Raw genomic sequence first — 57,671 nt, 5'->3', positions numbered from 1 at the left:
TTATAGTATTTCACCTTATGATGTGACCAAACTCTATCAAACCATTGCAAATCAAGGTGGCAAAATTGAGTTAAGTACCATTCAAAGCATTGCCGATCGTCAAGGAAATATTATTTACGAACACAATACAGTGCCGGATCAAGTTGTGCCGAAAGAAGCCGCTTATCAAACCTTGTATGCGATGCAACAAACCGTAGAACGTGGTACTGCGCGTAGCTTACAAAATGATTATGCGGATCTTCGTCTTGCGGGTAAAACAGGCACCACCAACGATGCTCGTGATACGTGGTTCGTAGGTATTGATGGTAAAAATGTCAGCACCATTTGGTTAGGTCGTGATGATAACGGCGAAACCAAATTAACGGGTGCATCAGGTGCATTACAAATCTATAAAGATTATTTAAACCGTGTGGTTATTGAAAAACTGAAACTCGGACAACCTTCTACGATTAAATGGGTTGGAATCAATGCTTATGGCAGTTGGAGTTGTGGTAGCAGTCGGACGATCCCTGTGTGGATAAATAAAGATCAAAACTTCTGTGCTTCTGCGCCAACGACGAGTACGGCAACAGCTACAGCGGCGCAGACTACGCAATCGCCACAACCTGAACAACCAGAATCACCAAAACAAGAAAGTGTATGGGATGTGTTAGATAATAAAGCGCCTGTTGAAGAAGCGGCACCCGCTCAATAAACTCGCTTATTTTTGACCGCACTTTGATATCTCCATAAAGCGCCTAACAAGGGCGCTTTATTCTTTTGAGCATACAATCACCCTCTAGACATTTCCGACTCTTGTGAATTTTTTGATCTCCATCACAAAAATTAAAATTATTTATTGTCATTTCACTGATATCAAAGGATAATTATAAATAGGAATTAATTTCATTTTAGGTAATGAGGTAAATAGACGATGCTATTCCGTTCTATTCGATTTTTCTTTTTAATTTTTTCACTCACCTTCTCTTCTTCACTCTTTGCACAAGACAACTACCAACAGTGGGTTAATGATATTACGTCGCGCTTAGACAAAACCGCTCAACTTGTCCAGCAAGGTAATACTGATGATGCGCGCACTGAAGTGCAAATGGCTTATTTTGAAGTGTTTGAAAATCTAGAAGGTCCGATTCGTATCAATTTCTCCGCACAAAAAAGTTACCAAATGGAAGCGACTTTTGGCGAGATCCGTAAAATGATCGGTGAAGGCAGTTCACAAAAAGAGATTCAAGCTAAAATCGATCAGCTCAAAAAAGAATTACAAGAAGTGTTGCCATCATTGATTGAAGGTCATCAGCTCAATGCCGATGGTCAACATGGTGTTTATGATAATCAAGAGATCGCCCCTTATTGGCAACAAAGTTTTAAAACCATTGATGATTTGCTCGCTCAAGGGCTCGAAGCGTATCAAAATGGTGATCTCGCTAACGCGAAAAAATTGTTCCAACAAGCGCAATACGACGGCTATAAAAATTCAGAAATGGAAATGTCCATTCGCAAAAATCGCTCTGCAGAAATCTCAGCGGCGATCAATCAACAATTTTACAACATCATCCGTTTAAGTGAACAAGCCGATCAAATCACAGAGATTGGCTATCAAAGCACGCAATTATTACAAGATATTGAAGAAAACTTGCCTAACCTGCCAACGACACGTGAAGAACAAAATGTTCAATCCAATGCAGCACAGCAAGCAACAGATAATCAACAAGAGCAAGATTGGAATAAGATTAAACAAGAGATCAACCAACGTATTCAACAAGCTATTGCGCTCTATCAACAAGGTGAGAGCAAAAAAGCGATTCTTTCTGTGCAAGACACCTATTTTGATGTGTTTGAAAGCAGTGGCATGGAGAACAAAATTGGCTCTCGTGATAGCAATTTTAAAGCAGAACTTGAAGGTTACTTCACCCGTTTAGTCAGTTTAATGAAAGCTGAACAAGGTGATAAGTTACAAGCACAAGCTAATGGTTTAGACCAGAATTTAACTAAAGCCGTTGAAATGTTACAGGGCGGAGAGCAAAGCGATTGGTCGATGTTCTTATATAGCCTTTTAATCATTCTTCGTGAAGGTTTGGAAGCCTTATTAATTGTTGCGGCTATCGTGACTTACTTAATTAAAAATAACCACCAAGATAAATTGCCGGTTATCCGTCAGTCTGTTTATGTGGCATTAATTGCCAGTGTGATTACCGCATTTATCTTCCAGCTTATCTTTGAAAATTCAGGTCAAAACCGTGAATTGCTCGAAGGCTTTACGATGATTTTCGCCGTAATCATGCTCTTTATGATGAGTTACTGGTTATTGTCTAAAGTCGAAGCACAAAACTGGAAACGTTATTTAGAAGGTAAACTCTCTACTGCCCTCACTACTGGCTCACTCATCGGCTTATGGCTTACCAGCTTCTTAGCCGTATATCGCGAAGGGGCGGAAACGGTATTGTTCTACTATGCCCTCGTGGGTGATGCGAAAAGTGCGGTCAGTTTTATTTACCTTTTCGCAGGTATCATTGTCGGTGTAATTATTCTCACTATTTGCTACTTCGTGATGCGTTATACCGTGGTGAAATTACCGCTTAAACCATTCTTTATGTTCACGGGTTCTTTCATGTATTTAATGGCCTTTGTATTCGCCGGTAAATCTGTTTTAGAACTCATTGAAGGCAAACTTTTCGAGCCAACGCTGATTAGCGGTGTGCCTGAAATTTCGTGGTTAGGTATTTATCCTTATATGGAAACCCTAATCCCACAAGCAATCTTACTCATCGCAGCCGTATTTGCTCTGTTCATTATGAAATATCAAAGCAAAAAAGCCGCGTAATACCCAACAATCCTTTAGGAGAAAAACAATGAAAAAAGCACTTTTAGCAACAGCATTATTTGCGGGTATTTTTACCGCGTCTACTGCAAACGCATTCCAAGAGTATCCAATCGGCGAAGCGGTAACCATGAATGAAATGGAAATTGCAGCGGTTTATCTCAAACCAATCGATATGGAACCACGTGGCATGGGTTTACCTGCTGCGAAATCAGATATCCACTTAGAAGCAGATATCCACGCAGTAAAAGGTAACAAAAATGGCTTTGGTGATGGTGAATGGATGCCTTACTTAACCATCAACTATACTTTAGTGAATACCGATACTGGTGAAAAACAAGAAGGTACTTTCATGCCAATGGTAGCAGGTGACGGTCCTCACTATGGTGCAAACGTGAAAATGATGGGCGTGGGTAACTATAAATTAACTTACCACATCGATCCTCCATCAAAAGCAGGCATGCACCGTCATACCGACTCTGAAACAGGTGTTGGTCGTTGGTGGAAACCATTTGATGTAAGCTATGAATTCAAATTCACTGGCATCAAATAATCTCAGGTAAATATTGATTTTACCACTTGCCTTCCCTTGTTTGTCAGGGGAAGGCGATAGCATTTCATTTAACCTTAAAATATCGTCTGTTTTATCCTATTAAATGGTCAAACTATGAATTATTTTTTTACTTTCCTGCTTCAAGCACTTTTACCTTTTTCATTATTGCTCGGTGTTTATCACAGTAAACAATCCTCTGTAAGTGCAAAAAAAATAATTTGGCTTAGCCTATTCGGTTTTATTGCCGGTATCGTACTGCGCCTTAGTTTACCTACGGGACAAAAAACCAATTTAATCGTCAATGCGGTCATATTGGCACTATTGATTATCTTTGCCTTATGTTTAATTTTCGGCAAAGGTCGCTTACCTGCCTTTTGGCAAACGGTATTAATGCTCATCGCGGGCAGTTTCTGGGCAAAAGATCCTAACATTACAGCCCTCGTTTCTACTGATGTTATCAATACCGATTCGATCTTACATATAAGTGCGGTCATTTTTGCCTTTGTTTTTTGTTTATGCTTACAAGGCTGGATCGATTTACTTCTAAAACAAGCGTTAAAAACACAACAAAAATCAACCGCACTTTTAAAAGGTGCTATTAGCCTTCTCTTAGTTTGCTTGCTTGTTCCACTTATCGGTGAACTCTTATTAATTTTAATGAAACTTCAGGTGCTTGAGCTTACCAAGCCTCGTTTAAGTTTTGTTGCGAAATCAGGCGAAATTACTCGCTGGTTAAATTACATCTGTGCAGCATTGCTCTTAGTTGTACTTGCCATCTTTTACGGCAAAATTCATTTATCACGCAAGCAACAAGTTAATGCAACACAAGAACCAATTGAAAAACGCCAAAAATTAGCCGCATTGCGTAACTCCTCTCGCTTACTTGGATGGGGCTATTTGGCCTTAGCAATTACTTTTGCAACGCAACTTTATTGGGAACAAATTGCTTCTCGTCCACCACAACTTTCAGAAGCAATTCCTCTGACTTTAGATGAAAAGCAACAAGTGCATATTCCAATTGAGCAAGTAAAAGATGGCAAATTGCACCGTTTTGTTTGGATTGCTGATGATGGTAAAGCTGTACGTTTCTTTGTTATTAATCGTCAACCGGATAAATTAAGTCTAGCCGCGGTATTTGATGCCTGCTTGCTTTGTGGTGACCAAGGTTATGTGATGGAAGGCAACCAAGTGGTTTGTGTTGGTTGTGGCGTACATATGTTTATTCCATCTATTGGTAAACCGGGTGGCTGTAATCCTGTACCGATTGAAGATTGGCAACAAACTGAGACTGAAATTCTCATTAATCGAACCGGCTTAGAAGAAGGGCTGAATTTATTTAGTACCATTGTTGAAATCGATGTAAAAGATCCGATTAGTGGTACTCAAATGAAAAACACTAAAACGGAGCACAAATACAATTATGAAGGTAAAACTTACTTCTTTGAAAGCGAGAAAAACCTCGATTTATTCCGTGATAACCCTGAAAAATATTTAGGTAAGGAGGAATAATGCTAGCAAGAATGTTATTCCAATCTTGGCGTTTTAGCATAAAACGTAAGTTTTTAGCAGTGGTGACTATTTTCTTGGCTGCGGGATTAGTCTCTGCGCTATTAGCTGTTTCTATTGATATCGGCGACAAGATGGCGAAAGAGCTGAAATCTTATGGTGCTAATATTTTGGTTGAGCCTGCAAGCAATGCAGCCTTGCCTGGCGAACTCAGTCATAACACTGATTTAAGCAGCCAAGATTTCCTTGATGAAAAAGAACTGCCGAATATTAAAGATATTTTTTGGCGAAATAACATCGTGGGATTTGCGCCATTGTTAAGTGCAAATGTAAAAGCAGAAATTCTTTCTGCAAAAACGCATGAAAAATCGACCGCACTTGAACAAATTAATGTGCTTGGTACATTTTTCGATCACAACATTCCTGTACCAGATGAAGACGATTTCCATACGGGGCAAAAAATTATTAGTCCTTATTGGCATGTTGAAGGGGAATGGGTCAACGACCTTGAAACGCCTGAAGGTGAATTTATTCCTGCACTCATTGGTGAACAATTAGCACAACGAACTGGCCTAAAACAAGGCGATAAAATCAAGCTTCACTATCAAAATAATGAACTTAATAATCAAAGTGCGGTTGAAATTACCGGGATTTTATCTACTGGGGGCGCTGAAGATAATCAATTAGTCATGCCACTCAATGCCGTGCAAAAATTACTGGGTTTAGAAGGGAAAATTCAATCAGTTAAAGTCTCTGCGCTTACCGTGCCTGAAAATGACCTTTCTCGTAAAGCGCGAGCCAATACCGATGCGTTAGATGCCGAAGAGTACGATCGTTGGTATTGTACGGCTTATGTTTCTTCTATTTCACATCAGTTAGAAGAAGCCATTTCTGGTGCCATTGTTCGCCCAATTTGGCAGGTTGCAGCGTCAGAAGGGGTCGTCATTGGTAAAATCCAGTTATTGCTTGCTGTCGTTACTCTCGCTGCTTTAATCGCGGCAGCCATGGGGATTGCCTCATTAATGAGTACAGGGATCATTGAACGTTCAAAAGAAATTGGTTTAATGAAAGCCTTAGGCGCATACCAATGGCAAATCGCCTTATTATTTTATTGCGAAGCCATTATCAGTGCCTTAATTGGTGGCACTCTTGGTTGTATTGCAGGTTGGGGCTTAGCAAGATTTATTGGTTCAGCGCTATTTGGCGTACCACTGAGTTTCGCTTGGATTGTAATCCCTTGCGTATTGATGCTGTCTATTTTAATTGCTGTGGTGGGCACTTGGTTCCCAGCCCATCGTATTGCCAAACTTTACCCTGTGGAGGTGCTGTATGGCCGCCAATAAAAGTATGTTTTGGCGTTTAATCTTCCAAGCATTACGCCTACGTTTACAACGGGTATTTATTATCTTCTCTGCGTTGACTGTCGGTGCGTCTATTGTTACCGCAATGGCAGCAGTATATTTTGATATTAATACCAAAATGAGCCAAGAGCTCCGTACTTTTGGGGCAAACTTTTACATTGGTGCGGCCAATGGTGGTTTGATGAAAGAGCGCCAATTAAAGCAAATTCTTCATCATGCACCGGATAATTTCATCACAGCAGCCAGCCCTTATTTATATGGCGTAGCGCGAAGTGATTTAGAAAAAATCGTCATTATGGGCGTGTGGTTTGAAGATATGCATGTTCTCGCGCCTTATTGGCAAATTACCGGGTCAGCTATTAATGTCAATTTTGACGATCGTAATGCCATGATTGGCAAAACTTTAGCTGAACGCCTTAATTTAGGTGTTGGAAGCAAATTAACTCTGTCTAAAAATGCCGTTGAAAAACATGAATTTACAATTAAAGCGATTGTTGAGGCAGGCGATGCCACAGATAACATGTTAATCGTCAGTTTGGAATTTGCACAAAGTTGGTTAGATAAAGAAGGATTGGCAAATAACGCCTTGCTCAATGTGAAAAATGAACAAGGTAACGTCGCACAATTTGCGCAGGATATTATGCAAAGCCAACCCGATCTAACTGCCCGCCCAATTCGAAAAGTCTCAGCTTCTGAAGGACAGATTTTAGATAAAATCAAAGGATTGATGGGCTTAATCTCATTGGTCATTTTGATTCTCGCTACCCTTTGTGTGAATACCACGTTGATTGCTATTGTTGGTGAGCGAGCAAAAGAATTTGCACTGCAAAAAGCCTTAGGTGCAAAACAAAGTGACATCATTAAGCAAATTAGTACCGAAATTCTGATCATTGCACTCTGTGCAATTGTCGCGGGCCTGATTCTCGGCTACATCTTGGCACAATTACTTGGATTAACCGTATTCAAATCTTATATTGATATGCGTCTGCCAGTTATTCCAATTACTATCGTATTATCGTTATTGGTTGCCTTTATTGCGGTGATTGTACCAACCAAACGAGCTTTAAATATTCAAACCGCAAATGTGTTAAAAGGGGAATAAAATGAGTGAATTTGTGATTGAAACGCAACATTTATATAAACGATTCGGGCAAGTCACTGCTTTAGAAGATATTAATATTCAAATTCGCCAAGGTGAGTTTATTGCCATCATGGGCGCATCGGGTTCAGGTAAAACCACGCTCATGAATATTCTAACTGGCTTAGATACGGCCAGTGAAGGTAAAGTGATTTTAGACGGTGTTGATGCGGCACAACTGGATGAAGTGGGTCGTCAACGTTTCCGAGCGGAAAAAATTGGTCTAGTCTTCCAACAATTCCATTTAATTCCTTATTTGACCGCACTTGAAAATGTGATGCTGGCTCAGCATTATCACAGTGTGATTGATGAAGCAGCGGCTAAAGCAGTACTCGAACAAGTGGGATTGGGTCATCGTATTGATCACCGTCCAAGCCAACTTTCTGGAGGCGAACAACAACGGGTGTGTATTGCTCGCGCATTGGTGAACCAACCTCCGGTCATTTTTGCCGATGAACCTACGGGTAACCTCGACGAAAAAAATGAAACGCTTGTACTAGATTTACTACAAGAATTAAATCGCCAAGGTCGAACCATCGTTATGGTTACACACAATCCTGAATTGGGTGAGTTAACCGATCGTGTTATTTATCTCCATCACGGAAAATTTGTAAAAGAGGACATTAATGAAAAATAAATTCGTAAAACTACTCGCCATAAGTGCGGTCATTTTCGGCAGTGTTTCTTGTAAAGATGAGGTTGCTGCAATTGGTCAAAAAGCACCAGATATTGCAGCCTATGATTTACAAGGTAAAGAAGTGAAACTTGAGGATTGGAAAGGCACTCGCTTACTGACATTCTGGTCTGAAACCTGTGGTCGATGTGTCGCTGAGTTAAAAGAATTTGAAAAATTGGCTGAAGCTAATCCAAATAAGGTTCAACTTATCGCTATTAATGTAGATGGTGATAAAGTGGATACCAAAGCTGTAGTAGCCAAACGTCAGCTTACGTTGCCGGTTATCAAAGACCAATTAAAAATCACAGCAGAACGCTATCAGCTTATCGGCACGCCAACAAGCTTTGTGATCACACCTGAAGGCAATATTCAGGCTAAATATGAAGGGGCGATTCCCGCAGAAGATTTAGATAGATTATTTAAAGGCTAGCCAAAATGCAAAAACGAATTTACTTACTCTCTACTTTTTTACCCGTTTTAGGCTTTTCATTTGCCATACCCGCGCTTTCTGCTGAAGCTGACTTAGCTAAAGCAGAAAAGGTATATAAACTCTCTTGTGCTACTTGTCATGGGAAACAAGGCGAAAAACCAGCAATGGGTGAGTCAAAAATTATTAATCAACTAAAACCAGAAGAAATTTCAACCGCACTTTCAGAACGAAAAGCGGGAAATATTACTGGTGCAGGAAGCCCTGCAAAACAGCGTTTAAGTGAGCAAGATATTCATAATTTAAGTGAATATATTCAAACACTAAAATAGTTTTTGAAATTTTTTTAAACTAATTTTAAAATGTAAGGTCTTAGAAAGGGCTTAGTTTTTATAAGCTAAGAAATTTTTTATATATCAATAAAGGATTGTTTATGAACAAATTTACTAAAATCAGTGCAACTGCATTATTTGCATTATTCTTAACTGCTTGTGATAAACCAGCAGATAAACCAGCTCCAGCGAAACCTGAAACTACTCAGCCTGCGCCAGAAGCTAAACAAGAAGCAGCAAAACCTGCTGAAGCAACGCCTGCTCAAGAACAAGCTGACTACAACAAATTACTTGAATGGAATGCAAGCCAAGCGCAAGCTCAAATGGCTGCACAACAAAAACTTCAATCTGATTTAACTGCTGCGGTTCAAGCAAAAGATGAGAAGAAAATTGAAGAAGCAATCAAAACTTTCAACAAAACTGTTGAAGATACTATCGCAAGCTTAGATAAATTAGAAGTTGCTTCACCTTCAGTGAAAAGCATTAAAGATCAAAATAAAGAAGTACTTGCATTATCAAGTGAATTATTAGTTGATCAATTAAACTTAGCAACTAAAGCACCAACTGAAGAACAAACTAAAGCTTATCAAGCTAAAGTTGAAAAACTACAAGCTGCAGTAGCTAAATTACAAAAAGACGGTGCTGATTTAGCACAAAAATTTGCACCTGCCGCACCAGCTGCTCCAGCTGCAAAATAATTAATCATTGAAGATGAAAAAACCTTACTGTAACAAGTAAGGTTTTTTTTATTTTCCTATTTTAGTATTCTGCTTTTCAACACATCCACAAATCGTTCTGTCGCCCCTTCCCAACGATCTAAATATAACGCTGGCTCAATCAACTCTAATTCATTCAATAGAAATTGATTGTGAATAATCGTTCCATCTACGCGTGCATAAACAGGCATTTCAGGCAATTTATGTAAAACATGACGAGCGGTTTCAATGATATGGCTATCAACCTCAACAGGGATAATTTCAACTTTATATTGTGAATTCGCTCGCCATTCATTTTGAGGTGGCTGTCGGCGAATAGCATGACTAAATACACCATTGAAAAAAATCAAACTAGTTTCACCATTTGTTGCCACTTCAGGAATAAACGGCTGTAGCACAACATGCTCACCATACGCAGAAAGATTAGGTAATGCTTCACCTTGTTTGAGTTTTGCCACCAAATTACCACTCTGCCCTACAGCAGGTTTAATCACAAACTCTGACCAATCTTGGCTTTCAAGTGAGGTCAAAATCTCAGATGTTTTTGGTGAACAAATAAGGGTTGGGATAACATTGACACCCCAATTCTGCAAATCACATAGATAGCTTTTATGACTATTCCATAACATTAATTCCGCAGGATTAATGAATGCATTCTTATGTTGTTTAATCCATTGAATAAATTCATTGTAGAAATTCGCATAATCCCATGCTGCTAAAGGCAGAATAAACTGACTCCGTAATGTTTCTTGCCAAGGCAAAAATTGAGTAGAAATACCTTGATTAGAAAGTTGTGTTTGTACAGGAATAAGATTTTGAGGAGCTGAAGGATACGTTTTGCAAGTGGTAATCGTAAGCATAGTAAATAATGACTGGTTTAAGCATAAAGAAGATGCGCCAATCATTAAACTGGCGCATCGATTTCAATGATTATTTTACTTGAGCAAAATATTTTTCAAGACGACCTTTGTTCGTCATTGATTTCTTCTCAAGATCTTTCACCACTTTCTCTGCTTGTTCTTTATTTGGTAGATTATCACCCACTTGAATCACACCATTCATATTCATTGAACGGTGTACTGGGCAAGTATAAACATAAACACCTTCTTTATCTAAAGTGATCGTAAGCTCCTGATCTTCTTCAGATTGGAATTTTTGTGCACCTTCAGGAATCGCTTTGCTGTGCACAAAGTGACTTTTATTTTCTGGACGGAATGTCACGGTATCACCTGGTTGTACTTTTAAATAACCCGGTTCAAAAACCATTGAGCCTTCACTGTTTGAATTCAACATTTTGATGTCATAATGTGCGGCTTGAGCAGCAAAACTTAATCCTAATAATGCTGCAAGTGCGATTTTTTTCATTTTCATTTCCTTCTAAGAATGTGCTGATTTACGTTGTGGACGAACCACCGGCAAACCGGCACTACATTGCAATAATTCAACGTTTACACGATATAAACGATTAATTGTTTCTACTTGTAAAACATGATGCGCATCGCCCACGCCTTGTACTTTACCTTCACCAAGTAAAATCAACTCATCTGAAAATTGAGCGGCAAGACTTAAATCATGTAATACCATTATAGTAATCAGATTTTTCTGTTTCGTATAGGTGTAAACTTCTTCTAATAGATTAAGCTGATGATGCATATCTAACGCACTCACCGGCTCGTCCAACATTAAAATCTGTGGCTCACGTAATAAAACCTGGGCAAACATCACCATTTGACGCTGTCCACCACTGAGATTCAGAATATCACGATGGGCTAAATGACCAATGCCTAATTGTGCCATAATACTTGCTGCTTCAGTGAGAAGCTCATCGCTTACTCGCATCGTTAGACTATCCATTCGTCCCAAAAGGACAACTTCAAGTGCGGTCAAGCTTGCATCTACTCGGCTATCTTGAGGCATATAGCCAATTGGTTTACGCCAATCTGCTAACTTCGTCCGTTCTAGCTGTTTGCCTTGATAGGTAATCATTCCTTCATGTGGTAATTCACCAAAAATGGTTTTCAGCATGGAGGATTTTCCCGTACCGTTTGGCCCAAGTACCGTGTAAACTTTACCTTCTTCAAAACGGACATTAATGTGATCAGCAACGGTGAGATCACCTCGTTTTACCGTAAGATTCTTTAATTCTAACATTATTGTCCCCTCTTGTTATTTAAAATAATCCAAAAGAAGAAAGGCACCCCAATAAACGAGGTGACAATCCCCACTGGGAACAATGCTCCAGGGATAATAACTTTGGACAATACCGAAGAAAGGGATAAGAATGCTGCACCGACTAACATTGCGCCTGGTAAGAAGAAACGTTGATCTTCACCAAGTAACATGCGAGCAACATGTGGTGCAACTAAGCCGATAAAGCCAATCACGCCAACGAAACTAATTGCTGTCGCCGTCATCATTGCGACAAGAACTAAAACCTTAATACGTAATACTTGCAAATTGATACCAAGACTCGCTGCACGATCTTCACCTAAACGAAGTGCGGTCAATTTCCAAAGCTCTTTGGAAAGTAATGCGACACAAATTGTGGTAACGACAATAATGATGATTAAACTTTGCCACGTAGCTTTATTTAAGCTACCGAATAGCCAAAACAGAATTTGTTGCGAGACTTCGGGAGCCGAAATAAATTGTACTAATGAGAGTAAGGATTGGAAAATAAAGAGCAATGCAATCCCTACCAGTACGAGCATTTCAGAATTAAAACGACGTTTAGACGCGAACAAGAAAAGAATCCCTGACGCGAGCATGGTCATGACAAACGCACCAATTGGCACTGCAACTTGTACCGGTAAACCAAAACTTCCGAAAGCAATTACAACAGAAGCCCCAAAACCTGCTGCTGCAGCGAGTCCTAATGTATAAGGACTTGCCATGGGGTTATTTAATAAGGTTTGGATCTCTGCCCCACCTACAGCCAGTGTTGCCCCGACTACAAGCGCCATCACTGCCATCGGTAAACGTAAATTATGCACAATATTGTCTGTCATTTTATCGACTTCACCGATGCCGAATAACGCATTCACGACTTCCGATACCGATAACATTGCTGGGCCGGTCATCACATCGAGAATAAGACTGATCACACCAATCACAAGAAAAGATAAAATAACAAACCAGCGTTTGCGTTCAAGCTTACGCTGGTTAGCCACAATATCTGCTACAACAGAATTGTTTTTCATTGATTAACGTTTCCTTTATTTGGTTTCAGGGAAAAGATAAATCGTACCTTCCGGGGTAACCGGTAAGTAGTTTTTATAGAAGTTTAAGTAAGTTTGTTGCGGATCTAAATCTTTGAAAAGATCAGGATACGCCGCTTTAGCCACAAACTGAACGGAAGCGCTATCAGATAAAGTACGAGAATTCGCATGATATGCGACATAAACACGATTATTTTTCACAGCCGGTAATTCATCCCAGCCAGCACGATGTTTAAATGCGTTTAAACGACGTTCTGCTTCTGCTTTTTCAATACCAAAGCCCATTACCATACCGTCTTGATTTTTCTTCAATTCAGTTTCACGGCCTGTAATAATAATCGCATCTGGTTTCGCGGCTAATACTTTTTCAGCTGCTAATGTACCCCATTTACCAATTTCTGCAGGAGCAACGTTTTCTGCGCCTACAAGGCTAATCATTGAGCCCCACATGCTTGAGAAGAATGTCATCCCTTGTTCAGCTGGGCCACCACGACCGAACTCTACATACACTTTCGGTTGTTTTGCTAATTTTGCATTTTTAACCGTCGTTTGAATATGTTCTACGATATCTTTGTATTCTTTAGCCATTTTCGCGGCACGATCTTTCTGCCCCGTCAATTGACCAATAATTTCCGTTGATTTGATGTGTTTATCTAAGGTTTGAGCGTTGTAATCTAATACAACAATTGGAATACCCGCTTCATTGATAGCATCTAAATCAGATCCTAGCATTTCGTACTGCCAATCAGCTAAGACTAAAAGATCAGGTTTTAATGAAAGCACTTTTTCCACAGAGAATGTGCCTTCCTCTACTTCACCCACATCATCTAATTGATTTAATTTTGGCACCGCCTTGCTGAATAACTCCCAGCTTGCTGGTGCCCAAGAAGACCATACTTTCTTAGAAAAACCGACAACGTTATCTAACGCTTTGTCACCACCGACTGCCATATAATCTTGGTAATAGAAACCAAGCACCACACGTTTTGCCGGTAAATCAACGGTAACTTCACGATCAAGTATATCTTTTACTTTCACGGGATTAGCATTGGCAAAACCTGCACTTAAACCAAGAATAGTGGCAATCGCTAAAGTTGAAAAACGTCTTTTCATAAGAAAAATCTCCTGAGTAAAATTAAACAATTTAAATGATAATAATTATCGCCACGTATAGTAGCGAAAACGATTGCTAAATTCAACTCAGACGTTTGATTATTCTTCGTAAGCTTCGTCAGTTAATGTTTTTAAGAATGCCTCTAACGCATTAATCTCTTCATCTGTTAGCGGTTTGGCTTTTAAAACATCAGGATTAATGGTTTGAGCATATTCGGCTTTATCCCACGCTTTTCCTGTTTCAGGATTAATTTTACGATTAGGATTATTGAAACTGTCTTTAAATAGTAAAACGCTTTTTAAATCGCGGAAAACACCGTTATGCATATAAGGTGCAGTAACACCAATGTTACGCAAAGTTGGCACTTTAAATTTACCTTTTTGTTTTTCATCGCCTTTCACCATCGGATTATCCAATAGTCCATTATCCACATAATCAGCCGCAAGTTTATTCAACTTAATTAACGCTTGGTTACTTGGTACGCCGATATTGTAATAGCGATAATTCGTAAAGGTTTCTTTTGCTGAATTCGCTTCACTTGATTGGTGGCAGTTACTGCAGTTTGTTCGTGTTTTATCAAAAAATAATGCCTTACCTTTGGCTTCAAGTGCGGTCAATTCTGCTTCACCTTTTAGAGTGCGATCATATTTTGAAGAGAATTGCGCAAATAATTCATGCTTTTCGAACTCCGCAATGGCTTTTTCCATAATGGCATAGATTTTGTCGGTATCTGCCCAAATGCTTTCACCATAAATAGCCGTAATTGCCTTGTAATAAATTGAATTCGCTTTTAGACGTTCGACAATCGATTTTTTATCTGGCATGCCCATTTCTACAGGATTAACTGGTGGACCACCTGCTTGCTCGGCTAAATCTTTTGCACGACCATCCCAGAATTGTCCCCCCACATAATCTTGAATTTTTTCATCAAAATGAAAATCTGGTGAAAACATCGCATAAAGTGCCGTGTTGGCATTTCGATTGCCATGAAGATGCGGATTATCCCCCTCAGAGACCATTTGATTTGCCGAATTTTTACGTTGATCCACAAAGGCGGTACCCGGGTTGTGACAAGTTGAACAGCTTTGTGTTTTATTAAAAGAAAGCGATTTATCAAAAAACAGAACTTCGCCCAATCCTTGATAATTCAATTCTTTTTCCTTAGCTTGATCAGCTAAGGCATAATTGCTCTGCATCAAAGGTGCAAACAATAAAATAGAAAGCCATTTTTTTTGCATCGTGTTCTCCAAATATTCAAATTACAGATAAAAAATAATCCAACAAAGCTTTGTTGGATTATAAAAGGAAAATAATTTTCTACAAACCGGTTGCCATCTTAATGCGATCAGCAAACATACCAATACTCACGCCAAAATAGTTCGATTTGTTCCAATCTAAAATTGTGCGGTAGTTATTGGAGACTAAGAATGCTCGCCCAACTTCTTTATCAGGACGAACTAGCCAAAGATCTGCTTGCGAAAGTGCGGTTAATTTATCTTGTTCTTGTTGGCTGAAGCTTGCTAGGGTAACACCTTTAGATTGCCAATCACTTAATGAACGTGCTTTGTTTTTCTCAATGCCTGAAAGCGATAAATCTAATGGTTGATTTAATGTGACTTCAACACCCCAAGGCAATTTGTTATCCCAACCTACAGTGTGAAGATAATTTGCAATTGAAGCAAACGCATCAAATTGGTTATTCCAGATATCCTTCACGCCATCATTATTACCATCTGCCGCATAATTTAAGAATGCGCTTGGCATAAATTGGGTTTGCCCCATTGCGCCCGCCCAAGAACCTAACATTCTGTGACGTTGAATATGATCACGTTCTAACATTTTCATCGCATTCACAAATTCTTTACTGAATAAGGCTTCACGTCTGCCATCAAAGGCTAATGTGGCCAAAGCTGAAAGTACATCATAGCTACCTTGGTAGTGACCAAAGCTACTTTCCATGCCCCATAAGGCAAGGATATATTCCTGTTGAACACCATAACGTTGACTTGCTTGTTGTAATGGCGCTTGTACTTCCCAATAACGCTCTTCGGCAATATCTACTTTATTTTGAGTCAGTACTTTATTCAGATAATTGGTTGTGCCGTTTGGATTGGGTAACTGTGGTTGATCTGAATTACGCTTGCTTCTACCCGCTTGGGCACGGTCCAAATCCACCGCCTTTTGCATATATTGAATATTATTTTGAGCATTCAATACAGAAGCTGACACACCTTCAGCTGCTGCTTTACCTTTTAAGAACTGCACATAATCATTAAAGTTATCTAAGGTTCTTGGCTTGCTGTACACAGCGTTGCTACTTACCGATGGAATACTTTTTGTTGATGATGTTGTACTGCTTGAACAACCCACTAATAAAAGTGCGGTCGATAACGCAGTCATTTTTAACATTGAGATTAAATTCATTTCTTTTCCTTTTTTAATTATCAAAATATCGCATTATTTGCGTAAAAATTGGTTATAAACAGCTTTCAATAATGAGGTTGGTAATAAGCGAGAACCTGAACGCAAGGCAAAGGTAAATAGGCCAGAAAATAAGCCTTGAATACCTAAGCGGTGCTTCAATTTAAATAAACGCCATTCTGCCTTGGCTTGGTTTAAACCACGACGACGCCCTACCATACCATTGCCTACGCGGGCATAAACTAAAATATCCGGCAAGTTTGCCACTTTTTGACCTTGTGCCACAAGCTTAATCCACAGGTAATAATCTTCCTGTAAATCTTCATATCCACCACAATTAATGACCGCACTTTTTTGATACGCCACCGTCATGTGATTGAACGGACAACGTTTTTGCGTAAATTTAACGATATCTTGTGCATCAGTCGGTACATTACGATATGCCACGATGTCTTGAATATTTTCGCCAAACTCAGCAATCTGCCCACCAAAAATAATTGTATCTGGGTGCTGTTCAATAAACGCCACTTGTTTCGCAAAACGCTCAGGCACACAAATATCATCGGTGTCCATACGGAAGACCCAATCGTGAGAACAATGTTTTAATCCTTCATTGAGCGCTTTGCCTAAGCCTAAGTTCTTTGGCAACTTCACTAAGTTTAAGGGTAATTTGGTTTCGAATTCAGAAACCACGGCTTCCAATTCTGGCGTTACCGCACCATCAAACACCAACACAATCTCATCTGCTGGATGGGTTTGAGCCACTAAACTTTCAAAACATTCTCTTAAATATTGTGGATTTTCCTTAATGTATAAGGACATTAAAACTGAAAATTTCATACTTCTCTATCTAAATAAGTTATCTACATAAACCGTTTCAAATTAATTGCCAATTTAGGTGAAATTAAAACCACAAAGGCAATGACTAGCTGCTTAATACTTTTCGTTAATTTAAAAATCTCAAAATAGTAAAAAGCCGCTTTACGGGATAAATTCATTATATGTGGATAAGCCAACATATATTGTGCGTTGATGGCAAAATTCTTTTCTTGCTCTGCTGTTTTCACATAATTTTCACGGATATAATCAATCGCTTTTTGCGTATTAGTCGTATCTGTTGATACGCTAGAACGTTTAGTATGGAACGTACAATAAGTTAATGGTTCTGCTACTTTGCACGCTTTAAACGTTGGATCTTGCACAAGTTTCAGTAAGAAATCATAGTCTTCCAATGAACGAAGTGCGGTCGATAATCCACCGATTTTTAAAAACAGATCTTTTTTCACCCCAATCATCGGCATACCACCGATTTTATTCGCCAGTAAAATTCGCTCTACGCTAATCTCTTGCGGCTCAATCGGGTTGGTCACATAGCTAAAGCCTTCATTCACCATTTCACATTTGGCTGGATGATAAACAAAATTAACATCGGGATGCTCGGCAATCACATCGGCTAATGTCTGACATTTATCATTTGCAAAACGATCGTCATCATCAAGGAATAACAACCAATCATTATCGGCCTTTCTCGCCCCGATATTACGACTTTCTGCGGCACCTTGATTAGTTTCGTTACGAATCACTTTAACTGCAAATGGATATGCTTGTGTCACTTCAACAGGTTCTTTCGAGTAGTCATCCACAATCACCACATCAAAATTATAAGTGGTTTGCTTGGTTAAACTTTCCAATAACGCAGGAATTTCTTCTTTCCGATTATAAGAAGGCACGATGATACTAAACATCTTTCGACTCCTTTTGTTTAAATAAAATAAGCTGTTTACCGTGAGTGCCAAAAAGCGATAAAAACATCAACATCACGAACATAATGCCAGGGAAAGCAAAGGTGTCAGCTTTGATGTTACAAAATGCCAAAATCACAAAGGCAGAAAGGATAAATTTCCAGCTGCCATCAAACCAATTTAAGGCGACTTTGCGCACAAAATAGAAGGTAACCGCAAAACACACTAAAGCATAAGATACGCCACCATAAAGAATCTGACGTAAGAAACCAGAATCCGTATGACCATAATAACGGCCAACTTCCAACTGCCCTGTCATATACATGCCATCGCCATAAATAAACTGTTTAAGCGTTGGCATGAACAGGTGGTTTTTCATCAAAGTATCGGTTGAAGAACTGACAAATCCTGCACCGTGTAATAAATTAATCACGGGCTCTAAAGCATGTGCAACATAAGGATTTTCTGGCAAGAAATACGACAATAACAAGACCAAAATAGCAAATGCAATGAGTGATGGGACATAACGCCATTTGAAATACACTAAAATGCTTACGACGGATAACAGAAGGAATGTGCGTCCTGAAATTAATCCGATACATAGCATAAAAAACACTAAAATACTTGGAAGTGTATTATGTTTAGCGTTGTAAGCCAGTAAGAAATGCAACAGCATTAAATAGAATAAACTCAGTTGGAAAAAGGCGGTTGCGGTGATGTTATATAAGCGATATTCCTGCTCTGAACCATAAAAACGTGCAGGTAACACCGCATTGGTCGAAAGCAAGAAATCGATCATAAATGATGCGCCGAGCAAGCCAATGATGCCCACTACAAATTGCACCACAACACCAATTTGCAAATCTCGCACGACTCGTTGTTGTCCGTTTGAATTGGCATAAAACGCATTATAAAGTCCCACTCCTAAGAGGAATAAAATTAATTCCTTCACATACATGGTGATAACAGAAAGATCTTTTGTGCCATTAAGCAATAACGGAATCACACTGAAAACAATCAATCCGCCTAAAACAGCAAGACTGTCTAAAGGCAGAATGATGCCTTGTGGCTTCTGCTTTTTAATGTACTGATAAGCCAAAACAACCAGTGCTGCCAAGCCCGCGACGAATGACATTCGCACGACATGGAACAGCCAAGGATCGTAAAGATAAAAAAGGTTAAAAAGTGCGGTCATTTTTTACGTTATTTTCCTAAATTCTTTTTCACCGCTAAGATTTTTTTAAGCGGATATTTAATTAATTTCTTCACCAAATTATTAGATTTTGAACCGCGAACCGCTTCCAAATTACTCACTAATTGTGGATTTTCAATGGCAACAAGCGGACGAACCACATTGTTATTAATCTGGAATTGGGTTTCAAATAATAAGAAATCATCAGCCAGCCAAAACGGCTTTTCTTGTTCAAGTTGCTTTAAAAATGCACGTGCCGCTGATTTTTTAATTAAGTATGCTACCGTACCCGCAAAATAACTTTTATATGGATAAGCCACGGTGACATCACCCACTGTTTGACGTAAAAATGAGAAGGTTGTCGGATAATTAATTTCCAATTCCACATCATCAAATTCCGCAATTTTTGATTGCCCGATTAATACAATATCTGCATCACATTTTTCGGTTAAAAGTGCGGTTGTGTTTGGCGATAAATTAGCATTAAATAACGCATCATCTTCACAGACTAAAGCATAGTCATTTTCCGTCACATTTTGCTCTTCCACGATCTGGCGATAAACCGCTAAATGGCTTAATGTACAACCAATTTCGCCTTTTGTGACGTTGCGTCCATAATGCTGTTCAAACTTCGTTGGATTGAACACTTCTGCCAATTCTTCCCATTCTTTTTGCATGGTATTAATCGCTGAAAATACAGCAAAATCAGCGGTATCTGGTTGAGCAAAAAACAGCTCACGACGCTGAACATCTTTATCTAGTGAAATCAAATATTTATTCATAATTATCTCAAATTTGGTTTTTGCAGTATTTTGATTACAACAAACGGAAATAGTTGCAAATTATACTAAAGAAATAGTCCAATGGCATGGCTTTTAGCACAACTTTAAAAAGCCTTAAAAAAATAACCGCACTTTAATTACTTAAAGCGCGGTTAATCCTAAATATGTTTTTCTTTCTATTAGAAAATTGAAACTGCTAAACCAACTACAACACTTAAAGAAAGTACTACTGTTAGCATCGCGTAACCAAAATCACCCATTTTAATTTCCCACTTGTTTAGTTAAAGATAACCCATTCTAACAATAAAGTTTTTTTTTGCAAAAATTTTTTATAATTTGCTTAACCTATTTGGCGACAGTCTTTATAATGGGAAAAATTCTCTAGAGGCAAAATTATGGCAACAATTAAAGATGTCGCGAAAATGGCTGGTGTTTCCACCACCACAGTTTCCCATGTAATTAATAAAACCCGTTTTGTAGCAAAGGAAACCGAAGAGGCAGTGATGCAAGCCATTAAAAGCTTGAAATACTCACCAAGTGCTGTTGCGCGTAGTTTGAAAGTCAATACGACAAAATCTATTGGGATGATTGTGACCACCAGTGAATCCCCTTATTTTGCTGAAATCATTCATGCCGTTGAAGATCATTGTTATCGTCAAGGTTATTCACTTTTTTTGTGTAATACACAAAATGATCCTGAAAAAATTAAAAATCACGTCGAAATGCTCGCCAAGAAACGCGTAGATGGTTTATTGGTGATGTGTTCTGAATATACGCAACATTCACTTGATGTGCTTTCAGGTTTCTCTTCCGTACCTATGGTGGTAATGGATTGGGGTCCTAATGTGGATACCGATATCATTGAAGATAACAGCTTTACGGGCGGTTATATTGCGACTAAGCATTTAATTGATTGTGGTCATAAAGCTATTGGTCTTATTGCGGGGGAATTGGATAAAACTACCGCAAGAACCCGTTATGAAGGTTTTGTGAAAGCCATGAATGAAGCCAATCTGCCAATTCATGAAAATTGGATTATGGAAGGTTTCTTCGAACCAGAAGACGGTTACGAGTGCATGAACAAGATCCTTTCACAAGACAGCCTACCTACTGCTGTCTTCTGCTGTAATGATGTGATGGCATTAGGGGCAATTTCTGCTATTACGGAAAAAGGTTTGCGCGTACCTGATGATATCTCGATTATTGGCTATGATAATATTCACTCATCACGTTTCTATGCACCGCCACTCACCACGATTCACCAATCTAAATCACGTTTAGGTGCACAAGCAGTGAATCTCTTATTTGAACGTATTGCGAATAAAGATAACGACAATCACGAAAAACATCGTATTGCGATCCATCCAGAATTGGTACTACGAAAATCAGTTCGTACACTTGCATAAACATTAAATTTTTTGACCGCACTTTAAATTTTATCTAAAAAAGAGCGGTCTTTTTTTTACTTATTTTCAGCTTTATTGATTTAATACAAGTTTTCGACGTATAGCATTTGATCCCGATACATATTTTTGGTTATATCTCTCCTGGTTTTATTTTATTTTTTCTTTATCGGAGTTTATATGACTGATGAGTATCGCACTCTCCGCCATAATATTAATATGTTAGGGCGTTTTCTTGGAGAAACCATTAATGATGCACAAGGCGAAGACATTCTCACCTTAATTGAAAATGTTCGCCAATTGTCCAAACAATCTCGAGCGGGCGATAGCCAAGCGCGTAAAGCCTTGTTGGATACCCTTTCCACCATTTCAAATGAAAATATTATTCCCGTTGCGCGTGCATTTAGCCATTTTCTTAATCTGACGAATATCGCTGAACAATACCAAACGGTCTCTCGCCAACATAAAGATTTACAATCTTCTAATCGTTCATTAAGTGCTTTATTTCAACGTTTAAAAGCACAAAATGCCTCAAAAGAAGAGGTTTATAAAACTGTTGAAAACTTACTCATTGAGCTTGTATTAACTGCACACCCAACCGAAACTACACGTCGTTCTTTAGTCCATAAACATGTTGAGATCAATAAATGCTTAAGCAAATTAGAGCATGATGACTTAACACAGAAAGAACGCGGCATTATTAAACGTCTGTTGCTTCGTTTAATTGCTGAAGCTTGGCATACCAATGAAATCCGTACTGTTCGCCCTACGCCATTCGATGAAGCAAAATGGGGCTATGCTATGATTGAAAATAGCCTATGGCAAGGTGTACCTGAATTCTTACGTCAATTAAATGAACACGCTCGTGAATTCTTAGGCTACGATTTACCTGTAGGCTTACGTCCTGTCAGAATTTCTTCTTGGATGGGCGGTGACCGTGATGGTAACCCATTTGTTACTTCAAAAATCACCCAACAAGTCCTCTATCTTGCTCGTTGGAAAGCGGCGGATTTATTCTTAAATGACATCAAATCCCTTGCCGATGAATTATCCATGGTGAAATGCACGTCAGAATTTACCGCAAAATATGGTGAGCATTTAGAGCCTTACCGCTTTGTGGTCAAAGAACTTCGCGCAAAACTTATCGCGACCCTTGATTACTTTGATGATTGCATGGCTAATCGTCCACCACGCGTAAGCCAAGCGGATATCATTATGGAAGATAATCAACTTTGGGAACCTCTCTATGATTGCTATCAATCATTAATGGCGTGTGGCATGCGGATTATCGCCAATGGTTCACTATTAGATATTTTGCATCGTATTCGCTGTTTTGGGGTTACCCTTTCACAAATGGATATCCGCCAAGAAAGCACGCGTCATACAGATGCTATCGCAGAAATTACCCGTTATCTTGGTATTGGTGATTATGCACAATGGAGCGAAGCAGAAAAACAATCTTTCTTAGTGCGTGAATTAAATTCTCGCCGTCCATTAATTCCAACCCATTGGGAGCCGTCTGCAGAAACCCAAGAAATTTTAGAGACTTGCAAAGTCATTGCCCAACAAAAACAAGGCGTAATTGCTTGCTATATTATTTCAATGGCGAGAAGTACCTCTGATGTACTTGCCGTACATTTATTATTAAAAGAAGCGGGCGTGCCTTATCACATTCCTGTTGTACCACTTTTTGAAACCTTAGATGACTTAGATGTCTCTGAAGGTGTCATGCGTCAATTGTTTAATATTGGTTGGTATCGTGGCGTGATTAACAATCATCAAATGGTGATGATTGGTTATTCTGACTCGGCTAAAGATGCGGGAATGATGGCAGCTTCGTGGGCACAATATCGTGCGCAAGAAGCATTAGTCAATTTAACTGAAGAACTGGGTATTGAACTCACTTTATTCCATGGTCGTGGTGGTACAATCGGTCGTGGTGGTGCACCTGCACATGCGGCATTACTTTCTCAACCTCCACGTTCACTCAAAAATGGTTTACGTGTGACTGAACAAGGGGAAATGATCCGCTTTAAACTTGGTTTACCTGAAGTCGCAGTTGAAACCTTTGATCTTTACGCCAGTGCAATTTTAGAAGCAAACTTACTTCCACCACCAGAACCAAAAGCAGAATGGCGTGCTGTGATGGATGAGCTTTCCGCTACTTCATGTGACATTTACCGTAGTGTTGTTCGTGGTGATAAAGACTTCGTGCCTTATTTCCGCAGTGCTACACCAGAACAAGAACTGTCTAAACTGCCACTTGGATCTCGTCCTGCAAAACGTAATCCAAATGGTGGCGTAGAAAGCTTACGTGCCATTCCATGGATTTTTGCTTGGATGCAAAATCGTTTAATGTTGCCAGCATGGCTTGGTGCGGGTGCAGCAATTCAAAAAATTGTAGATGAAGGCAAAGGTCATATTATTGAAGAAATGTGTAAAGCGTGGCCATTCTTCTCTACTCGTGTGGGTATGTTAGAAATGGTGTTCAGTAAAACCGATACTTGGCTTTCTGAGCAATATGATCACAACTTAGTGAAAAAAGAGCTTTGGTACTTAGGTGAAAATCTGCGTAACCAACTGAATGCCGATATTAAAACCGTGCTTTCGCTTTCTCACAAAGATGAATTAATGGCAGACTTGCCATGGATCGCCGATTCTATTGCGTTACGTAATGTTTATACGGATCCACTCAATCTCCTTCAAGTGGAACTACTCCGTCGTTTCCGTGAATCGCCTGACAACCCAAGCCCTGATGTCGAACAAGCTCTGATGATTACCATCACAGGTATTGCCGCAGGTATGCGAAATACGGGCTAGTTACGGCAACGAAAAATAAGTGCAGTCAAAAATAATGATAAATTTGACCGCACTTTTTGTTTTCTATTTCTTGCGGTATCATACGCACAATTTACTTGATAAAGGAAAACCCAATGACAACTGATATTCAAAAACTTGATCCCGACGCAGCGATTGATCTTGCTTATGATATTTTCTTAGAGATGGCAGGCGAAAATCTCGATCCCGCTGATATTATGCTATTCAATCTGCAATTTGAAGATCGTGGTGCAGTCGAGTTTGTCGAAACAGCAGACGATTGGGAACAAGAAATTGGGGTGTTAATCGATCCTGACGCTTTTGCTGAAGTGTGGGTGGGTTTAGTGAATGAGAAAGATGAAATGGATGATGTGTTTGCGAAATTCTTAATTTCACACCGAGAAGAAGATCGTGAATTCCACGTTATTTGGAAAAAATAACTACCTTTCTCACACTATATCAATTTATAAACTAAAACCGGTTTAATTTTAAATTAAACCGGTTTTTGCTTAACAGATTCGTGGTAAAGGTTCGTTGCGTGGTAAGTCTAATAAACGACTTTGACCGAAAAGACCAACTGCTCTAACTTTGCCATCAGTGGTCACCTCACCAATTACGGCTGCGTTTTCACCTAATGGATGGCGACGAAGTGCGGTCAGAATTTCAGCTGTTTTTTCTTTATCTGCCACAATTACCAATTTGCCTTCATTAGCAAAATTCAACGCATCCAAACCGAGTAATTCGCAAATACCGCGTACTTCCTGACGAATTGGTAATACCGTTTCATCAATTTGAATCCCCACTTTCTGTGCCTGTGCAAATTCATGAAGTACCGCATTCACACCACCACGAGTCGCATCGCGTACAGCTTTCACCCCTTCAATCGGACGAATGCAATCAATAAGTGGTGCAAGCACAGCACAATCACTGCATAAATCCGTTTGAATACCGAGATTTTCACGTAAATTCAAAATGGTTGCACCATGATCCCCCAAAGTACCACTCACAATAATCTGATCGCCAGGCTGAATACGATGCACGCCCCAGTCGAGTCCGTTTGGAATCACACCAATACCGGCCGTATTGATAAACACTTTATCTATTGCGCCTTTTTGTACCACTTTGGTATCGCCCGTTACTACTTGAATACCGGCTGAATGGCAAGCTTTTGCCATTGATTGAATCAATTTTTTTAAAGTTTCTAGTGGTAAGCCTTCTTCCAAAATAAAGCCACAGGATAAATATTTTGGTACGGCACCGCATACCGCTACATCGTTAGCGGTACCGCATACAGCCAATTTGCCGATATCACCACCAGGGAAAAAAATCGGATCAATCACAAAGCTGTCAGTTGAAAAAGCTAATGTTCCGCCCAAAGTGTTCATTTCTTGTAACGCAATGCGAGCCTGATCTTCACCCTGTGAAAGTATCGGGTTATCAAATGCCTCGACAAAATAATCGCGAATCAACTCTTGCATGGTGGCACCGCCATTTCCGTGTGCCATCGTAATAAAATCAGTCATTGTTTTATTCCCGTCTGTATTGATAATAGGCCGCACATGCCCCTTCGGAAGACACCATCAATGCACCATAGGCATTGTCTGGATTACATTTTTTAGAAAATAATGGGCAATCCGCCGGCTTGCATTTACCGATTAATACATCACCGCAGCGAGAATCAGGATCATCCGCAACTTGATGTGGCTGACAAGCAAAATGGCCTTCTGCATCAAAGCATTGATAATCATCTGTCAATTCTACACCTGATTCTGCAATTTCGCCCAATCCACGCCATTCGCTGCTGGCTTTCAAGCGGAACACTTTACTGATTGCCTGTTGTGCTAACTCATTGCCATGTTGGTGTACGATACGTTTATACTGATTTTCCACTTCACAGCGTTTTTCAACAATCTGTGTCACCAACATTAAAATTGCTTGTAGGATATCTAAAGGCTCAAAACCAGTGATTACAAAAGGCTTATGGTAGGTATCACACAATTCCTGATAAGGTTCAGAACCAATCACCATGCTGACATGACCTGGCGCAAGGAAGCCGTCAATTTTGACTTGTCCTTGTGACAATAAGCTGTGTAATGTCGGGATGATGGTAATATTTTGGCATACCACAAAAAAGTTTTTTACCTGCTGTTTTTTCGCTTGTTGCAAGGTAATCGCGGCACTTGGCATGGTTGTTTCAAAACCAAGTGAAAAGAATACCACTTTTTTATCAGGATTATTTGATGCGATATTCAATGCATCGAGCGGTGAATAAACGATACGAACATCCGCGCCCTGTGCTTTGGCTTCTAATAATGAACCTAAACGTCCGCGTACTCGCATGGCATCACCGAAAGTACAGAAAATCACTTCTGGACGACGAGCAATCTCAATACAAACATCAATTCGCCCCATCGGTAAGACACATACTGGGCAGCCTGGACCATGAATAAATTCAATACTTTTCGGTAATAAACGATCAAGCCCAAATTTAAAAATAGTATGGGTATGTCCACCGCAGACTTCCATCAGATATAACGGATTTTCTGGCGTAAAGTGCGGTTGTTTTTCCATTATTTTTTGTAGTCTCTGCAACAGACTTTTTGCCAGTTCAGGATCACGAAATTCATCAACAAACTGCATTTGATGCTCCTATCGTTCTTGCACTTTTAACCAATCTAGCCACTGCTGTAATCCTTCTCCACTTTGAGAAGACAACTGGATAACCTCAATTGTCGGATTCACTTGTTTCGCATAAGCAATACATTTTTCCACATCGAAATTCAAGTAAGGCAGTAAATCCACTTTATTTAAAATCATTAACTTCGAGGCCGCAAACATATGTGGATATTTCAGCGGTTTATCTTCACCTTCTGTCACGGATAAAATCACCACTTTAGCGTGCTCGCCTAAATCAAACTCTGACGGACAAACTAGGTTTCCGACATTTTCAATAAACATCAGACTATTTTCCTGTGGCTGCAACTTCACCAATGCATTACCAATCATTTGTGCATCTAAGTGACAACCTTTACCTGTATTGACTTGAATTGCCGGCACACCGGTTTGACGAATTCGATCCGCATCGTTTTCTGTTTGTTGGTCGCCCTCAATCACATAACAAGGATAGTCATTTTTTAATGCGTTTAATGTGGTCGTCAACAAGGTTGTTTTGCCTGAGCCAGGACTTGAAACAAGATTAAGCGCCAAAATATGCTGATTCGCGAAAAAGCGACGATTCATATCGGCTAATTGATTGTTTGCACCGAGAATATCTTGTTCTACTTTCAGTAATCGTTGTTGCGTTTCTTCTTGTTGCGGCGTGTCTGACATGCGGAATGAGGAGTGAGAAAAATTAGGTAGTTTTGTCGCATGTTGCGCGTTGGAATCATTATGAACATGCGGTAATTCACCGATTCTGACTTGATCTGGATGGCCACAGCCACAGGTTGTACACATAAGTCACCTCAATAATTTTTCGTTTATTCTGTAAATACTTAGAATCTATGGTAATTCATGTGCGTTAGAATACCATATTCTCAATGTTAAATATATTCTTTGAAGAGGGATAAACGCATACTATCAATCAGTTAGCGTGTTTTATATTCAAAAGTCAGACGACATTCTAATCAATTAAAATACTATGCTATTTTACGGCGATTTCTTTCACTCTAAATTCTGTGCCGCTTCGACGTTGTAAACATGCACTGTGACAATGTGGACAGCAATCTTGATAAGCTTCAATCTCAACTTCCTTTTGACATTGCCAGCACCAAGCAATCGCAGGTAAATGAATGAAATGCAACTGGCAATTTTCAGCAACGGTATCTTTGCGCATAATTTCAAAGCAAAATTCTACCGCACTTTGCTCGACACAAGACAGCGCCCCAATTTCCAGCCAAATATCTGTTACTTCATGGATGTCATGCTTTTTCTGTTGCTGTTCAATAATTTCCATCATGTTCTGACAGAGGGACATTTCATGCATGATTTTCTCCTTAGGATAAAAAGCAGTATGTTTTAACTCTGCTCTTTTTACTATTCATTTTCTGCGTTTCAATATTTCACCCGTGTTGGCATATACTTTATTTCAACGGCACAAAATTAATGCCACTATGTTGCAACAAGGTATTCATTAAATCATTGTTTTGCTCAAAGTGACTACATTTGCCTTTGAGCTGAATTAAGCGAATTCGTAAGTGAGCCAATTCATGGATCCGTTTTGACACTTCTCGAATATGTCGATCTAGCAGCTCATTGATTTCTCGTTCCTGCTCTTGGGTAGCACATTGCGGATTCAGCAACATTTTGATTTCTTTTAACGAAATATCCAAACTACGGCAATAACAAATAAAAGAAAGTTGCTTCAAATGCTCTTCCGTATAAACACGGAAATTACCACTCGTTCGCTTGGCGGGTTCGATTAATCCTTGCTTTTCATAGAAACGTATGGCTTCCACCGTACAGCCAACGATATTGGCTAGTTGACCAATTTTCATTTTTATAAAATTACACTTGACTCTGAAGTTACTTCATATTTTATACTTTATCACAGTATTCACATGTTAGAAAAGGAGAACTTCTATGAAAAAAACAGCATTATTTATTACCGCACTATTCGGTGCTTCACTCGCTAATGCACATAATGTTTGGTTGGAGCCTGCTAAGGATGCAAAAGGGCAATATGTGGTTAAATTTGGTCATGAGGAAACTGAAACCTATCCTCAAAGCAAATTAAAAGCTGTGCGCCTACTTGATGCTAAGGGCCAATTACAGAATGCCACTGTGAACTTTAAAGAAGGCGAAGCACACTTTGCTGCACCTGATGCTGCCATCGCGTTTATTCGCTTTGATAATGGTGTTTGGTCAAAATTACCTAGCGGTAAATATGTCGAAAAAACCAAACAACAGGCACCTGAAGCAGTACGCAGTGTTAATCCGATCAAATTCGGTAAAGCGATTTTACACTGGGATGCTCAAGCAAATAAATCACACAACATGGATTATGAATTAATCCCTCAAAGTGAACCAAAAGCGGGACAACCACTCGATATTCTCGTGCTAGTAAAAGGTAAACCTGTACAAGGCATCAAAGTGGGTTTAGACGAAGATCACCCATTCAACTTAACCAATGAAAAAGGTATCGCACAATTCACCCCTAAAGCGGGTTATAACAAAGTTTGGGCTGAATTTGACGAGCCTGTTAAAGAAAACCCTGACTATACCGAACGCAGTGTTGAATATATGCTGACTTTTGATGCGAAGTAATGAAAAGAGTTGTATTTTTAACCGCACTTTTCACCTGGCTGTGCGCACCATCAGCATTGGCTCATAGTTTGCATGTTTTTGCACAATATGATGGACGCACAGTCTCTGGTAAAGCCTATTATTCCGATATGACCCCAGCGGCAGAAACCTATATGGAAATTTTGCAATCTGGACAGGACTCCCCTCTGTTGGAAGGCAAAACGGATCGCGATGGACAATTTTCCTATCCGATCAATCCCCCTACCGAAGGTGCCATTAAGGTTGTTATAGAAGGTGAAGAAGGACATAAAGCCTCAATTGTTGCTAACAGAGTATCCGCTCAAATCACAAATAATAGCGACAATTCGTTGATGTTGGTACGCGAAGATATCTCTAAGTTGAAAGACAAAATTTACCTACACGACATTATTGGTGGTATTGGTTATATTGTCGGTATTTTTGGCTTATGGGCATTAGTTCGTGCATCAAAAATGACGCGTGCATCACAATCTAAGGAAAGATAATATGCATTTATCGGAAGGTGTACTGCATACGCCAGTCTTACTTGGTGGTGCAGCTGTCGCATTAGTCTGCGTAATGATTGGTCTTAAACGACTCAATTCGCAGCAATTGCCGCTAACGGCATTGTTTGCCGCTGCCTTTTTTGTTGCGGGTACCATTCATGTACCGGTTGGTATTGGAAGCGTGCATCTCATCTTAAACGGCATGGCCGGTCTGTTTCTCGGCTGGGCTGTTTTCCCTGCATTTTTAATCGCATTGGTATTACAAGCCCTACTCTTTTCCTTCGGGGGATTTGCCGTATTAGGTGTCAATTTATGCGTAATGGCATTACCTGCCCTTCTTGTACATTGGCTATTTGCAAAAAGACTTGAAAATGACAATTCCCGTCGTACTCAAATTGCAGCAGGTATTGGTGCTGGTGTAATCGGTGTTGGTGGTGCTGCCTTGCTCGCTTCTTTAGTCTTGGCTCTAGATGGCGGTAAAGCCTACAGCGAGCTAATCATGCTACTGGTGATATCACATATTCCCGTATTTATTATCGACAGTATCGTCAGTGTCGGGGTGGTATTATTGTTAAACAAAATGTATCCAACAGCGCTCAGTGTGGTGAAATGAATTTTCTTACTTTTTTTCAACCGCACTTGCGATTAATTTATGTGTTTTTGTGTGGACTTATCGTCAGCACAATGACACATATTTCAACGCTTATTATCCTTAATCTGATCGTATTCAGCGGGTTACTTATTGCGCTAATACGTTATCAAAAATCCCTTGCCAGTTATTTCAAATATTGGCTGAAACTGAATTTCTTCACTTTGCTTGTTTGGTTGACCTTAAGTTGGAAAATCACTGAACAAGGCTTAGCATTGAATCCAATCGGTATTCAGCTCGCGCTACTCATCACGCTACGTTTCAATTTAATTTTAAGCTTAACCCGCCTCTTGTTAATTGATATGAACGATAGCCTTTTATTGCAAGCATTGTGTCACTTACCGTTGCCAGAAAAACTACTTCACCTATTCGTTCTGACCGTGCGTTATATTTCAGTACTTGGTGATGTACATAAAAAAATGGATATGGCGATGCGCGCGCGCGGATACCAGCCAAAACTTAACGGCAGAACCTTATTTATCGCCGCGCAACGTGTGGCATTATTATTAATTCATGCACTCGTTAAAGCAGAAAAAACAGAAATAGCGCTAAAAGCACGTGGCTTTCAGCTGCATGATGTTAAAAAAACACAGGATAAATCTTGATGAACGTCCTCGAAGTCAAACAATTACAGATCATGCGCGACCAACGCGTGATTATTGATAACCTTTCTTTTGAACTCCCCGAAGGTCATCGCCTTTTTTTACAAGGCGATATTGGTTGTGGAAAATCGACGCTATTACACTGCCTATTAGGGTTTATACCTTACCAACAAGGGGAAATTCGCTGGTTCGATAACACCTGCCGCCAAGAAAAAGATTTTGTACCGTTACGCGGAAAGATTGGTATCTGTTTCCAACATGCAGGCGATCAACTGTTTGGTCCAACCGTACTTGATGATGTAGCCTTTGGTCCACTTAATCAAGGATTAAACAGAGATGAAGCCTATCAAATTGCATTACAGCAGTTGGAACGTCTGAATATTGTTGGATTAAAAGATCGCTCTGTGAATACCTTATCTGGCGGTGAACAGAATTTTACTGCTCTGGCTGGCGTGCTAGCGATGCAGCCAAAAGTATTATTACTTGATGAGCCAACCAACGGACTGGATGTAAAAAACATCGCCAAATTGACCGAACTTTTACGTGAACTACAGTTACCGATGCTTATTGCCTCACATGATTTACGCTTTAGTGAAACACTCGCCGATTCCTGTTTGTCTTTAGCCACAGACAACAATGGCTAAATGTGCTCATAATCATGAGAAAATAATTGAATAAAAAACGGGCGAACAATTAAGTTCGCCCGTCATTCATTTATGACGCTAATCAAGCCACAAGTGCGGTTTCTTTTAAGCGATTTTTTAATTTCGCGTATTCAGTTACCACATAGCGTTCAGCCCAGGCTTGGTCTTCAATTTTCTCAATACGAACCGCACTGTATTTATATTCCGGTGTTCTAGAACCCGGATTCAAATGTTCAGCGGTTAATTCGTTACATTTACCGATCCACCATTGATAGGTCATATAACAAGCGCCTTTGTTGGTACGGGTGCTTACATCCGCGCGAGAAATCACTTTACCGCGTGATGATGCAATCCAAACCAAGTCGTTGTTTTTTATGCCTAATTCTTTGGCATCTTGATCGTTCATTTGTACGAATCCTGGTTCATCCGCAAGTGCAGCAAGTGCACGGCAGTTACCAGTCATTGAACGGCAGGAGTAGTGACCAACTTCACGTACGGTAGAAAGTACCAATGGGAATTCTTCTGAAAGATCTTCCATCGGTGGTTCCCAGTCACATGCAAAGAATTCAGCTTTGCCGTTCGGACGGTCGAAGATTTGGCCTTTATACAAATATTGCGTACCTTGATCTTCAGGACCTTCGTCAGTACATGGCCATTGGATATAGCCCATACCTTCCATTTTTTCGTAAGTTGCCCCTTTATAAAGCGGACAAAGATCACGCAACTCATCCCAAATTTCTTTGGTATTGTTATAGTGCATTGGGTAACCCATTGCCGTAGCAATTTCGCTAATGATCACCCAGTCATCCTTGACATCGCCGGTTGGTTCAACCGCTTTATAGAAACGTTGGAAACCACGGTCGGCAGCACTATACACCCCTTCATGTTCAGCACAAGAAGTCGCAGGTAATAAAATATCTGCTTCTGCTGCAGTTTGAGTCATGAAGATATCTTGAACGATAAGAAGCTCAACTTTCTCGAAGGCTTTTTTAACCGCATTAATATCAGGCTCAGTTTGTAATGTATCTTCACCCATGATATAGAATGCTTTAATTTTATCTTCCATGATCGCTTCAGGCACTTCACTCAACGGCACACCAGGTTTGGTTGGAATAGATGGCACGCCCCAAGCTTTCGCAAATTTTGCATTAATCTCTGGATTAGCAAAACTTTGATAGCCAGGTAATGTGTTGAATAACGCACCCATATCGCATGCACCCTGTACGTTGTTTTGACCACGTACTGGGTTCACCCCAACATTTGGTTTACCTAAGTTACCGGTAAGCATTGCCAAGCTTGCTAATGCACGTACGGTTTCTACACCTTGACGGAATTGGCAAACGCCCATACCCCATAAGATAGTAGCGGTTTCCGCTTTCGCATAAGTGCGGGCAATTTCACGCAACATTTCAGGTTCAATACCTGTGATGTGTTGAGTGGATTCCGGTGTATAAGCTTTCACGGTTTCATAGAACGCATCGAAGTTTTCGGTGTGTTCATCAATAAATTTTTGATCTTGTAATCCTTCTTCTAAAATCACATTCATCATCGCATTCAAGAATGCGACGTTAGACCCGTTAGCAAGCGGTGCATAAATATCCGCGATACGGGCTGTTTCGATTTTACGAGGGTCACAAACAATGATTTTCGCCCCTTTTGCTTTGGCGTGGTTAATCCGACGCGCCACAATAGGGTGTGAAGTGGAGGCATTATAGCCAAAAATAAATACGCATTTGGTATCTTCAATCTCAACAATTGAGTTGGACATTGCGCCGTTACCGACCGATTTGAGCAGACCTGTTACAGAAGGGCCGTGTCACACGCGCGCACAACAGTCAATGTTGTTATTTCCTAATACCGCACGGGCGAATTTTTGCATCACGAAGTTCACTTCGTTACCTGGTCCACGGGAAGAGCCCGTTACCATAATCGATTCGTTACCGTACTTTTCTTTGATTTCACTGAGACGTTTTGCTGTGTAAGAAATCGCTTCTTCCCAGCTCACTGGTGTGAATGGTTCGCCACGTTTGTAGCGGATCATCGGTTGAGTTAGGCGAGGAGTCAGGATTTTTGTATCATGCACAAAATCCCAGCCATAATATCCTTTTAGGCATAACTCCCCTTCGTTTGTCTTGCCGTTTGCACCTTCAGCTCCCACAATTTTGTTGTTTTCCACCAAAAGATGGATTTTACAACCTGAGGCACAATACGGACATACGGTAATTACTTTTTTAATAGCCATAGTAACGTCCTTATTTTAGATACAACACGAGGTTAGAGATAGAATTAGAATAATTAATTCTGGGTATATATTACACCCAAAATCAGTTTATAGTCTTACAAAAAACATGGATTTATTGATATAAAACAGGTTTTCGTAATATTTTTAAAATATGTTTAGAAAATCACCCTCACTTTTTTACAAAACAGGAATCTCTTCAAGCGATCTTCCCTCTTTTAAAAAATCATACATAAATTGCACAGACTCTTTTACGCTTTCTGTCATTGGAAAACCAAAGGAAACCAGATCGGGTTGAAGCCCCACGAAAACAATTTGTTTAATATCTTGTTCCAGTTGTTCAATGAGGTAATTGAGCGGCATATTATGCGTACTCATGAAAAACATTTCAGCAATGCTCTCTTTTTCAATGATTCGGATTTTACCGGGCGCTAACTCCATATCAGCTGCATCGAAAATTAAAAGCAAATCAGGTTTCATGTCACGCACGATATGGGCAACATTTTCCGGTGCTGAACCTCCATCAAGTGCGGTCCAATTTGGCAATGGATTTTCACTCAATAATTGATAGAGATAAGGCCCTGCGCCATCATCACCCATCATGCTGTTGCCAACGGTTAAGATCACATTATTCGTCACGACGTTTCACCATAATATACATCACTGGTTCACGCTGAATCGATGCTAACGTATCCATCAGAATTTCGACCCACTCTTGATGTTCTGGGGTGAAATTGGCTTTATTTTCATCCATCGCTTTCGCCAATAAATTGACATGGCTTGAATCGATCACAATTTCACCGAATCGCATTAAGCCCGCAAATTTACGTTTAGCATCCCCTTCTGGAAAGCTATCTACAAAATGTTGATAAGCATCGTAGTCACAAACCAGTAATTTTTTAAAACAATCAATTACGCCAACATGGTGACCAATCGCCAAAGAGTAATACATCACCTGTTTTGCTTGCTCTGGCACTTGTTCATCGTTTTCGACGAAACGTTCGTTTAATAAATAGAAAAAGACTTTCGTTGTCATAACATTCCCATTTTTATAGGGGGCAATCACTTGCCCCATAATTAACTATCCCGAAAACGGCATACTAATCGCATGCAAACGATTGACGATTTCACTTAAACGCGGATCGGCTTCGCGTTCTAGGTATTCACCTAAACGTACACCAAATGGCACCTTGTCATTTTCTGCCATCATTGCCATAAATTGGTTAGCGATGTTACCGCCTTGACGATAACCGGCAAGACGACGTGCTTCACGTTCAAGGCTAATACGTAAATCCAACGGAATAGTTGGGAAACGTAATTTAGCTTCTGCGTTAGGATCGGCTTTTTCTTGTTTACCTTTGAGCTTTTGATCAAGCAAACCAAGCGCGACAGCAAAACCATAAATGGTGGCGGCAGGTGTTGGTGGACAGCCAGGGATATATACATCAACCGGTACGATTTGGTCAGAACCACCCCATACACAATAGAGATCGTGGAAAATACCACCGCCGCAACCGCAAGCCCCGTAAGCGATACAAATTTTTGGATCCGGCGCGGCTTGATAAGCACGCATGGCTGGCGTACGCATCGCACGGGTAACCGCACCTGTGAACAAAAGAATGTCCGCATGGCGAGGTGACGCTACCACTTTAATACCAAAACGTTCCGCATCAAATGTTGGCGTAATAGTACTGAAAATCTCGATTTCACACCCATTACAACCGCCACAGTCCACACGGTAAACGTAAGCTGAACGTTGAATATCTTTCAGCAACGTTTGTTTCATTTTGGCAATATTTTCATCAATACTAAACGGTGTTGATATACCATTAACCGGCATTGGAATTTGAGTGTTCATCGTCTTTCGCCTCCTGCTAAAACTTTAGGTAAATCAACCGCACTTTCCTCACGTTGTTCGATTGCTTTTTTGAAATTCAAGCGAACTGGCTCCTTAAAGTCGATCAATTTCATCCGCATATTGGATTCCATATTTGCGGTTTTTTCTAAACTATGTTGACGTTTGCAAACCGGACAGGTATGTAATTCCGCCAATTTTCGTTTCACTAACTCTGGATTATCCAAAGTTTGTTTGAATAAATCGATGGTGTAATTTAGTTCTTTATAAGAAATAAACGGTTTACCACATTCCTGACAGGCGACTGTCGCAAAGGTCGTTTCTTGGAAAAGATCCTGTTTATTCGTCACTGATAATTCAAAATCTTGCGATAATCGAATCGCCTTAGTTGGACAAACCTCCTCGCAACGACCGCAGAAAATACAACGACCAAGGAATAACGACCATGTACGTTCGCCTGTAACGGGATCCGTTCTCATCGTTAATGCATTGGCTGGACAGGCAATGGTACAAGCCGCGCAGACAATACATTGATCAGAATTAAGTTCTGGTTTTCCTCTAAAATCATCATCGACTTCATAAGGTTTGAACGGATATTTGGTGGTGACATCACCTGCTTTAAATACCGTTTTTAGTAATTTAAACATTTTCCGCCTCCCCTATTTCAATGGTGAATTTTTACGTTCGATACCGTAGCGTTCAATCTCTTTATAATCTACGGTTTTCGCTTTGCGTTTACGCACATCCACCACGGTGACACGGTCGGTACAAGAATAACAAGGGTCAAGACTACCAATAATAAGTGGCGCATCAGACACTGTATTGCCACGCAACATATAGCGTAAAGTTGGCCAGTTAGCATAAGTCGCAGCACGACAACGCCAACGGAAAAGTTTTTGGTTGTCTCCTAGCATTGACCAGTGAATATCTTCGCCACGTGGTGCCTCAGTAATCCCTAAAGCAAAACGTCCAGGCGTATAATTGAAACCTTCTTTTAAGATTTCGCCACTTGGCAAATTATCCACCATGTAATCGATGATATTCATGGATTCAAACACTTCATTAATCCGCACTTTCACACGAGATAACACATCACCATTGGCTTCAGTGAAGAGATTGAAAGGAATATCGCCATAACCAGAGAATGGGTGTACTTTACGCACATCACGCGCAAAGCCAGAACCACGAATCATTGGACCAACCGGGCTAAAGTCACGAGCGATATCTTTTGCCAAGACACCGACACCTACCGTACGTTGTTCCATATTCGGTGTATTTAATAAAATATCGGTTAAGGTTTTGAGTTCTTCACGCATTTCGCCGATAAGTTTGATACATTGCTCACGTTGATGTTTCAACATATCGCGACGCACACCACCGATAAGGTTAATACCATAGGTTTTACGTGCACCGGTTAGCACTTCTGCCAAGGTCATAGATTTCTCACGAACGCGGAAGAATTGCATAAAGCCAGTATCAAAGCCAGTAAAGTGGCTAGATAGACCTAAATTTAATAAGTGACTGTGTAAACGTTCTACTTCTAATAAAATCGCACGGATCCATTCAGCGCGTTTTGGAATTTGAATCCCCAAAGCGCTTTCTACAGAATTAGCATAGGCCACACTATGTGTAAAACCACAAATCCCACACACACGGTCAGCAAGGAAGTTAACTTGGTCGTAATCCATACGGGTTTCCGCCAATTTTTCCATACCACGGTGTACATAGAACAAACGATAATCCGCATCAATGATGTCTTCCCCATCCACGAACAAACGGAAGTGTCCAGGTTCATCCGAAGTGATATGTAACGGGCCAAGTGGAACGATACGTGCCTCGCCTTTTTCGTTAATAAATTCGTATGTTTCTGTCGCGGTTGTCGGATCAGGACGTAAACGATAGTCCATGGAGTCTTTACGTAATGGATAAAGATCGTCCGGCCAATCATCTGGCAACACTAAGCGGCGTTGGTCAGGTAAACCAACGGCTTTCAAACCATACATATCGAATAATTCACGTTCGCCCCAAACAGCCGCTTTGACTTTTGGTGTCACAGACGGAAATTCCAAGCTCACAGGATCGACCAAGGCTTTAATGGTGATAAAAGTTTTCACTTCCCCTTCCATGGAAAGCACGTAGTACACTGCATAGTTACCATGAATTGAACGCTCATCATTCCCGAATACCAAAGGTAACCAACCTTCATGTTGATAATAAAGGTATTCAACCACGTCAGGTAACATATTGGTTTTAATGGTAAGGGTAACCTGATTTGGTGTTGACCACTCCTCATCCAAAATAGTATTTGGAAATTTTGCATTGACTGCTTCAATGTAATTTTTGCCAATCATTTTGGCTGGATCGACTGATGTATTTTTAGTTAATTCCATATATTTATCCCTCCTGTCGATCATTGCGCTAAACTTTGCCAAGGTAAAACTAACATTTCACCAAAAGACACTTGTTCAGATCCGAGTACAATTCCGACCGCACTTTTTAATAACTGCAAAATTGGTTCGGCAATATGAATACCCATAATAAACATGAATAACAATAAAATTGCCATCGCCACGAGTGAAACTTTGTTCACATCCCCCACTTCAACATTATCCGGTTGTTTGCCTAATACGGTTTTTAATACCATTAAAGACAATCCAGCTAACACGATAGTGAGTAAAATTAAACAGAACACCATTAACCAAGTTTTACCTGCGTAAATACCAGCAACAGCAATACTGAATTCACTGACGAACACGTTAAATGGTGGGATACCACCTAGTGCTAATGCACCACCGGCAAATAACACCGCCGTCATTGGTGCGACACGCCATAAACCACGAACTTGGTTCATATCACGGGTTTTGTATTTCAATAAAATGTTACCTGAAGCACAGAACAGCAAGGTTTTCGCTAAGCTATGGTTAATGGTATGTAATAACCCAGCAAATACACCTATTGGGCCACCTAAACCAAAAGCGAAGCTAATTAAACCCATGTTTTCAATACTGGAGTATGCCAATAAGCGTTTGATGTCGAATTGAACGATAATAAACAAGGCCGCAACCAATACAGAAAGTAAACCGAATACCAATAATAAGGTTTGCGGGTATGTAGAACCGACTGCTTTAGAAACTAAGATGTAATAGCGCAATACTACCAACATGGCACAGTTCAATAATACCGCTGATAAAATCGCACTCACTGGACTTGGTGCCTCACTGTGCGCATCAGATAACCAAGTATGCATTGGAAATAGACCGCACTTAGTACCAAAGCCAACCAAAATGAAGGCAAAAGCGAGATACATAAGCATCGGATTCAAACCCGCTGCCTGTTGATTGATTTCTGTCCAGAAAATGGCTTGGCTAGGATCCGCTAAAAGATTGGTACCATTAGAGAACGTTAAAATTGTGCCATACAATCCAAACGCCACCCCAACTGAACAAATAATAATGTATTTCCATGCAGCCTCAAGAGAGGTTTTTTGTTTGTATGTGCCGACCAAGAATGCAGAACTTAATGTGGTTGCTTCAATGGCTGCCCACATCAAAATCACATTATTGGTGATCACAGAAATAATCATAGTGAAGAAAAACAAATGCAAAAAGCCGTAGTAATTGCAGTATGTTTTCAAATCAAGATGCCCTTCACGATATTCCGTACCAATGTAGCCGATAGAATAAATACCGGCTAATGTTCCGACAATAGCGATGAGACCTAAGAAAATAGCAGATAGACTGTCGATGTAAACCCAGTTATTTAATGCACTGATTTCCCCCTGAGTTAGCACGCCATTAATAATTTGTAAGGCAAATGCTAACATCAAAATCAAACCTGTAACATGAAGTGCGGTACAAATTGTCCGTGCTTTTGCCACGCCACAAGCGAAACTGGCAAGTGATATTGCTAAAGGTGCGATTAATAACGCGATTATCCATTGTTCATACATAGCGTTACCCCTTCAAACTCATAAGTTGTTTTGCATCTAATGAATGGAATGTACGGTAAATTTTGTTTACCAACACCACCATTATGATGACGGCAAAGATAGCATCTGTGGCAATTCCGATTTCCACTAACTCAGGTGCTTTATTTGCCAATAAGGCTAATGTGAGATGAGAACCGTTTTCCATCAAACAATAACCGAATACTTGTTTTACGATATTGCGTTGGCTAACAATGCACACTAAACCTAATAAGAAGTGACTTAATGACACTGATAATGCTGGTTTAAGATGGGCAACCAACGGTAAATCGATTGGGACAACGACAAAGTAGCACAATGTCACTATCACTGCTGTGATCGGGATCAACCAAGCGACATTTATTCCAGCTGGAGTTTGACTTTCATCAACTTTTTTCATCGCATAGATTAAAATCGCGGGTACCAAAACCACTTTGGTAATAAATGCGCTGATTGACCACATGTAAAGTTCATGGGCTTGCATTTCATTGGCAAGATAGACAAACAGTAATACCAACACCAACGATTGCAAACTGTAAAACAATGCAGCTTTTTTGGCGGTTCGAACCATAATTACGCAAAGAGAGGTAATAATGAGTAAACACGCAAGTCCATTTATCATTAACATAGAGTCCTCCTTAACCTAACCCGCCAAACCTAGCCAATATGCAGCAATGAAGCTAGAACATACAGACATCACCATGAGAATCACTAATACGATACTCATTGAAAACGTAATTGGTTGTGCTTCAGCCACTGCTTCTGACGGTTTACCGATGACGCATTGTCCGAATTTATACAACAACCATACGAATGTTGCAGTAGATTCAACTAAAGCAAGTACCATCAACCATGTGATCCAACCGTATTCTTGGCCTAATTCAAATCCAGCCGCGAATAACGGATATTTACTGAAGAATCCGTTAAACGGCGGCACCCCAGCAATCGCTAATGCGGCTACACCAAATCCTGCACCAACCACTGGCATTGTACGCATAATACCTTGTAACAATGGCATTGAACGGGTTCCTGTCGCATAACTCAATGATCCTGCTACCAAGAAGAATAAGCTTTTCGCGAAAGCATGGTTGAAGATGTAGCTAATTGCTGCCACAAAGGCCAATTTAGAACCTAATGCAGCAAGAGAAATCCCAATGAAAATATAAGAAAGTTGGGTAATGGTTGAATACGCCAATAAACGTTTTAAGTCAGTTTGTGGCAAGTACATCAAGAAGCCGTAAATTAAGGTAATCATCGCCATGATGATGCCGACTTCGCCCACAATATGTGGAATCTCACCAGCAGACATAACTGAACGAGCGAAAATATACACCCCAACTTTTACCATTGATGCGGCGTGCAAATACGCACTCACCGGTGTTGGTGCTTCCATCGCATTCGGCAACCAAATTTGCATTGGTAATTGCGCTGATTTACCCCACGCAGCAAACATTACGCCGAATAACACGATGGTTTTCGCGCTCGGATCTAAATGTTCTAACGCTGTGATAGAGAAAGTACCTGATTGGCTGAACAAATAGGCTGCAGCAATATATAACCCGATTGCCCCCACATGGGTAATAATCAAGGCTTTCATTGCAGCTGCTTGGGCTTTTGGCGTTTGGTAATAACTGATTAATGCCCAAGAACATCCCCCTGTAATTTCGAAGAACAATAATTGTCCAGCTAAAGTTGAGGAATACACCAAGCCTGCCATGGCACCGATAAAAATAAGCAAGAAGGCATAAAAGCGTGGTAACCCGTTATGTGGGTGTTCACGGTTTTTATCGGTTAAATAACCGCAAGAATATAGGCAGATTAAGAAACCTAAGGCCACAACGGCAAAGGCAATTAATGTACTGACTGCATCAAGAGTAACACCAAAGATCGCGGTTTTATCAAAAGCGACGATGTCATAAGTGACGCTTTGATGGCCATCAGCAAACCATTGTCCTGCGACTAACAAGGTTCCCAACGTAGCAAGCGCAGCAAATACGGTGGCAATTTGAGCAAAGTGTTTTTTGTTCAAACCGACAATAAATGCCCCTACGAAAGGTAAAATGATTGTAATCAGAGCTAAACGTTCCATATTTGTCCTCCTTACAACCCAGTGAAGTAAAATACAAACGCCAACACAGAAATGCCGAAGCCGACCACGGTTAAACGTCCGGTTAACATAAAGCGGGTACGAGAAAGTGTGTTTTCAAAGACACAAGCCAATACGAACACTACGAATAATTTCACGAAGAATAAAACACCGCCTAAAATGACCGCACTTAAGCTCATCTCTGTCGGAATTCCAAACGGAAGCAACACACTCACAAAAATGGAAGCCACAACCATCGATTTTAAGCTTAAGCCTATTTTTAATAGGGCGAGTGCTGGTCCTGAATATTCAGTTAATGGACCTTCTTGTAATTCTTGTTCTGCTTCTGCCAAATCGAATGGAATTTTACCCATTTCAATAAACACAGCGAAGAATGCCGCGGCGATTGCAATCACTGTCGCAATTGGATATTGCCAAGTGTTTTCGGAAAGTGCATTACCGATAACAGCAAAATTGGTTGAACCCGCAATTAAAGCAATCACAAGGAATGCCAACATGAGAATTGGTTCTACCAAGACACCTAATGTGACTTCACGACTTGCCCCTAAACTTGAGAATGTGCTGTTTGAATCCAAACCCGCAATTGAAAAGAAGAAACGGAACAAGGCGAATAAGTAAATCACGGTGATTAAATCACTGCCTGCGCCAAACGGTGCAACACGAGTAAATAAAGGTAAGCTCATGGCAACTACCATCACAGTGCTAATTAGCACATAAGGCATCACTTTAGAAACCCAACCCGCATTGTCAGGCCAAATATTTTGACGTTTCATTAATTTCGCAATGTCGCGATAATCTTGTAATACGCCTGGACCGCGACGAGATTGAATGCGAGCACGGATCATACGTGAAATACCGGAAAATAACGGTGCAAGGGCAAGTAAAATCAAGGCTTGCACAATGGCAAAAACAAACATTCCGGCAGATGTTGCAATTTCTGAAGGTAACGTAATCATCTTCAACCTCCTACATCAACGCAATGGAAAGTAGTATTGCCACCAAGGCAATCACGAAGTACACGCAGTACAAACGGAAGTCACCTTGTTGCAACCATTGAATTTTAGTTCCTAACCAAGGAATAAAACGAGCGATCGGCATGGTCACTTTTTCTTCCCAGAAAGGTTCTGTTTTTGTTGCGCCTTTAATTACTGCTTGGATGCCTTTATCACCTAAAGGTGCAGGATCCAATACTTCGCGCAAGGTATAAAGCGGTTTGAAAATCGTACGTAATGGACGAGTAAAACTACCCGCAGAAGCCGCCATATCTTGTTCATAAGCATAACCACAAGCCCATGGATTGCCTTTTGCACGATCGGATAAACGTTGATTTTTGGTGAAGGCGTAAAAACTAAATGGCAAGAAGAAGAATGCCAATAGCATGATAGTCACCATCGGTGTTGAAAGCACGGTATGCGGTTCAGCTTGCGCGACCACTACACCATTTTGAGCCAACATTAGCGGCTCGCTATGAGCAAGTGCGGTCGAAATTTTCGCAATTATTGGAGTCACCACAGATGCGCCCACACCTAACAACACACAACATAACGCTAATACCGCCATGGCAATCACCATTGGTTTTGGCACTTCGCGTGCATTGGCTGCTTTTTCGCTACGCGGTGCACCACCAAAGCTGATACCGTACACTTTCACGAAACAAAGTGCTGCTAACGCACCCGTCAATGCCAACATAATGATGGCAATTGGACCGGCAAGTTTTAATACGAAATCATCACTTTGGCTTAATGTGAATAAGGATTGATAAGTAAACCATTCACTGACAAAACCGTTAAACGGTGGCAATGCAGAAATCGCCATGGTACCGATTAAGAAACAGAACGCAGTGTAAGGCATAAGTTTGCCTAAGCCGCCCATTAAGTCCATGTCTTTGGTATGCAAGCGATACATCACAGAACCCGCACCTAAGAATAACAAACCTTTGAACACGGCATGGTTAAGTAAGTGATATAACCCACCAAGCAAGCCCACAGTAGCCAATACGGGATGATGTGTTGCGATACCAATCATACCAACGCCCACACCCATCATAATGATGCCGATATTTTCTACCGTGTGATAAGCCAAGAGTTTTTTGATGTCATGTTCTGCCAAGGCATAAAGTACGCCGAGCACGGAAGAGACTGCACCGAAACCAAGTACGATAACGCCATACCAAACATTGGTAGAACCGAGAAGATCGACACCCACTTTAATGATCCCGAAGATACCGATTTTAACCATCACACCAGACATCATTGCGGATGCATGAGAAGGTGCAGCTGGGTGAGCTTTCGGTAACCAGCTGTGTAATGGAATCATCCCTGCTTTGGCGCCAAAACCTAAAAATGCCAAAATAAAGGCGGTAAAGGCAAGCGGTGCCGGTAAAGTGGTTTGACGGAATGCGCTAAATTCAAAACTACCGGCATAGCAGTAGAAAATAAAGAAGGCGATCATAATTAATACCGAACCAGCATGCGCAATAAAGAAATAAAGCAAGCCTGCATTTACGGCATTGTCATCTTGTTCGGTAAGCACTAAGAAATAAGATGCCAATGACATCATTTCAAAGAATACAAGGAAGTAGAATGCATTATCGCTGGTGACTAACGCAACCATGGAAGCGATAAATAAATTCATAAAGAAGCCCATGGAACCTGCGCCTTTACCTTTATATTCTTTTACATAAGAGAAAGAATAAAGTGCGGTCACAATCACTAATAAAGAAATGACACACACCATAAAGGCTGCCAATCCGTCAATACGGATGGAGAACGAGGCAAATTCAAATGGGGTTTTGAAAACATCAACGACTGTGTCGCTGCTGATCAGAACGGGGATGCAGGCAACAATACCTAACACTCCAGCAAGTACACCGGTCACGCCGGATATATTGATTGAAAGTTGTTCGTTTCGTCTCACTGCGAGCGAAATAAACGCACCTACGACATAAATCAACAGGGTCGTGATGAGTAAATTGATTGGTAAACTCATAATATCACTCCATTGATTACAAGTTAAACACACTAATTATCTTGGGATAGCAGGCGAAGAAACCATTGCCATTTCACGTTTTCTTTCGTTAGCCTGTTTGATACTCTCATCACTAATAATAAATAACGTTTTGGTCGGACAGGTTTGTACACAAGCCGGACCATCTTCACGGAAATAGCAAAGATCGCATTTCACCGCAATGGCTTTTACGCCAGGTTGCCATGCCAACATATTGTGTAAATCCGTATTATCTGGTGCAGTACGAATATCTCGTTTTACCGCATCAGTGAAGGAGAATCCTTCATAATAGGTTGGTGCGTCAATCGGTGCTGAACCATGTTGGGTAATTGCACCGAATGGGCAAGCAATACCACAAAGTTTACAACCGATACAGAGACTTTCGTTAAGTTGAATGGTGTCATCAATATGTGTAATGGCGTGTACAGGACACACGGTAGCACATGGTGAATCATCACAATGACGACAGAGAATTGGCACGGTTACATCATCATTACGCATGACTTGTAAGCGTGGAAAAGATTGTAATCCGAAAGCTTTATGCACTTCGCTACAAGCGGCCATACAGGTGTTGCATCCAATGCAATCCTTCGGATCACCGATTACAAAACGATTCATACATTCCCCTCCTTGTATGTAAATAACGTTTCTACAATAACCACTCTAGAAGTAAGGATACTCCTCTAAGAAACAAAAGCTCAAGAAGTAAATTGTCAAACAATGATTAAGATCAAAAGATTTCCATTGTTTTTCTATTACTGTGATGCCCCTGTTAAATAACGGTGAAACATAATAATTTTATGTTAAAAATGTGAACAAATTTTCAACAAATGGACATCACCCTATTTGAAATATCGCTATACAAATTTAAATGCTTACGTGATAAAATTTCCCTTTCGTAGTATGTTTATTGCCTCACAATAAACAATTCATCTCATAAACATTCTAACTAAGGACAGATTATGTGTTTAGGTATTCCGGGACAGATCATTCAAGTAGCTGACAGCGCATTACAGCTTGCTGTAGTCGATGTGTGCGGAGTTAAAAGAGAGGTTAATATTTCATTAATTTGTCAGGATGACCCAAAACCTCTAGTTGGCAAATGGGTTCTCGTACATGTGGGTTTTGCCATGACGATTATCGATGAAGAAGAAGCCAAACAGACGCAAGAAGCCTTAATTGCGATGAGCCAGCTAGAACACGAAGTCGGCGATTTTCTTGGCCTCAATCAAAAATAAACAGGATTGCGTTATGCAAGGGATCGAATTACGCATAAAAGGAAAAGTTCAGGGCGTGGGATTTCGCCCTTTTGTTTGGCTTCTGGCAAATCAATATGGATTAAATGGAGATGTCAATAATGATGGACAAGGCGTATTAATTCGTTTTGTTTCTCCACCAACAGATGCACTCGAGCAATTTTTATCCGACTTACAAAACAAACTCCCACCGCTAGCGCAAATTACCGATATTACTCAGCGCGCCATTGATTGGCCAGAAGCAACTGCAATAACAGACTTTACTATCCGAGAAAGCGAAAACAATCAAATGGACACGCAAATTATTCCCGATGCAGCGACCTGTCCACATTGTTTAGCTGACTTATTCGATCCCAACAATCGACGTTATCACTACCCCTTTACCAATTGTACCCATTGTGGCCCGCGTTTCACCATCATCAAGGCAATTCCTTACGACCGAAAAAACACAGCGATGTCAGTTTTTCCGCTTTGTCCAAAATGTGAAAGAGAATACAAAGATCCCGCTGATCGTCGTTTTCATGCTCAACCTAACGCTTGTTCGGTCTGTGGTCCTCATATCTGGTTACAAGATCGAGAACAAACGCTTGCTACTCATGAAACAGCACTAAAACAGACCGCACTTTTATTGCAAGAAGCTCATATCATTGCAGTTAAAGGCTTAGGTGGTTTTCATCTAGCCTGTGATGCGAATAACCAAAAGACTGTTGATTTATTACGTCAACGGAAACATCGTCCAACAAAACCATTAGCCATCATGGTGCCTGACTTGCAGTTTTTACAGGATTTAACGCCTCAAGAAACAGAATTGCTGACAAGCAGTGCTGCACCGATTGTACTGCTAGCAAAACATAAAGTACCCAATATTGCTGATAACATCGCACCTCACTTGCAAGAAATCGGCGTCATGCTTCCAAGTAATCCACTGCAGCATTTGTTGTTACGCGCAGTTAATCGTCCGCTAGTCATGACCTCTGCTAACGCAAGCGGACAACCTCCCGTACTGAAGAATGAACATGCGGTAGAACAATTAAATGATTTAGCTGATTTTTATCTTTGTCACAATCGCGATATTTTACAACGTGCCGATGATAGCCTTGTTCGCGTTGCCTTCGATGGATTAGAAACGCTACGTCGTGCTCGTGGCTACGTGCCCGATGAAATACCACTTGAAACACAAAGTCCGAAAAATGTATTGGCGTTAGGTTCCGATCTGAAAAATACATTCTGCTTACTACGTCACAATAAAGCCATACTAAGCCAACATATTGGCGACACAGCAAATGAACAAGTGCGGTCACAATTAAGTGAAAATATTGAATTATTTCAAAGTATTTATCAATTTAAACCAGACATCATCGCTGTCGATACTCACCCAGGCTATTTTTCATCTTCCATTGGTAAACAACTTGCCGAACAGCAACAAATCACACCAATAGAAGTACTGCATCATCATGCTCATATTGTCAGCGTAATGGCTGAGCACAATTGTAATGAACCTGTTATTGGTCTTGCACTAGACGGTATCGGCATGGGCGAAAATGGACAACTTTGGGGGGGAGAATGCCTACTTGTTGATTATCAACATAGCCAATATTTAGGTGGTCTGCCGGCTGTTGCTCTACCAGGTGGCGATCTTGCAGCCAAACAACCTTGGCGCAACTGGCTGGCCCACCTGCATCAATTTGTGCCACAATGGCAAGAAATTCTCACCAAAACTTGCACTGAACCGAATTGGCAAATATTAGTCAATGCCATTGAGCGTGGACTCAATTGCCCACCTATATCATCTGCGGGGCGTTTATTTGACGCCGTAGCTTATGCTCTCGGTATTGCTCCAAGCATCGTTTCTTGGGAAGGTGAAGCGGCTTGCCATCTCGAAGCACTGGCAAATAGCTCATTCTTTGCCATACAACCGGAAAGTGCGGTCAATATTCCTGTAAAAATGCCGCTTATCGGCAATAAACTGGATTTGTCTTATTTCTGGCAAAGTTGGTTGAATTATAATAATGCTTCTGTTGAAGATAAAGCCTTCGCCTTTCATTATGCTCTTGCCCAAGGTTTTGCTGAACTTGCTGCAAACCAAGCACGCCAACACCAATGCCGTACTATCGTGTTATCTGGTGGTGTGATGCATAACCAGCTGCTACGTCGCTTATTAAAAGAAAATTTGAGCGAATTCCATGTACTGAGTGCGCATAAATTACCGATGGGTGATGGCGGACTCAGTTTAGGTCAGGCTGTTATTGCCATGCATAGAAACTGATAATTTCTAATATTAAAATATAAGAAAAAGAGTTAATCGGAAAATGACGATTAACTCTTTTGTTTTTGTATTTATAACGGAATACTGGAAAAGAAAACCAATAACAATGGTGGCAGAATATTCGTCACAAAGCCAAATGAAATGGCTATAGGTGTCACTTCAATGCCCCCCGCTTTTTGAATAATCGGCAAAGTGCAATCTATTGCGGTCGCTCCCGTAATTCCAATTGCCGTCGAACGGAAATGACGCATAAATAATGGGATGACAAATAAACTGACAATTTCACGGGATAAATCATTAAAAAAGGCAATACTACCCTGCACCGGTCCCCATGCATTGGTTAATACTACACTGGATAATGAATACCACCCCATTCCAGAGGCAAACGCCAGTCCTTGCGTAATGGGCATAGCCAAAACAAGAGCAGCAATGATACCACCTAGTAATGAAGTAAAAGTAAACACCATTCCCGTTTGGAAACCTCGTTTATTGAAAAGAGCTTCTTTCAAGGAAATGCCGTTATTTCTTAGCTGAATCCCCACAAAGAAAATCAGTACAATCAATACATACAGATTAATACCTGTAGGTAACATGAGATAGGATTTGAATAAGAAACCACAAAGGGTGCCAATTACCACTGTGCCGGAAAGTTTGAGAGAGTCAATTAAGGAGTGCCAACGAGAATCAATTTTACCTTGTGATTTAAGTGGCTCAGCTGGGTTAAAGCGATCGTAAAGCATCAGGCCAATCATATTTGAACCCAAAATGATCGCAGATAACGCCAATGCGGTTGTACCAATAATAGGGAGTTTATGTTCTAAATCATCCAATTGACCAAGCAAATACCCCATTAAGAAAAGGATGATGTAAAGCAAAAACATGACGATATGATTAATCTTTGCGATATAGGATTTATTATTGACCTTCAGTAGATAGCCTAACACCATCGGTACCAAGACAATTAATAAGCCATTTATCATATCCTGCATCACACTTCTCCTTTATTATTCCATTGAGTCTAGCATACCCCTTTTCTACTATTTTTCAAAGCGCATAAAAAAAGTGCGGTCAAAATTAACCGCACTTTTAATCATCTGAAAAATAAAAACTGACTAGCTATTTACTCGACGGCGAGTCGCTACGGCATCAGATAACTGTTTCAACAAGATTTCTGTATCTTCCCAACCAATACAAGCGTCAGTAATACTTTGTCCGTAAGTATGCGCTTTACCATCCACTAAATCTTGACGACCTTCAACGATATGGCTCTCTACCATCACACCAAAGATTTGTTTTGAACCACCTGCGATTTGCTGACAAACATCTTCACAAACCTCCATTTGTTTTTTAAATTGTTTGCTACTATTTGCATGACTGAAATCAATCATTACATGTGGAATACGACCTGATTTTTCGATCTCTGCACAAACTTTTGAAATATCTTCTACTTTATAGTTAGGGCCTTTATCGCCACCACGTAAAATAATATGGCAGTCTTCATTTCCTTTTGTTGAAACAATAGCAGAATGACCAAATTTAGTTACGGATAAGAAATAATGAGAAGCTTCTGCTGCGCCCATTGCATCTAATGCCACTTTCACGCCACCATTTGTGCCATTTTTAAAGCCTACCGCACAAGATAATCCTGAAGCTAACTCACGGTGAACTTGAGATTCAGTTGTTCTCGCACCAATTGCACCCCAACTCATAAAATCTGCCACATATTGCGGTGTGATCATATCTAAGAACTCACCGGCTGATGGCACACCTAAGTTATTAATATCAGATAACAATTTACGTGCAATACGTAAACCATCATTTAAACGATACGTATCATTTAAATAAGGATCGTTAATTAAGCCTTTCCAACCTACTGTTGTACGCGGTTTTTCAAAGTAAACGCGCATCACCACTTCAAGTGTATCTTTATATTCATCACGTAATACTTTTAAACGTTTAGCGTAATCTAATGCAGCTTTAGGATCATGTATAGAACAAGGACCAATTACCACAAGTAAACGGTCATCTTTTCCATGAATAATATTGTGGGCATGTAAACGGGTTTCACGAACTAACTCAGCTGCTTCTTCACTTGCAGGAAATTTTTCTAATAAAGCAATGGGAGGCAATACCTGATCCACTTTTTCAATTCGGGTATCGTCATTTGCAACTTTTATTTCGATATCTTCTTTCTTCGTCGCCATATGTCACTCTCTAAATCTTAAATGTTGTGCTTAAAATCTAATGGCGTTACTCTACACCTATTTTTTGTACTAGTAAACTAGTTCATTTGAATTCATACACTAATTTTATACAATTGCATAAAACTTGTACTCATTAAGCAATCCAAGTAGGTCGTTATTAAACTACCTTTCGCCTTAGCTGGCAAGGATTTTGGTGTAAAAATAGGTTGTACCTGCTCCATTTAAAATAGATTATTCTTTTATCCTCTAAAATGAATAAATAAATTTGAATAAAGTGTGGTCATAAAAAACAATTTCAATTCCAACCGCACTTTTTTAAATATTTTTTTAAATTCCCTTGTTTTTACTGAACATTCCCCCCATTTCTTTGTCTGAATGAACACTTATTCAGTCATTTATTTTTACTTGGAGAACTCTATGAAGAAAAGAAATTTTGTATTAACCGGCATCGCATTAGGTTTAAGCGTATTTGCGACCTCTTTATCCGCTCAAGCGGCTATTCCGAATGAAATCGTAGAACAAGGCAGCCTAGCGCCAATGTTAGAAAAAGCGCAAGCAGCTGTTGTGACTCTTTCCGTTGAAGGCAAAGCAAAAGCAAACAGCCGTTCAGCATTACCTGATGATATTCCGGAAGAATTTAAATTTTTCTTTGGTGATCAATTTGGTGAACAATTTGGTGGAAACCGTGGCTCATCACGTAACTTCCGTGGTTTAGGTTCTGGCGTGATCATCAATGCAGATAAAGGCTATGTTTTAACTAACAATCACGTGGTAGATGGTGCGGATAAAATTACCGTAAAATTACAAGACGGACGTGAATTCAAAGCAAAACTCGTTGGAAAAGACGAACAATCTGATATCGCTTTAGTACAAATCGAAAAACCAACAAACCTCACCGCAATCAAAATGGCCGACTCCGATAAATTACACGTAGGTGATTTCACCGTTGCTATCGGTAACCCATTCGGTTTAGGTCAAACTGTAACCTCTGGTATTGTTTCAGCACTAGGTCGCTCTACTGGTTCAGATAGCGGTGCGTATGAAAACTATATTCAAACCGATGCGGCGGTAAACCGTGGTAACTCTGGTGGTGCATTATTGAATTTACAAGGTGAATTAATTGGTATTAATACGGCTATTATTTCTCCAAGTGGCGGTAACGCTGGGATTGCCTTTGCGATTCCAAGCAACCAAGCCAACAACCTTGTGCAGCAAATCTTAGAATTTGGTGAAGTACGTCGTGGTTTACTCGGTATTAAAGGTGGCGAATTAAATGCAGATTTAGCGAAAGCCTTTAATGTCAGTGCGCAACAAGGTGCATTTGTGAGTGAAGTCATTCCAAATTCTGCTGCCGAAAAAGCTGGCTTAAAAGCGGGTGATGTGATTACCGCAATGAATGGTCAAAAAATTTCAAGCTTCGCTGAAATGCGTGCGAAAATCGCAACTTCTGGTGCGGGTAAAGAAATTGAACTTACTTATTTACGTGATGGTAAATCTGAAAACGTAAAAGTGACCTTACAAGCAGACGATGGCACTCAAGCTGCGAGCAAAACGGAACTTCCAGCATTAGATGGTGCAACCTTAAGCAACTATGATACAAAAGGCGTGAAAGGTGTGGAAATTAGCAAAGTACAGCCAAATTCAATGGCAGCACAACGCGGTTTAAAATCGGGCGATATCATCATCGGCATCAACCGCCAGCCAATTGAAAGCACCCAAGACTTACGCAAAGCGCTAGATGAAAAACCATCTGCTGTTGCACTCAATATCTTACGTGGTAAAAATAACTTCTACTTATTAGTGCAATAAAATAAAAAAGAGCGGTCAATCTGGCCGCTCTTTTTCTTTATTCCGATACCATAAACTGCTCTCTCAATTGATGAAGCTGATCGCGTACTGCAGCGGCTTTTTCAAACTCAAGATCTTGAGCAAATTTATACATTTGTTGTTCCAATTTCTTAATTTGTTGTTGGAATTCTTTGGCTGATTTAGGCGCATTGTAAAGTGCGGTCGGTTCAGCCGCCGTTTTTCCACGCTGTTTTGATTTCGCTTTTTGATTTGCACCTTGACCAATATCTAACAACTCGCCGACTTTCTTATTCAATGCCTGTGGAACAATACCGTGCTCTTCATTGTATTTCATTTGTTTTTCACGACGGCGATTGGTTTCGGTAATGGCTTTTTCCATAGATTTAGTCATGCTATCAGCATACAAAATTGCTTTACCATTCAAGTTTCGAGCGGCACGACCGATTGTTTGTATTAAGGAGCGTTCAGAACGCAAGAAACCTTCTTTATCCGCATCTAAAATGGCAACAAGAGAAACCTCTGGAATATCCAGCCCCTCACGTAATAAGTTGATACCGACCAACACATCGAATTCACCTAAACGTAAATCACGAATAATCTCTACACGCTCAACGGTATCAATATCTGAATGCAAATAACGCACACGAATGCCGTGTTCGTCTAAGTAATCCGTTAAATCTTCTGCCATTTTCTTCGTTAGCGTCGTCACTAAAACACGCTCATTTTTATCCGCTCTTTGACGCGCTTCAGAGAGCAAATCATCCACTTGAATGGATACTGGACGAATTTCAATTTGTGGATCGAGTAAGCCCGTTGGACGTACCACCTGATCGACTATTTCACTGCCCGATTTTTCCAACTCATAAGGGCCTGGTGTCGCTGAAACGTAAATCGTCTGCGGCGCTAAACGCTCAAACTCTTCAAAGCGTAATGGACGGTTATCCAATGCAGAAGGCAAGCGGAAACCATATTCGACCAAGGTTTCTTTGCGCGAACGGTCACCACGATACATCCCACCAATTTGAGGAACAGTTACGTGTGATTCATCAATAATCAAAATCGCATCAGACGGCATATAATCAAATAATGTCGGAGGCGGTTCCCCCTCATTTCGGCCAGAAAGATAGCGTGAATAGTTTTCGATTCCCGAGCAATAGCCGAGCTCATTCATCATCTCAATGTCAAATTGCGTACGTTGGGTAATACGCTGCTCTTCCAACAGCTTATGTTCTTTGATGAAATATTCACGGCGTTGCACAAGCTCCGCTTTGATTTTTTCAATAGCATCTAAAATACGCTCTCTTGGCGTCACATAGTGGGTTTTCGGATACACCGTAAAACGCGGAACAGCGCCAAAACTAGTACCAGTTAAAGGATCAAATAAACTTAAACGTTCAATTTCATCATCAAATAATTCAATTCGTACCGCTCGATCGTCAGATTCTGCAGGGAAAATATCAATCACTTCGCCGTGCACCCGGAATGTACCACGCTGAAAAGCTTGATCGTTTCTTGTATATTGTAATTCCGCCAACTTCGCTAAAATCTGACGTTGATCGATAATGGCACCTTGCTGTAAATGCAACATCATCTGCAAATAGCTATCCGGATCACCCAAACCATAAATCGCGGATACAGACGCCACTACAATAGTATCTCGACGCTCTAAGAACGACTTCGTGGCAGAAAGACGCATCTGTTCAATCTGATCATTAATAGAAGCATCTTTCTCGATAAAGGTATCACTACTCGGTACATAAGCTTCTGGCTGATAATAATCATAGTATGAAACGAAATATTCCACCGCGTTTTCAGGAAAGAACGCCTTCATTTCAGCATAAAGCTGAGCGGCCAGGGTTTTATTTGGGGCAAGTAACATCGCCGGGCGGTTTAATGTCGCAATGACATTCGCAATCGTAAAGGTTTTGCCTGACCCCGTTACCCCGAGAAGTGTTTGATGGGCCAAACCATCCTCTAAATTTTCGACTAATTTTTCGATTGCTTGGGGCTGATCGCCAGAAGGCTTAAAATCGGAATGAAGGATAAAAGGCTTAGTATTAATTTTCTCTGCCATAAGTGCGGTCAATTTTTTAGGTATTTTAGAAATGGAGCTATTTTAGCACATTTATTGCTCCAAATTGAGTGATAAAAATCCAAGTTTTACACATACTTAGGCGTGTCAAGTCTGAAACACTTCAAAATTGAAAAATATTTTATTTTTTTTGCTGGACTTTATGCAACATATTGATATTTAAAAGAATATTCACTTATGGCTAATAGATGAACAATTTAAGGAAAAGCCAGTCTGCACCAGTGGTTGACCATTTTAAACAAAAACAATCCACAAAGTTATCCACAGGCTTTGTGGATAGAAAAAAGTGCAAAATTTTTTATGATTTTTTTCATTTTTGGTATTGACAAGAAGTGGTCCGATCATTAAAATGCGCGCCTATTCTTTGTGATACCAAATTTATTCCTCCTTAGTTCAGTCGGTAGAACGGTGGACTGTTAATCCATATGTCGCAGGTTCGAGTCCCGCAGGAGGAGCCAAATTTCTCTTTTGGTTTAGCTTTCGTTTGTCTCCTTTTACGAATCCTAAATTAGTAGCCAAAAGAATTTAAGCCCATCGTGTTGATGGGCTTTATTTTTATCTAATCTATACTGATTTAATGAATTATCAGGCTAATTTAATGCTGAACGATCATCGATTAAATTATCGCATTCCCAGCCGATATAATCGCCAGAAAACTCCATGGCTAGCTTTTCAAAGCGCTCTACCCACTCGAAGATCTCATTACTGTCTAATGAAAGCTCTTGCTCCAATTTCACCATAAAGTAAGGTTCTTCATCTTCTTCTGTTTGAATGGCTTGGCTAGAATATTTCAACGTATTAAAAGAGACTTGTCCGAGCGTCAATTCATCCATAAAGGGAAACATCTTCTCTTCTTCATCAAAATGGAAAGTATGCTCAATTAAATAAGTGTCGCTTAAATTACGCCCTTTACTATTCAGCATACTCAAAATCTCTTCTGTCGCATTTAATTTCATTTCTAATGGTGAAGCCAACAAGAAATCGAAATAGGTATCCCAATTTGGATCATTCTGTACATTGATTTCTGAGACAAAATCGAGTTGTTGAAGGGTTTCTTTAAGCAAAGCATCATGTTCACAATAGAAATGCATTTTTGCCTGATGGTTACAAATAAAGTGCCCAGCAAAAAAAACATTTGGAAGTGCGGTCAATTGTGCAAGGATTTTAAAAAGACGATTAATCAATTTTTCATATTCTTCTTCATTCGGCAAACCGTCCTCATCTCCCTGGTAAGGCACGGTAAATTGCACAACTTTACTAAGATGTTTACCATGATAAACATCTAAATCTTCAATATTTGCGGTAAACACGGCAGGCATACCATTCACTTGCGAACGATAATTCTGCCAATTTGCCATATCCATGTTGCTTTCCTATTTAAACTCTGCCCAGATTGGTGCGTGATCTGACGGTTTTTCCATTGCACGAATATCTAATGCAATACCGACATCAACGCAACGCTCTGCTAATTGACGATTCACTAAAATATGATCGATACGTAATCCACGGTTATCATCAAAACCTTTTGAGCGATAATCAAACCACGAGAACTTGTCATTGACTGTTGGGTTTAATTTACGGAACGTATCTTCTAAACCATAATCGTATAAGCGTTGATACCATTCTCGCTCTTCGGGTAAGAATGAGCATTTGCCAGTACGCAACCAACGCTTGCGGTTTTCATCACCAATGCCAATATCTAAATCGCTTGGACTGATATTCATATCGCCCATAATTAACACTGGATTGGCTTTATCGTGATCTTGTTCTAAATAGCGTTGAAGATCCGCATAAAATTTTTCTTTTGCCGGAAACTTGGTTTCATGTGCACGACTTTCGCCCTGTGGGAAATAGCCATTAATTACCGTTAACAAACCAAATGGCGTTTCTAAATCTGCCATAATTATGCGTTTTTGCGCATCTTCATTATCAGTTGGAAAACCACGACGCACCGCTTTTGGTTCTTGTTTGGTTAACAGTGCTACACCGTAATGCCCTTTTTGCCCATGGTGAAAAACGTGATAGCCCAGATTGTCTGTAATTGCATAAGGAAAATCTTCATCCGCGACTTTAATTTCTTGTAAACCAATCACATCTGGTTGGTATTTTTCAATAATTGCTTCGAGTTGATGAGGTCGGGCACGTAAACCATTAATATTAAAAGAGATAAATTTCATTTTTATTCCTAATGTGAAAAATTGTGGCTATTATACAAAATAATTGAAATCTTAACCGCACTTTTCCTCTTGTAACGGAAGAAGTTACGCCTATTAATGTAATTACTCTTCAGTTTTAATCAAATGAATTTTGATCCTTCTTTCTAATTAAAATTTTTCCTAAAAACTCACTTTATAAATAAAACTAAGTTACTTATACTGGCCGCATTTTTATTACCTTACTCGGATCATTTTATGAATATTTATACTTACTTGTGTTTTCTCACCACAATAGCTATTTTAATCAGTTTTATCACTCGTAAACTGAATGATAAGATCCAATATACGATCGCTATCACAGCCACTTCCATGGCGGGCTCACTGTTTCTAGTTTTGCTGGGTTATTTCAACTGGTTTAATTTAGATGATATTGCAACACGTGTTATTGAGCGTATCGATTTTAAAGATTTCTTATTAAATGGAATTTTAGGTTTTTTGCTCTTTGCTGGAGCCTTGGGCATTAAACTCCCTGTATTGAACAATCAAAAATGGGAAATTACCACTTTCGCCCTGTTCTCAACGCTCGCCTCAACCTTTTTTATTGGTTTTCTACTTTATGGTATTGCCTTATTTTTCGGCTGGAATATTGATTTAATTTACTGCATCTTATTTGGTGCACTGATATCGCCTGATGACCCTATTGCTGTACTTGCTATTATCAAAAACTTAAAAGCCCCAAAACGCTTATCCATGCAGGTGGAAGGCGAATCACTTTTTAATGATGGGATTGGCTTGGTAATTTTTACCACGGTTTTTGCCGTCGCATTTGGCGGTCATGAAC

At 40.1% G+C, this 57,671-nt stretch carries 55 protein-coding genes and 1 tRNA gene (2 of these 56 only partly in view); 23 read left to right on the top strand and 33 right to left on the bottom strand.

Annotation, left to right across the window (positions count from 1 at the left end):
* The 10 genes from mrcB to QP437_RS03060 all read left to right on the top strand — a co-directional run.
* Window positions 1-694, top strand: the 3' end of a protein-coding gene (gene mrcB, locus QP437_RS03105) for a penicillin-binding protein 1B (RefSeq protein ID WP_285266915.1). It extends 1,706 nt beyond the left edge of the window; only the last 694 of its 2,400 coding nucleotides appear in the window; its start codon lies beyond the left edge, outside the window; the stop codon is at window positions 692-694.
* A gap of 219 nt (window positions 695-913) precedes the next feature.
* Complete coding sequence (locus tag QP437_RS03100) at window positions 914-2,818, top strand: FTR1 family protein (protein ID WP_285266914.1); 1,905 nt, start codon at window positions 914-916, stop codon at window positions 2,816-2,818.
* Window positions 2,819-2,846: 28 nt separating this feature from the next.
* Complete coding sequence (locus QP437_RS03095) at window positions 2,847-3,368, top strand: iron transporter (protein ID WP_005696223.1); 522 nt, start codon at window positions 2,847-2,849, stop codon at window positions 3,366-3,368.
* A 114-nt stretch (window positions 3,369-3,482) separates the two neighbouring features.
* Window positions 3,483-4,877 (top strand): Fe-S-containing protein, encoded by a 1,395-nt coding sequence (locus QP437_RS03090; protein WP_285266913.1) that lies wholly within the window; start codon window positions 3,483-3,485, stop codon window positions 4,875-4,877.
* Complete coding sequence (locus QP437_RS03085; RefSeq protein WP_285266912.1) at window positions 4,877-6,217, top strand: ABC transporter permease; 1,341 nt, start codon at window positions 4,877-4,879, stop codon at window positions 6,215-6,217. The genes QP437_RS03090 and QP437_RS03085 overlap by 1 nt, the downstream gene beginning before the upstream one ends.
* Window positions 6,204-7,337 carry an FtsX-like permease family protein gene (locus tag QP437_RS03080; protein WP_285266911.1) on the top strand — a complete coding sequence of 378 codons (1,134 nt, stop codon included), beginning with the start codon at window positions 6,204-6,206 and terminating at the stop codon, window positions 7,335-7,337. The genes QP437_RS03085 and QP437_RS03080 overlap by 14 nt, the downstream gene beginning before the upstream one ends.
* 1 nt (window position 7,338) lies before the next feature.
* Window positions 7,339-8,010 carry an ABC transporter ATP-binding protein gene (locus tag QP437_RS03075; protein ID WP_285266910.1) on the top strand — a complete coding sequence of 224 codons (672 nt, stop codon included), beginning with the start codon at window positions 7,339-7,341 and terminating at the stop codon, window positions 8,008-8,010.
* Entirely contained in the window at window positions 8,000-8,479 is a 480-nt protein-coding gene (locus QP437_RS03070) for a TlpA disulfide reductase family protein (RefSeq protein ID WP_065243571.1), read from the top strand. The genes QP437_RS03075 and QP437_RS03070 overlap by 11 nt, the downstream gene beginning before the upstream one ends.
* A gap of 5 nt (window positions 8,480-8,484) precedes the next feature.
* Entirely contained in the window at window positions 8,485-8,808 is a 324-nt protein-coding gene (locus QP437_RS03065; RefSeq protein ID WP_285266909.1) for a c-type cytochrome, read from the top strand.
* Window positions 8,809-8,909: 101 nt separating this feature from the next.
* Entirely contained in the window at window positions 8,910-9,506 is a 597-nt protein-coding gene (locus QP437_RS03060; protein WP_049375072.1) for a hypothetical protein, read from the top strand.
* Window positions 9,507-9,562: 56 nt separating this feature from the next.
* Here the strand turns inward: QP437_RS03060 and QP437_RS03055 are convergent, their stop codons facing one another.
* The 11 genes from QP437_RS03055 to QP437_RS03005 form a co-directional block, all read right to left on the bottom strand.
* Window positions 9,563-10,429, bottom strand: a complete 867-nt coding sequence (locus tag QP437_RS03055; protein WP_285266908.1) for a RimK family alpha-L-glutamate ligase — start codon at window positions 10,427-10,429, stop codon at window positions 9,563-9,565.
* A gap of 25 nt (window positions 10,430-10,454) precedes the next feature.
* Window positions 10,455-10,889, bottom strand: a complete 435-nt coding sequence (locus QP437_RS03050; protein WP_049370824.1) for a pseudoazurin — start codon at window positions 10,887-10,889, stop codon at window positions 10,455-10,457.
* A gap of 12 nt (window positions 10,890-10,901) precedes the next feature.
* On the bottom strand, window positions 10,902-11,675 hold the full coding sequence (locus tag QP437_RS03045) for an ABC transporter ATP-binding protein (RefSeq protein WP_005696236.1): 774 nt from the start codon (window positions 11,673-11,675) through the stop codon (window positions 10,902-10,904).
* Complete coding sequence (locus QP437_RS03040) at window positions 11,675-12,724, bottom strand: iron ABC transporter permease (RefSeq protein WP_285266907.1); 1,050 nt, start codon at window positions 12,722-12,724, stop codon at window positions 11,675-11,677. The genes QP437_RS03045 and QP437_RS03040 overlap by 1 nt, the downstream gene beginning before the upstream one ends.
* Before the next feature lie 15 nt (window positions 12,725-12,739).
* Entirely contained in the window at window positions 12,740-13,855 is a 1,116-nt protein-coding gene (locus QP437_RS03035; RefSeq protein ID WP_285266906.1) for an ABC transporter substrate-binding protein, read from the bottom strand.
* 99 nt (window positions 13,856-13,954) lie between these two features.
* Window positions 13,955-15,094, bottom strand: a complete 1,140-nt coding sequence (locus QP437_RS03030) for a cytochrome-c peroxidase (protein WP_285266905.1) — start codon at window positions 15,092-15,094, stop codon at window positions 13,955-13,957.
* A gap of 79 nt (window positions 15,095-15,173) precedes the next feature.
* Window positions 15,174-16,280: a lytic transglycosylase domain-containing protein gene (locus QP437_RS03025; RefSeq protein WP_111315565.1), complete on the bottom strand. Its 1,107-nt coding sequence runs from the start codon at window positions 16,278-16,280 to the stop codon at window positions 15,174-15,176.
* 33 nt (window positions 16,281-16,313) lie between these two features.
* Complete coding sequence (locus QP437_RS03020) at window positions 16,314-17,117, bottom strand: glycosyltransferase (RefSeq protein ID WP_049375063.1); 804 nt, start codon at window positions 17,115-17,117, stop codon at window positions 16,314-16,316.
* 23 nt (window positions 17,118-17,140) lie between these two features.
* On the bottom strand, window positions 17,141-18,022 hold the full coding sequence (locus QP437_RS03015; RefSeq protein ID WP_285266904.1) for a glycosyltransferase family A protein: 882 nt from the start codon (window positions 18,020-18,022) through the stop codon (window positions 17,141-17,143).
* Window positions 18,015-19,214, bottom strand: coding sequence for a hypothetical protein (locus QP437_RS03010; RefSeq protein WP_285266903.1), 1,200 nt, complete (start codon window positions 19,212-19,214; stop codon window positions 18,015-18,017). The genes QP437_RS03015 and QP437_RS03010 overlap by 8 nt, the downstream gene beginning before the upstream one ends.
* 8 nt (window positions 19,215-19,222) lie before the next feature.
* Window positions 19,223-19,993 carry a glycosyltransferase family 25 protein gene (locus QP437_RS03005; protein WP_285266902.1) on the bottom strand — a complete coding sequence of 257 codons (771 nt, stop codon included), beginning with the start codon at window positions 19,991-19,993 and terminating at the stop codon, window positions 19,223-19,225.
* A gap of 395 nt (window positions 19,994-20,388) precedes the next feature.
* Here QP437_RS03005 and purR point away from each other — a divergent pair, with 395 nt between their 5' ends.
* The 3 genes from purR to QP437_RS02990 all read left to right on the top strand — a co-directional run bounded on the left by purR (window position 20,389) and on the right by QP437_RS02990 (window position 24,653).
* Window positions 20,389-21,399 (top strand): HTH-type transcriptional repressor PurR, encoded by a 1,011-nt coding sequence (gene purR / locus QP437_RS03000; RefSeq protein WP_111315569.1) that lies wholly within the window; start codon window positions 20,389-20,391, stop codon window positions 21,397-21,399.
* 177 nt (window positions 21,400-21,576) lie between these two features.
* Window positions 21,577-24,216, top strand: a complete 2,640-nt coding sequence (ppc, locus tag QP437_RS02995; protein ID WP_285266901.1) for a phosphoenolpyruvate carboxylase — start codon at window positions 21,577-21,579, stop codon at window positions 24,214-24,216.
* Between the two features lie 113 nt (window positions 24,217-24,329).
* Window positions 24,330-24,653, top strand: coding sequence for an HI1450 family dsDNA-mimic protein (locus tag QP437_RS02990; RefSeq protein ID WP_049357433.1), 324 nt, complete (start codon window positions 24,330-24,332; stop codon window positions 24,651-24,653).
* 69 nt (window positions 24,654-24,722) lie between these two features.
* Here QP437_RS02990 and hypE read toward each other — a convergent pair whose 3' ends face one another.
* The 5 genes from hypE to QP437_RS02965 form a co-directional block, all read right to left on the bottom strand.
* Window positions 24,723-25,736 (bottom strand): hydrogenase expression/formation protein HypE, encoded by a 1,014-nt coding sequence (hypE, locus tag QP437_RS02985; protein ID WP_111315571.1) that lies wholly within the window; start codon window positions 25,734-25,736, stop codon window positions 24,723-24,725.
* A gap of 4 nt (window positions 25,737-25,740) precedes the next feature.
* Window positions 25,741-26,853: a hydrogenase formation protein HypD gene (gene hypD, locus QP437_RS02980; RefSeq protein ID WP_285266900.1), complete on the bottom strand. Its 1,113-nt coding sequence runs from the start codon at window positions 26,851-26,853 to the stop codon at window positions 25,741-25,743.
* 9 nt (window positions 26,854-26,862) lie between these two features.
* Window positions 26,863-27,669, bottom strand: coding sequence for a hydrogenase nickel incorporation protein HypB (gene hypB / locus QP437_RS02975; RefSeq protein WP_285266899.1), 807 nt, complete (start codon window positions 27,667-27,669; stop codon window positions 26,863-26,865).
* Between the two features lie 187 nt (window positions 27,670-27,856).
* Complete coding sequence (gene hypA, locus QP437_RS02970) at window positions 27,857-28,198, bottom strand: hydrogenase maturation nickel metallochaperone HypA (protein ID WP_014065487.1); 342 nt, start codon at window positions 28,196-28,198, stop codon at window positions 27,857-27,859.
* A gap of 97 nt (window positions 28,199-28,295) precedes the next feature.
* Entirely contained in the window at window positions 28,296-28,709 is a 414-nt protein-coding gene (locus QP437_RS02965) for a MerR family transcriptional regulator (protein ID WP_285266898.1), read from the bottom strand.
* An 85-nt stretch (window positions 28,710-28,794) separates the two neighbouring features.
* Here QP437_RS02965 and QP437_RS02960 point away from each other — a divergent pair, with 85 nt between their 5' ends.
* The 5 genes from QP437_RS02960 to QP437_RS02940 are packed head-to-tail and all read left to right on the top strand — an operon-like array spanning window position 28,795 to window position 31,876.
* Window positions 28,795-29,478, top strand: a complete 684-nt coding sequence (locus tag QP437_RS02960) for a DUF4198 domain-containing protein (protein ID WP_285266897.1) — start codon at window positions 28,795-28,797, stop codon at window positions 29,476-29,478.
* Complete coding sequence (locus QP437_RS02955) at window positions 29,478-29,981, top strand: carboxypeptidase regulatory-like domain-containing protein (RefSeq protein ID WP_285266896.1); 504 nt, start codon at window positions 29,478-29,480, stop codon at window positions 29,979-29,981. Before QP437_RS02960 ends, QP437_RS02955 begins: the two co-directional genes overlap by 1 nt.
* Window position 29,982: 1 nt before the next feature.
* The gene (cbiM, locus tag QP437_RS02950; RefSeq protein WP_285266895.1) at window positions 29,983-30,594 is read left to right on the top strand and encodes a cobalt transporter CbiM; all 612 of its coding nucleotides are present in this window, start codon (window positions 29,983-29,985) and stop codon (window positions 30,592-30,594) included.
* Window positions 30,591-31,235 (top strand): energy-coupling factor transporter transmembrane protein EcfT, encoded by a 645-nt coding sequence (locus tag QP437_RS02945; protein ID WP_285266894.1) that lies wholly within the window; start codon window positions 30,591-30,593, stop codon window positions 31,233-31,235. The genes cbiM and QP437_RS02945 overlap by 4 nt, the downstream gene beginning before the upstream one ends.
* On the top strand, window positions 31,235-31,876 hold the full coding sequence (locus QP437_RS02940) for an energy-coupling factor ABC transporter ATP-binding protein (protein ID WP_285266925.1): 642 nt from the start codon (window positions 31,235-31,237) through the stop codon (window positions 31,874-31,876). Before QP437_RS02945 ends, QP437_RS02940 begins: the two co-directional genes overlap by 1 nt.
* Before the next feature lie 82 nt (window positions 31,877-31,958).
* Here the strand turns inward: QP437_RS02940 and fdhF are convergent, their stop codons facing one another.
* From fdhF to QP437_RS02880, 12 genes are all read right to left on the bottom strand, one after another.
* On the bottom strand, window positions 31,959-34,112 hold the full coding sequence (gene fdhF / locus QP437_RS02935) for a formate dehydrogenase subunit alpha (RefSeq protein ID WP_269474995.1): 2,154 nt from the start codon (window positions 34,110-34,112) through the stop codon (window positions 31,959-31,961).
* 183 nt (window positions 34,113-34,295) lie between these two features.
* Complete coding sequence (gene hycI / locus QP437_RS02930; RefSeq protein ID WP_005696264.1) at window positions 34,296-34,754, bottom strand: hydrogenase maturation peptidase HycI; 459 nt, start codon at window positions 34,752-34,754, stop codon at window positions 34,296-34,298.
* A complete protein-coding gene (locus QP437_RS02925; protein ID WP_265469703.1) occupies window positions 34,744-35,151 on the bottom strand; it encodes a formate hydrogenlyase maturation HycH family protein in 408 nt (135 codons plus the stop codon). Before QP437_RS02925 ends, hycI begins: the two co-directional genes overlap by 11 nt.
* A 45-nt stretch (window positions 35,152-35,196) precedes the next feature.
* Complete coding sequence (locus QP437_RS02920) at window positions 35,197-35,973, bottom strand: NADH-quinone oxidoreductase subunit B family protein (protein WP_005696266.1); 777 nt, start codon at window positions 35,971-35,973, stop codon at window positions 35,197-35,199.
* Window positions 35,970-36,617 carry a formate hydrogenlyase complex iron-sulfur subunit gene (locus QP437_RS02915; protein ID WP_049365603.1) on the bottom strand — a complete coding sequence of 216 codons (648 nt, stop codon included), beginning with the start codon at window positions 36,615-36,617 and terminating at the stop codon, window positions 35,970-35,972. Before QP437_RS02915 ends, QP437_RS02920 begins: the two co-directional genes overlap by 4 nt.
* A gap of 12 nt (window positions 36,618-36,629) precedes the next feature.
* On the bottom strand, window positions 36,630-38,360 hold the full coding sequence (locus tag QP437_RS02910; RefSeq protein WP_049365604.1) for an NADH-quinone oxidoreductase subunit C: 1,731 nt from the start codon (window positions 38,358-38,360) through the stop codon (window positions 36,630-36,632).
* A gap of 20 nt (window positions 38,361-38,380) precedes the next feature.
* Window positions 38,381-39,919, bottom strand: coding sequence for a hydrogenase 4 subunit F (locus QP437_RS02905; RefSeq protein WP_285266893.1), 1,539 nt, complete (start codon window positions 39,917-39,919; stop codon window positions 38,381-38,383).
* A 4-nt stretch (window positions 39,920-39,923) separates the two neighbouring features.
* Window positions 39,924-40,562, bottom strand: a complete 639-nt coding sequence (gene hyfE / locus QP437_RS02900; RefSeq protein ID WP_005697594.1) for a hydrogenase 4 membrane subunit — start codon at window positions 40,560-40,562, stop codon at window positions 39,924-39,926.
* A gap of 15 nt (window positions 40,563-40,577) precedes the next feature.
* Complete coding sequence (locus tag QP437_RS02895) at window positions 40,578-42,023, bottom strand: hydrogenase 4 subunit D (protein ID WP_285266892.1); 1,446 nt, start codon at window positions 42,021-42,023, stop codon at window positions 40,578-40,580.
* 11 nt (window positions 42,024-42,034) lie between these two features.
* Window positions 42,035-42,997, bottom strand: coding sequence for a respiratory chain complex I subunit 1 family protein (locus QP437_RS02890; RefSeq protein WP_178164813.1), 963 nt, complete (start codon window positions 42,995-42,997; stop codon window positions 42,035-42,037).
* Between the two features lie 10 nt (window positions 42,998-43,007).
* A complete protein-coding gene (hyfB, locus tag QP437_RS02885) occupies window positions 43,008-45,029 on the bottom strand; it encodes a hydrogenase 4 subunit B (protein ID WP_285266891.1) in 2,022 nt (673 codons plus the stop codon).
* 36 nt (window positions 45,030-45,065) lie between these two features.
* Window positions 45,066-45,665 (bottom strand): 4Fe-4S dicluster domain-containing protein, encoded by a 600-nt coding sequence (locus QP437_RS02880; protein ID WP_049357467.1) that lies wholly within the window; start codon window positions 45,663-45,665, stop codon window positions 45,066-45,068.
* Window positions 45,666-46,009: 344 nt separating this feature from the next.
* Here QP437_RS02880 and hybG point away from each other — a divergent pair, with 344 nt between their 5' ends.
* Together hybG and hypF are read left to right on the top strand one after the other, a co-directional pair.
* Window positions 46,010-46,285, top strand: coding sequence for a hydrogenase maturation factor HybG (gene hybG / locus QP437_RS02875; protein ID WP_005696275.1), 276 nt, complete (start codon window positions 46,010-46,012; stop codon window positions 46,283-46,285).
* Between the two features lie 13 nt (window positions 46,286-46,298).
* A complete protein-coding gene (gene hypF / locus QP437_RS02870) occupies window positions 46,299-48,569 on the top strand; it encodes a carbamoyltransferase HypF (RefSeq protein ID WP_285266890.1) in 2,271 nt (756 codons plus the stop codon).
* A 71-nt stretch (window positions 48,570-48,640) separates the two neighbouring features.
* On the opposite strand, the gene QP437_RS02865 is transcribed toward hypF, so the two are convergent.
* Together QP437_RS02865 and aroG are read right to left on the bottom strand one after the other, a co-directional pair.
* Window positions 48,641-49,558 carry a lysine exporter LysO family protein gene (locus QP437_RS02865; RefSeq protein ID WP_285266889.1) on the bottom strand — a complete coding sequence of 306 codons (918 nt, stop codon included), beginning with the start codon at window positions 49,556-49,558 and terminating at the stop codon, window positions 48,641-48,643.
* Between the two features lie 123 nt (window positions 49,559-49,681).
* On the bottom strand, window positions 49,682-50,773 hold the full coding sequence (gene aroG / locus QP437_RS02860) for a 3-deoxy-7-phosphoheptulonate synthase AroG (protein WP_285266888.1): 1,092 nt from the start codon (window positions 50,771-50,773) through the stop codon (window positions 49,682-49,684).
* A 417-nt stretch (window positions 50,774-51,190) separates the two neighbouring features.
* Between aroG and QP437_RS02855 the strand changes: the two genes are divergently transcribed.
* Window positions 51,191-52,582, top strand: coding sequence for a DegQ family serine endoprotease (locus tag QP437_RS02855; RefSeq protein WP_285266887.1), 1,392 nt, complete (start codon window positions 51,191-51,193; stop codon window positions 52,580-52,582).
* Window positions 52,583-52,619: 37 nt separating this feature from the next.
* Here the strand turns inward: QP437_RS02855 and uvrB are convergent, their stop codons facing one another.
* Window positions 52,620-54,656, bottom strand: coding sequence for an excinuclease ABC subunit UvrB (gene uvrB, locus QP437_RS02850; RefSeq protein WP_285266886.1), 2,037 nt, complete (start codon window positions 54,654-54,656; stop codon window positions 52,620-52,622).
* A gap of 400 nt (window positions 54,657-55,056) precedes the next feature.
* Between uvrB and QP437_RS02845 the strand changes: the two genes are divergently transcribed.
* Window positions 55,057-55,132, top strand: a tRNA-Asn gene (locus QP437_RS02845).
* Between the two features lie 132 nt (window positions 55,133-55,264).
* Here QP437_RS02845 and QP437_RS02840 read toward each other — a convergent pair.
* Complete coding sequence (locus QP437_RS02840; protein WP_054418850.1) at window positions 55,265-56,038, bottom strand: TIGR01619 family protein; 774 nt, start codon at window positions 56,036-56,038, stop codon at window positions 55,265-55,267.
* A 9-nt stretch (window positions 56,039-56,047) separates the two neighbouring features.
* Window positions 56,048-56,851 (bottom strand): exodeoxyribonuclease III, encoded by an 804-nt coding sequence (xthA, locus tag QP437_RS02835; RefSeq protein ID WP_054418848.1) that lies wholly within the window; start codon window positions 56,849-56,851, stop codon window positions 56,048-56,050.
* A gap of 234 nt (window positions 56,852-57,085) precedes the next feature.
* Here xthA and QP437_RS02830 point away from each other — a divergent pair, with 234 nt between their 5' ends.
* A protein-coding gene (locus QP437_RS02830) for a sodium:proton antiporter (protein ID WP_285266885.1) crosses the window boundary here: on the top strand, window positions 57,086-57,671 show its 5' portion. Its footprint extends 725 nt past the window's final position; the window shows 586 of its 1,311 coding nt (coding positions 1-586); its start codon is at window positions 57,086-57,088; its stop codon lies beyond the right edge, outside the window.

The organism is Haemophilus sp. UMB1048 (assembly GCF_030218125.1).
Taxonomy (GTDB): Bacteria; Pseudomonadota; Gammaproteobacteria; order Enterobacterales; family Pasteurellaceae; genus Haemophilus_D.
This window is presented reverse-complemented; position numbering and strand designations above follow the sequence as displayed.

What these genes read in the sequence shown, in the direction of transcription:
- cbiM (WP_285266895.1), top strand. Translation starts at nt 29,983, where the DNA reads ATGCATTTATCGGAAGGTGTACTGCATACGCCAGTCTTACTTGGTGGT.
- QP437_RS02910 (WP_049365604.1), bottom strand. Translation starts at nt 38,360, where the DNA reads ATGGAATTAACTAAAAATACATCAGTCGATCCAGCCAAAATGATTGGC.
- QP437_RS03080 (WP_285266911.1), top strand. Translation starts at nt 6,204, where the DNA reads ATGGCCGCCAATAAAAGTATGTTTTGGCGTTTAATCTTCCAAGCATTA.
- QP437_RS03095 (WP_005696223.1), top strand. Translation starts at nt 2,847, where the DNA reads ATGAAAAAAGCACTTTTAGCAACAGCATTATTTGCGGGTATTTTTACC.
- QP437_RS02915 (WP_049365603.1), bottom strand. Translation starts at nt 36,617, where the DNA reads ATGTTTAAATTACTAAAAACGGTATTTAAAGCAGGTGATGTCACCACC.
- QP437_RS03050 (WP_049370824.1), bottom strand. Translation starts at nt 10,889, where the DNA reads ATGAAAAAAATCGCACTTGCAGCATTATTAGGATTAAGTTTTGCTGCT.
- QP437_RS02890 (WP_178164813.1), bottom strand. Translation starts at nt 42,997, where the DNA reads ATGATTACGTTACCTTCAGAAATTGCAACATCTGCCGGAATGTTTGTT.
- hybG (WP_005696275.1), top strand. Translation starts at nt 46,010, where the DNA reads ATGTGTTTAGGTATTCCGGGACAGATCATTCAAGTAGCTGACAGCGCA.
- QP437_RS03020 (WP_049375063.1), bottom strand. Translation starts at nt 17,117, where the DNA reads ATGAAATTTTCAGTTTTAATGTCCTTATACATTAAGGAAAATCCACAA.
- QP437_RS02940 (WP_285266925.1), top strand. Translation starts at nt 31,235, where the DNA reads ATGAACGTCCTCGAAGTCAAACAATTACAGATCATGCGCGACCAACGC.
- QP437_RS02945 (WP_285266894.1), top strand. Translation starts at nt 30,591, where the DNA reads ATGAATTTTCTTACTTTTTTTCAACCGCACTTGCGATTAATTTATGTG.
- QP437_RS02865 (WP_285266889.1), bottom strand. Translation starts at nt 49,558, where the DNA reads ATGCAGGATATGATAAATGGCTTATTAATTGTCTTGGTACCGATGGTG.
- purR (WP_111315569.1), top strand. Translation starts at nt 20,389, where the DNA reads ATGGCAACAATTAAAGATGTCGCGAAAATGGCTGGTGTTTCCACCACC.
- QP437_RS02965 (WP_285266898.1), bottom strand. Translation starts at nt 28,709, where the DNA reads ATGAAAATTGGTCAACTAGCCAATATCGTTGGCTGTACGGTGGAAGCC.
- QP437_RS02905 (WP_285266893.1), bottom strand. Translation starts at nt 39,919, where the DNA reads ATGTATGAACAATGGATAATCGCGTTATTAATCGCACCTTTAGCAATA.
- QP437_RS03055 (WP_285266908.1), bottom strand. Translation starts at nt 10,429, where the DNA reads ATGATTGGCGCATCTTCTTTATGCTTAAACCAGTCATTATTTACTATG.
- QP437_RS02920 (WP_005696266.1), bottom strand. Translation starts at nt 35,973, where the DNA reads ATGAACACTCAAATTCCAATGCCGGTTAATGGTATATCAACACCGTTT.
- QP437_RS02880 (WP_049357467.1), bottom strand. Translation starts at nt 45,665, where the DNA reads ATGAATCGTTTTGTAATCGGTGATCCGAAGGATTGCATTGGATGCAAC.
- QP437_RS03070 (WP_065243571.1), top strand. Translation starts at nt 8,000, where the DNA reads ATGAAAAATAAATTCGTAAAACTACTCGCCATAAGTGCGGTCATTTTC.
- hypB (WP_285266899.1), bottom strand. Translation starts at nt 27,669, where the DNA reads ATGTGTACAACCTGTGGCTGTGGCCATCCAGATCAAGTCAGAATCGGT.
- QP437_RS03060 (WP_049375072.1), top strand. Translation starts at nt 8,910, where the DNA reads ATGAACAAATTTACTAAAATCAGTGCAACTGCATTATTTGCATTATTC.
- xthA (WP_054418848.1), bottom strand. Translation starts at nt 56,851, where the DNA reads ATGAAATTTATCTCTTTTAATATTAATGGTTTACGTGCCCGACCTCAT.
- QP437_RS03090 (WP_285266913.1), top strand. Translation starts at nt 3,483, where the DNA reads ATGAATTATTTTTTTACTTTCCTGCTTCAAGCACTTTTACCTTTTTCA.
- QP437_RS03065 (WP_285266909.1), top strand. Translation starts at nt 8,485, where the DNA reads ATGCAAAAACGAATTTACTTACTCTCTACTTTTTTACCCGTTTTAGGC.
- QP437_RS03025 (WP_111315565.1), bottom strand. Translation starts at nt 16,280, where the DNA reads ATGAATTTAATCTCAATGTTAAAAATGACTGCGTTATCGACCGCACTT.
- QP437_RS02840 (WP_054418850.1), bottom strand. Translation starts at nt 56,038, where the DNA reads ATGGATATGGCAAATTGGCAGAATTATCGTTCGCAAGTGAATGGTATG.
- QP437_RS03015 (WP_285266904.1), bottom strand. Translation starts at nt 18,022, where the DNA reads ATGTTTAGTATCATCGTGCCTTCTTATAATCGGAAAGAAGAAATTCCT.
- ppc (WP_285266901.1), top strand. Translation starts at nt 21,577, where the DNA reads ATGACTGATGAGTATCGCACTCTCCGCCATAATATTAATATGTTAGGG.
- QP437_RS03035 (WP_285266906.1), bottom strand. Translation starts at nt 13,855, where the DNA reads ATGAAAAGACGTTTTTCAACTTTAGCGATTGCCACTATTCTTGGTTTA.
- QP437_RS03085 (WP_285266912.1), top strand. Translation starts at nt 4,877, where the DNA reads ATGCTAGCAAGAATGTTATTCCAATCTTGGCGTTTTAGCATAAAACGT.
- QP437_RS03030 (WP_285266905.1), bottom strand. Translation starts at nt 15,094, where the DNA reads ATGCAAAAAAAATGGCTTTCTATTTTATTGTTTGCACCTTTGATGCAG.
- hypF (WP_285266890.1), top strand. Translation starts at nt 46,299, where the DNA reads ATGCAAGGGATCGAATTACGCATAAAAGGAAAAGTTCAGGGCGTGGGA.
- uvrB (WP_285266886.1), bottom strand. Translation starts at nt 54,656, where the DNA reads ATGGCAGAGAAAATTAATACTAAGCCTTTTATCCTTCATTCCGATTTT.
- hyfE (WP_005697594.1), bottom strand. Translation starts at nt 40,562, where the DNA reads ATGTTAATGATAAATGGACTTGCGTGTTTACTCATTATTACCTCTCTT.
- hypA (WP_014065487.1), bottom strand. Translation starts at nt 28,198, where the DNA reads ATGCATGAAATGTCCCTCTGTCAGAACATGATGGAAATTATTGAACAG.
- QP437_RS03040 (WP_285266907.1), bottom strand. Translation starts at nt 12,724, where the DNA reads ATGAAAAACAATTCTGTTGTAGCAGATATTGTGGCTAACCAGCGTAAG.
- hyfB (WP_285266891.1), bottom strand. Translation starts at nt 45,029, where the DNA reads ATGAGTTTACCAATCAATTTACTCATCACGACCCTGTTGATTTATGTC.
- QP437_RS03010 (WP_285266903.1), bottom strand. Translation starts at nt 19,214, where the DNA reads ATGACCGCACTTTTTAACCTTTTTTATCTTTACGATCCTTGGCTGTTC.
- QP437_RS03005 (WP_285266902.1), bottom strand. Translation starts at nt 19,993, where the DNA reads ATGAATAAATATTTGATTTCACTAGATAAAGATGTTCAGCGTCGTGAG.
- hypE (WP_111315571.1), bottom strand. Translation starts at nt 25,736, where the DNA reads ATGACTGATTTTATTACGATGGCACACGGAAATGGCGGTGCCACCATG.
- hypD (WP_285266900.1), bottom strand. Translation starts at nt 26,853, where the DNA reads ATGCAGTTTGTTGATGAATTTCGTGATCCTGAACTGGCAAAAAGTCTG.
- QP437_RS02855 (WP_285266887.1), top strand. Translation starts at nt 51,191, where the DNA reads ATGAAGAAAAGAAATTTTGTATTAACCGGCATCGCATTAGGTTTAAGC.
- QP437_RS02895 (WP_285266892.1), bottom strand. Translation starts at nt 42,023, where the DNA reads ATGGAACGTTTAGCTCTGATTACAATCATTTTACCTTTCGTAGGGGCA.
- QP437_RS03045 (WP_005696236.1), bottom strand. Translation starts at nt 11,675, where the DNA reads ATGTTAGAATTAAAGAATCTTACGGTAAAACGAGGTGATCTCACCGTT.
- QP437_RS02955 (WP_285266896.1), top strand. Translation starts at nt 29,478, where the DNA reads ATGAAAAGAGTTGTATTTTTAACCGCACTTTTCACCTGGCTGTGCGCA.
- QP437_RS02990 (WP_049357433.1), top strand. Translation starts at nt 24,330, where the DNA reads ATGACAACTGATATTCAAAAACTTGATCCCGACGCAGCGATTGATCTT.
- QP437_RS02960 (WP_285266897.1), top strand. Translation starts at nt 28,795, where the DNA reads ATGAAAAAAACAGCATTATTTATTACCGCACTATTCGGTGCTTCACTC.
- QP437_RS03100 (WP_285266914.1), top strand. Translation starts at nt 914, where the DNA reads ATGCTATTCCGTTCTATTCGATTTTTCTTTTTAATTTTTTCACTCACC.
- aroG (WP_285266888.1), bottom strand. Translation starts at nt 50,773, where the DNA reads ATGGCGACGAAGAAAGAAGATATCGAAATAAAAGTTGCAAATGACGAT.
- QP437_RS02925 (WP_265469703.1), bottom strand. Translation starts at nt 35,151, where the DNA reads ATGACAACGAAAGTCTTTTTCTATTTATTAAACGAACGTTTCGTCGAA.
- QP437_RS03075 (WP_285266910.1), top strand. Translation starts at nt 7,339, where the DNA reads ATGAGTGAATTTGTGATTGAAACGCAACATTTATATAAACGATTCGGG.